We start from the raw sequence: 55,305 nt of genomic DNA on the forward strand, positions 1-55,305 counted from the left end.
CGGCCAGCTCGGCTGTCTGGAGACGTACGCCTCGGCGGCCTCGGTGGGCAGGCGCTACAGCCTCCGGGCCGGCCTGGAGGGCGTCCGGGCCGAGCAGGTGGTCTCCTCCGACGACCCGGTGGCCGTCGAGGTGTGGGACGAGGCCGTGGAGGCCCTTTCGGTGGCCCTGGCCACCTACACCCTGCTGCTCGATCCGACCATGATCGTGCTGGGGGGAGGGCTGGCCGAAGCGGGGCCGGCCCTGTTCGACCCGGTGCGCACCCGGCTGGTGAAGCGGCTCGCCTTCCGGGACGCGCCACCGCTGGTCCCGGCCGCCCTCGGGGTGGACGCCGGGATGCTGGGAGCCGCCCTGCTGGGCTGGCGGGCCGCCGGACGTCCCGAACTGGGGTCGGGCTGGGCGGTGGATGTGCGGCCGGAGCCGTTGGTGTCGTAAGGTGTAGTGCCGATCAGGGGCGGTTAGCTCAGCGGTAGAGCACTCGCCTTACAAGCGAGGGGTCACTGGTTCGAACCCAGTACCGCCCACCTGTAAAAGGAGCCCTGTTTCCGATCATGGAAATGGGGCTTCGTGCCATTGGCCGGTGTGGGGGATCTTTGAAGATCCGTTGGCGTCTTCAGTGAACTTGACGTTCATTGCGTCGGCGATCTTCCGGTCGGCTTCCGCCGTGCTGTGCTGGTAGATCAGCGCCGCCCGGACGGAGTCATGGCCCATGCGTTGCATGAGATCTTTGAGGATCGCTCCCGAACTGGCAGCGATCGAGTTGCCGTTGAGGGTTGGGTCACCGTCCGTGACCGCGACCTGCCAGACCAGTTCTGCGGTCTGCTTGTCGCGGGCCTGCACGAAGCGCCCGTTGGGCGAGGCGTCGAAGTCCTTGACGGGCTTGACCCGCCGACGAGGTAACAGCCGTGCGGGAAGACGTCGGTGTCACCAGTGCGATAGACAGTCGCTCAGGCCGGCGGCCCGACATTCCTGGAGGATCTAGTGCGAATCATGTGGGGCTGCTTAACCGCAGTCGTGATCGTTCCACTGGTCGGACTGTTCCTGCTGATCATGATCCCGATATGGCGTGATGATGCCCGGCTGGACGCCTTCTACGATCGCGTCGTTGCCTACCCGCTCCCGCCGAACAGCCGAGACGCCTTCTCGATGGATCGCGATGCGACCTTCGGGAAGAACCTGGTCGGGGGCAGCGGGTCCTATTGTGACTACCGGGTCAGGATTACGCTGCAGACGGCGCTTACTCCACAGGAGATCCACCGCCACTACGACAACGCGTCGATCGCCGGAGCCGAGTCAAAAGCGATGATTTCCCTGTACTTCAGAGACGAGGACTCTGCTGGCGGTCGCCGGGTCATCGTCGAGGCGTACGACTCCCATGACTGGGATGGGGATTGGCGCTGCTACTAGCGCAGCAGCTTGCGGACCGCGTGCAGCCGGGCAGTCATGCGATCGGATACGCGTCTTTCAACTCGTGCCGGTCGGCGGGCAGCAGGACCTCCACGACGGCCAATGGCCGGCCGGAGGCATCACGGGCCGCGCCGAAGACAGGCAGGAGCGGCCGGTTCTTCGGCATGGCCAGTTGCTTGGCTTCGTCGGTCGAGGGCATGCGGGCTCGATGCGCCCCTGAAGAGCCTGCACAAGCTGTGCACACTTCGGCGGCACCGACTCTAGCGGCATCACGACCGTCCAACGCCCGACAGGTTGTTTTACCAAGTTTGGGCGTAACCGGCTTGCCGTCAGCTGTCCACGTGGTTCGCGGAAGCGGGAAGTCGAACGTAGAGAAACCGGCAGGCAGCGCAGTGGCCGGGCTGGGAAGGGCGCCGTGGGGGCTGCCACTGCAACTGCCTGCCGGGCGAGGCGCGACGAGACAAGGTGGCGGCGACCCTTACCCCTCCGGTAGGGACCACGCTTGTCTCGCCGCGCCGGTCATCACCTGGCGATGTACTCAGCCAGGAGCTTCGCCGCGCCTGCCGGGTCGCTGGCCGGGTGCCGTTGCTCGGCGTTCTGCCAGGAGTAGTAGGCCCCGCCGAACCCGACGAACACCCACACCGGCATCCCCGGCTCCAGCTTGTGCACCATGAGCGCGGTGTTGTTATCCCGCAACTCGGCATTGACGCCGAGGTTCGTGAGCTGGTCGCGCAGCCGGACGAGCATGTCGCCCTCGTCCCGGTTCGGCGGGAAACCGGCCACCGCCGTCTGCATGATCGAATTCATTTTTCCGCTCCCTTCGGCCCGGCCGTCTCCGAGTCAGTCGAGACACTCCCGCTCCTCACTTGAGATCTGATCTCCGTCGGTGTCGCCGATGAGGAGCGCACGGCGCGAGTCGCGCAGCTTGATCCCGCGCCCCCGGCAAGCAGGGCAGGGCGACGTCTTGCTTGTCTCGTCTGGCCGGATCACCGTCGCCATCTCCTCGTTCATCCGGCGTTCCCTATGGCGGGAGGCCGCGTGACGTACCGTGGTTGACTGATGACAAGTCCACCGGCAACCGCGACTGAGCAGAACCCCTGAACGGCCCACTTGTTTTCCCCTTTCGAGCCCCCAGCCGGGAGGAAGGCCCGCAGATGCCCGACTACATCCCGAACGTGCGGCTACGTGCCTGGCGCAACGAGAACCGACTCACCCGTGCGGACATGGCCGACCGCATCAACGCCACACCGATCGGCGTCGCCGAGGGACTGGCGTGTGACGAGGAACGGGTTCGGCGCTGGGAAGCCGGTGAGGTCCGGTGGCCGCGTACGCCTTACCGGCTGGCGCTCACCCAGCTGACCGGCCTGGAGCCGGAAGTGCTCGGGTTCACCCAGAACAGGCAGACAGGGAGCCGTCTCGTCGAGGCTCACGTGATGCCCATGGATGCCCTGCGGGCCGAGGCGGACCTGTACGGGACCATGCAACTCGCACAGCAGCTCCAGGCGTCCGATGTGGGGAGCGGGACGTTGGAAGCTCTGGCCGAGGCTGTCGATCTGCTGTGTCGCGCCTACCCGGTCGTGCCCGCCGGAACGCTGCGGGATCGCACACAGAAGCGCCTGGCCCAGATCAACCATCTACTCGCCGGGCGCCTCACGCTTGACCAGCACCGCGAATTGCTCGTGATCACCGGATGGCTAACTGCCCTGCTGGGATGCGTTCACTACGACCTGGGCGAAAGAGAAGAGGCCGAGACCGCTCGACGTACCGCGTTCGAGATGGGTCGCCAAGTCGGGCACGGCGAACTCATGGGATGGGCACACGAGATGTCGGCGTGGTTCGCCCTCGTCGAAGGCCGCTACGAAGACGTCGTCACCGCCGCTCGCATGGGCCAAGCAGTGGCCGGCCCCAGCAGCGCCATGGTCCAGCTCACCCTTCAAGAAGCCCGTGGCCTAGCTCGCGTCGGCGACCGTCGCGAAGCCGATCGTGCCCTGACTCGGGGAGCCGAAGTGCTCGGAAGTCTGCCCATGCCCGACCACCCAGACCACCACTTCGTCTTCGATCACGCTAAGTGGGTCTTTTACGCTGCCACCTGCTACACCTGGCTCGTCGACGATGACCGAGCCGAAGAACACGCCCGCGAAACCATCCAGATGCACACTCGCCCAGACGGCACCTCCAATGCCCCCATGCGAGTTGCCGACGCTCACATAGACCTCGGCATCGTGCACGCCCGACGAGGAGATCTTGACGCCGCGGTAAACCACGGAATGGCAGCATTCGACATTGACCGACGATCTCTCACCGACCTCGTAAACAGGGCTGGAGATCTCAACCGAGTGCTACGTCAACATCATCGGCGAGAAGCGCTCGCTGAGGAATTCCACGAACGGTTCCTTACTGCTCGTCGGGCACTCATCGCACACCAGCATGAACTTCTGGACTAATTATGAAGCAATTGTTTGAATCACAGTTGCAATAGCGCTGATGCCGCTTAACGCCAGAGAAGCTACCGTCCAGCCGTCATAGTCAAACTTTTGCTTAGCCATTCTAACTTTCGAGCGGAGCTGAAGCTTCAGTAGGCGCCTTGCTCCCACAAAGTATGCGATGCATCCAGCAAGGCGCCACCAATGGTCCGTCCGAAGTGTTATGCCGGATTGGCGCAACTCCTCCTTGCTAGAAAATAGGGGGGTGCCCATGAAGTGATCGGCAATCAGATTCAAGGGCAGAAGCGCAAAGGCGAAGGCTGCCACGTAGAGCGCAACGATGCCGACTAGGACCACATTGGCCGGAACGTCTTTTCTGGACGGAATCGATGGGCGAAATTCCCAGATGGTGTCATCCCTGCGCCACCAGCGATGCTTTCGCGAGGCCGCGATTTGCACTCCTCTGGCCCAAGCCCTGGAAAGGATTGGCCGACGCAGTGCTAGAAATTCTGCGAGCTCTTCATATCGTCCTAATGCCCAGGTGGCATCTTCTGACTCTACGGCGAAGGTCGTCCAGGTCTCTGGGCCGATTGAAATCTCTACAAACCTGCGAGTGGATTCCTGTCTCGCCACGAGAGTTAGTCTGTCTAGACTGGCGGCATCTTTGACTTCGATCAGGAGTTCATTCAATCGAGTGGTATCTATCTTTACGCCTGGAGGGCGATATCGAATTTCGAATGTAGGGTTATTGTCAAAGTCGCGACACGCGAGTTCCCATAGCTTTTCGAGATCATCGAATGTTGGGCGAAAGCCCTCTATTCTGCCTTGTCGCTCCAGCATTTTGGTCACATCAGGATCATAATTATGCATTCCGGTATTCGCTCGAACTCCTCAAAGCTGTGACCAAATAGTCACCGAACTGGACGCAGTGGGGGCCTCTCTTGGGCTGGATTTCTGCCGAATTACTCTCGTATAGATCAAGGCGGCGACGCGGCGCGCCGCCGTACCTCGGCCCTCCGCCCGCCCGCCGTCCGGGCGTGCGGCCTGGGGGCCGGTCCCGGACGGCGGCGGGGCTTGGCGAGGCGGCCGTTGCCGTAGACGTACGGCGTGACGGACATGCCGTCGATCTGGACGGGCGTGTGCGGGAGCGCCGGCATCGGGGCGGGTGGCACCGGCTGGACCGGGGCGAGGATCTTGACCGCCACCGTCTTCTGGGCGGGCTTGAGGGTCGGGTCACCGTCCATGACCGCGACCTGCCAGACAGTTCTGCGGTCTGCTTGTCGCGGGCCTGCACGAAGCGCCCGTTGGACGAGGCGTCGAAGTGGCGGTCGCCGGGTCATCGTGGAGGCGTACGACTCCCCATGACTGGGATGGGGATTGGCGCTGCTACTAGCGTGCAGCAGCTTGCGCACCGCGTGCAGAAGGCACGGAACACCAGCGGTCAGAGCATGCCTCCGGCGGGGGACTCCGCTCCGGGATGATCGGCGTACGCGTTTAATCCGGGGCAGTTGGTTGAGGTGGAAACCCGATCTTCCCGCCCGCCACGTCCCAGGCAGAGCCCAGCACATCAAGGCCAGGGGCCAAGTTCGTTCGTCCAGTAGGGCGCTCCACCTTGACCCCTGGCCTTGATCCGCTGCATTGCATGTTGGACGAGGCAGACGGGAAGATCGGGCAGGGCGGAGCGCGAGGAGAGGGATTCCTGCCGTTCGATCCCATGTGGGATGCTCTCCGCCGTGACCGAGTCCGAGGATCCCCAGCCTTACCGTTCGCCGACCAATGCCTCCGAGGACTATGAAGCGGTCCGAACCATTGGGACTGTCGCCGTGGTCGCCGGTGTCGCCATATCGTTCGGGATTCTGATCTTTGATGAACGATCCCCCTCGTGGCCATGGCTCGTTGGTCTATGGATCATGGCCCTGATCGGCGTTGGCTTGCGGATTGAGGCGGGGGTTCGTGAGCGTCGACGCTCTTGAGCACTGGCGTTCATCGCGTTGGCGATCTGCCGGTCGGCTTCCGCTGTGCTGTGCTGGTAGATCAGGGCTGCTCTGACGGAGTCGCGTCCCATGCGCTGTATGGGATCTTTGAGGCTCGCGCCGGAGCTGGCGGCGATCGTGTTGCCGGTGTGTCGCAGGTCGTGGAAGTGCAGCCCCGAAAAATTGATCTTCCTGGTGCTCTTGTCCCACTTGGCCGCGCGCCGGAAGTTGCTGCGGCGCAGGATGCCGCCTCGGGAGCCGGTGAAGATCAGGGCGTCGGCCTCGGGCTCGGTGAACTGGTCGAGGTGGTCGCGGAGTGCACGGGTGATTGCTTCCGGGATGGCGACCGTGCGGGCTCCGGCACGGGACTTGGGCGGGCCGACGAGGAGTTCGCCCGTGTCGAGTTCGACATGCTGTTGCCGAACGCTGACCGTCCGGGCCGCGAGGTCCAGGTCCATCCGCCGCAGGGCCGCTACCTCACCCCATCGCAGGCTGGCGAAGGTGGCGAGAAGGACCAGGGCGCGGAGACGTACGGGCATCAGGTCGGCCAGCTCGAACACCTTCGCCACGGCGGGGCTGGTCATCGGTGGCCTCCCGCGTCGGCTGGAGGGAGGCTGCGGTGTGTGATCTCATCGCCGCGGTCACGCGCGTTGAATTCGTAAGGTCGACTGGGATGATCATGGTGGTTTGAGAGTCAGGCCGCCCTGTCCAAGGCGGCCGGTGATCAGAGGAGGCCGGTACTGGATCTTCTTGAGTTTGCGCTTGACGATGCGGACCAGGCCGGGGACGTCAGCCACGACGAAGTTGCCGATCGAGCGTTTCAGCGGCCAGGCACGGCTCGCTCCAACTCAATCAGGGCCAGTGGGGGACCTTCGTCGAAGTCGTGGTCGTGGGTCCTGCCGGTCTCGGCGAAGCCATTCTTGGCGTAGAAGCGGCGCGCTTGGGCGGAGTCCCGGAGCGTCCACAGATGCACGTCGTCGTACCCGGCGTCTCGCACTCGGTCCAAGACGGCCATCAACAGGAGCATCGCGATGCCGCTGCCCCAGACCTCAGGGTGGGCGAAGAAGGTATGGATCTCCGCGAGGCCGGGGCGGGAAGTGGAGGCCCCGAACCGGGCGAAGGCCCCCGGCCGCTCGTTCAAGCGTGCCAGCAGGATCGTGTCCACGCCCTCGGCCAGAATGCCGTGCCACTTGGTGCGCCGCTCCTCGATCCCGGCCGCAGCGACCTTCGGCGTGCAAAACGGGCCGTGCGAGACGCCCCAAGACAGGGCGTGGATCTCGCCGAGGATGTCCCCGTCACCGGGTTCCGCGGGGTGGACCGTGATCGCATCAGGCATGGCGTAGACACTACAAGTAGCGGGCAGGCGGCAGTTCTTCGCGCTGTATAAGCGCTGGCTTCTCCGTGGTGATCAGCCTCGATTGAGGCACTCTCGGTGACCACCGTGTTGGAGTGATCGCCGAGACTTGACGGTTTTGGTGTCGCCCTTCTGCCGTACGGATCGCCAGACGTAGACCGCGAAGTCGTCGTGCTCCCAGCCGGTCTGAGCCACCGGTAGCCAGGCGGCACAGTCCTCGTCGTATGCCACGACGTGACCGGCCAGTCGAGGATGCCGTGGATCAGCCTGAGCGACCGGGTGCCCAGTTCGCCCGTCTTGCCAGCGAGCCACTTATCGGTGTCCTCTACTGAGAGATCGCGTAGCCTGCGCGCCCCGAGAGCAGGAATCACGTGCTTGTCGGCATAGGTGGTGTACATTTTCACCGGTTGACCTCCTTGACGATGGTGCGCGGGTGCACCGAACTCGTGGCGTAAGGTCGAGGCTGTGAACGATCAGCAGGTCCCGCCGTTCGCCGAGGCCCGTGCCGCCGCTGGCGCCCTGTTCTTCGATGACAGTGGTCGTGTGCTTCTCGTCCGTCCTACGTACAAGCCCTCCATGGACATCCCGGGCGGGTTCGTCGAGCCGGGGGAGACCCCGCACGAGGCGTGCATCCGAGAGGTGCAAGAAGAGCTGGGCATTCAGCCGGCCATCGGCCGTCTCCTCGTGGTCGATTGGGCGCCTCTCCCGGAGGAGGGCGACAAGGTGCTGTTCGTGTTCGACGGCGGAACCTTGGACGGCGAATTGCTCAAGCAGATCACGTTCGTGGACAACGAGTTGAGCGCCTACGAGTTTCATCCTGTCGAGGAACTCGACGGTCTGCTGATCGAGCGGCTTGCGCGTCGCCTCAGAGCCGCCGCCACTGCCCGCGAGCTTGGCAAGACCGTCTATCTGGAGTACGGCCAGGCCGTTCCCACTGAGTGACTATCTGAGTGACCATCTGAGTGACAACGGCCCGGGACGAACGTGGACGGTCGAGGACCGGGGCGGAACGTTCGCCGAGGTGAAATCCCGAATCAAGCGAGGTTCCACATTCTCCTGGCGAGCCTTACAAGCGAGGGGTCACCGGTTCGAACCCAGTACCGCCCACCGAAGAAGGGGCGCGAATGTGAAGACGGCAGGTTCGGAGCCGGGCGCGGTCAGCGGCATGATCCTCACCCTTCTGGCGATCATCTGGTGCGTCGGAGTCCCGGTGTGCCTCTGGCAGATGATCGGTGCCTCGCTGGGATATCCCGAAGGCGACCGCGAGGGCACGAAGGCGTGGGAGACCGCAGCCATCGTGATCTCGGCCGGCGCGCCTGTCCTCGCGACTGGCATCTGTGTCTTCACCGGCAGGGTCGTGCGCGCGTGGATCCTCGGCCTCATCGCAGTGGCGATCGCCGGGTTCGTCGCGACGGGGCTGTACCTGGACGCGCGCCAAGCGGAGCTGCGCCGGCCTCCGCCCCCTCTGCCGTCCGGCTACTGCGCTGAATACAGCGGTGGTGACAGCGACTGTCCTGGCGGGTAGGCGTGGAACGAGACGAGCGAGCCTGCCGCGCCGCCGCCCGGATGGCCGCATCGGTGGGCTCAACCGCACTCGCCACGGGGCCGCGGGTCACCGAGGCCGGGGGCCCTTCTTTCTGCGGCCGGCCGGCGCGGCCCGGCGGCCCGAGCTCTTCTGTGCGGGTTTCGGTGCCTGCCGCGGTGCCGGTTTCGCCGAGGGGGAGGCGGGGGTACGGCCCCGCGAGCTGTTCGCGGTCCGCCCGCGGACGATGCCGATGAAATCCTCCACCAGGTCGGTGGTCGCGTCCGTGGGCCAGGCCAGCGCGACCTGAGACTGTGGCGCGTCCGGCACCGGCCGGTACGTGAGATCCCTGCGGTGGTGGAGGCGTGCCAGCGACTGCGGGACCAGGAGCAGCCCGCTGCCGGCCGCCACCAGCTCGACCGCGTCCGCCGTCGTGGCCGGGCGGGTGAACGCGGGCAGCCCGGGCCGGGCCGCCCACTCGATGGTGTCGTCCAGGGGATGGAACACCTCGTCGTCGGTCAGGTCGGCGATGGTCACCTCGTCGGCGGCGGCCACCGCGTGGTCCTTGGGCACCACGACCACCGTGGTCTCCACGTAGAGCGGGATCACGCTGAGCCCGTCGCGGTCGACCGGCAGCCGGACGAATCCGGCGTCGGCGCCGCCGTCGCGCAGGAGTCGCACCACCTCGGCGGCGGGAACCGTGACCAGGGTGATCGGCACGCCGGGCATCCTCTCGGTCCAGACGTTGACCCATTTCGCGGGTGTCACCCCAGGTGCGTACGCCAGCCGGAACACTCCGCCGATCTCTCCATCAGTCACGTCCACAGGGTATCGATGGCAGGGGAACCCGTTCGGACTGACTACTCTTGGCGCCATGACCTCGTCCAAACCGAAGACCGTCCAGACGATGAAGCCCGAGACCGCGGCCAAGAAGCTGGGCGTCCTTCTCTCGGCCACTCCCGCCGAGTTCCAGGCGGGTGTCGTCTCCAGGGACGAGCTGAACGAGCTGCAGTCGTCGCCACCTGCCTGGCTCGCTGACCTGCGCCGCAACGGCCCGCACCCCAGGCAGGTCGTGGCCGCGAAGCTCGGGGTCTCCCATTCCGGCCTGGCCAGAGGCGGGATCACCGGACCGCTCACCACCGCTGAGATCGACGCGCTGAAGGCGGAGAACCCGGCGTGGCTGGAGCGCGAGCGGTCCATCCACGCCGAGGCCCGCAAAGAGGCCCTCCGCCTCAGGCAACGCTAGACAGATCCCCTCAGGGACGTCTCGCCGTACCGCGCGGCAGCGAAGGTCAGGTCCAGCCGTGTTCTCTGGCGGCCATGCCCGCCTGGAAGCGGGTGACGGCGTTGAGGTCTCTCATCAGGAGGTGGATGCGGCGCTGCACGGTGCGCAGGCCGAGGCCGAGTGAGCGGGCGATGACCTCGTCGGTCAGGCCGGCGGCGAGCAGTCCGACCAGCTTCCTGTCCAGTTCGGCGGGCCCGTGGTCCGGCGAGGCCGGCCTGGGCGCCGCGCGCAGCGGGGAGGCGCGCTTCCATTCCAGCTCGAACAGGGCCAGGAGGGCGTCGAGCAACGTGGAGCGGTGCACCACGAATGCCGCGTTGATGCCGTCCACGCCGTTGAACACGGGGACCAGGGCGAGCGCCTCGTCGGCCATCCAGAGCTTCAGCGGCACGGTGGGCAGCACGCGCGCCTGCTCGCCGGCCGCGCAGGCGGACCAGATCGTGTCGAGCTTGCCCGGCAGGGTCAGGGTCTCCTGGTCGTACAGGCTGCGGTAGTCGATGCCGGCGAGGAGCATCTGACGTTCGCGGTCCTCGTTGCTGTTGAGGACGGACATCACGAACGGCGGTCTCTCCATGACGCGGAAGACGGCCCGCGCACTGTCCTGGATCGCGTACGCGCGGCTGAGGATGTTCTCGGCGCCGGTGATCACTTCGATCTGCTCGCCGGGGTGCACGGTGTTCCTGGTGGCGCGGTGGAACGACGAGGTCAGGTCGTGGACGGCCGAGCGGGCCTGGTTCAGCTCCTCCTCGCGCAGCGCCAGCATGGGCTTGAAGGCGACGTCGGGGGAGATGGCGACGTAGCGCGCGCGGCGCCCGGGTAACCGGTTGGCCAGGCCGCGCCGGGCGAAGGTCGCCAGCATGCGGGCGACCGCCGCCGTCGTCAGGCCGCAGCACGCCGCGAGCTCTCCGGCGGTCGAACGCGGCTGGTCGACGAGGGTGGAATACAGGTGGCTCTCGGTCGGTGACAGCCCGATCGCTTCCAGCATGCGAAACCTCACTCATCTGGCGGCATCCCGCCATGTGGCGGGTTCCAGTCCGGAGTGCGCCCTTGCGCGGTGACCGATTCCCAAGATTAAGTCAGCAAAGAATTGATCTCCATGGCCTTCGGCCGGTGATCGGCCGGGGCGCCGCAGTGTTCGGAGGCTGTCGCGCAGATGGTGCAATCCCCCAGGTTACGTGTGCTCGGAGCTTTACTGCTGGCGGTCGTGCCGCTGGCCGCGGTCAGCGAGGGCGCGTCGGCGGCGCCGCCCGCCCCGGCCGTGAAACCGTCATCCGTCGTCATGTCCCCGGTCAGGCTCACGCTGCTGACCGGGGACACCGTCGTCTACGCCAAGGACGGCTCGGGCCGTGCCTCGGTGACCGTGGACCTCGCCCCCGGCCGCGAGGCCCTCACCTACCGGGCCCTGCAGGACAAGCGGGGCTACTACGTGTTCCCGAGCGACGTCCAGCCGTACGTGCGCGCGGGTCTGCTGGACAAGGAGCTGTTCAACCTCGACTCCCTCGCAGCCGGTGGCGGTGCGAAGGGAGGCGACCTCGGCCTGATCGTCCAGTACCAGGATCAGGTGAAGGACTCCGAGATCGCGGGTAAGGTCCGCGCGCTGAAGGGCGGCCAGGATCCGCTGGTGCTGAAGAGCATCGACGGCGCCGCGCTCAAGGTGGACAAGGAGCAGGTGGGCGCCTTCTGGGAGTCGATCCGCGGCGAGGCGCCGTCGATCGCCAAGGGCCGGTCGGCGACCGCCGATCCCGCCCTGGGGGCCGGCCTGCGCAAGGTCTGGCTCGACGCCAGGGTCAAGACCCTCGACGACGTGAGCAACCCGCAGATCGGCGCACCCACCGCCTGGGCCGCCGGGTTCGACGGCACCGGCGCCGAGGTGGGGATCATCGACACCGGCGTCGACGACAAGCACCCCGACCTGCGGGACAGGATCGCCGCCGTGCGCAACTTCGTGCCCGAGGGCAATCCCGGCGGGGGTGATCCCGACGTGGTCACCGACCGGCACGGGCACGGCACCCATGTGGCCGCCATCGTCGCGGGCAGCGGCGCGGCCTCCGGCGGCAGGTACAAGGGCGTGGCTCCGGGCGCCCGGCTGAGCATCGCCAAGGCGCTGGACGACTCCGGCAGCGGGCAGACGTCCGAGATCATCGCCGCGATGCAGTGGCAGGCGGAGACCCGCCGCGTCCGGGTGGTCAGCATGAGCCTGGGCGGGAGCCCCACCGATGGCACCGACCCGCTGAGCCAGGCGGCGAACGAGCTCACCGCCGAGCACGGCACGCTCTTCGTCGTGGCGGCGGGCAACTCGGGTCCGGATCCCTCGACGGTGGCGGCCCCCGGCGCGGCCACGGCCGCGCTCACCGTGGGCGCGGTGGACAGCGCGGACCGGGTCGCCGACTTCTCCAGCCGCGGCCCGCGCCTGGGGGACGTCCCGACGATCAAGCCGGAGATCACCGCTCCGGGCGTGCGGATCATCGCGGCACGCGCCGCGGGCACCGCGATGGGCGGACCGATCGACGACCACTACACCGCGGCCTCCGGCACCTCGATGGCCACGCCGCATGTGGCCGCCGCCGCCGGCATCATGGCCGCCAAACACCCCGGCTGGACCCCGGAGCAGCTCAAGACCGCGCTGGTCGCCACCGCTCAACCCCTCGAAGGCAGTCCGTACGACCTGGGCGCCGGACGGCTGGACGTGGGCAGGGCGGTCACCCAGCACGTCTTCGGCGACCTGTCGGAGGTGTCGGCCAAGTTCGTCGAGCCGTACGACGGCCAGACGCTGACCAGGAAGGTGACCTACCGCAACACCGGCGAGGAGTCCGTCACCCTGGCCCTGTCGGTGGCGCTCGCGCACGGCGACGCCGCGGCCCCCGACGGGATGGCGACGGTCACGCCGTCGTCGCTGACCATCCCGGCGGGCGGCACCGGCGAAGCCCGGCTCACCATCGAGCCCACCGTCGGCGCCGCCGGCTGGTACGCGGGCAGGCTGACGGCGAGCGGCGGCACCGAACGGCTGACCGCGCCGATCGCCTTCCACAAGGGGGCCAGATACAACACCCTGAAGGTCAGGCTGGTCGGCGACCCGAAGTGGTCCAGGATGTATTCGACCATCTCCTTCTCCCGGATGAACGACACCGATCCGCTCCTGGACGGCGAGCCGCTCGAGTTCCAGGGCGGACAGTGGCGGGCCACCGACACGGACAACACCTGGGAGCAGGACGTCAGGCTGCCGCACGGCGGTGTCTACTCGGCGATCACCCAGGTGCTGGGTTTCGCGGTCCCGGACCGTGAGCCGCAGCACCATCTCATGATCGAGCCGGAGCTGCGCCTCGACGGCGACGCCACCGTCACCTTCGACTGGAGCGGCACCAAGCCGATCCAGTTCGCCACGCCGCGGCCGTCAGAGGCGAACGGCTTCAACATGATGTACACCCAGTCGGCCGCGTCCGGACGCCAGACGCACAGCGGTCTCATCACGGTCTACGAGGGCGTCCGGCCGAGCGGCTTCTTCGTCTCGCCCACCAGGGCCCCGTCGCTGGGCGGCGCCGTGCTGAACCTCGACCAGATCCGCCGCGCCGCACAGGTCCGGTTGACCGTGGCGGGACAGGAACTGGACCCCTACTACGCGACCGACCGGCTCGACGCCATGCCCAAGTTCGCCACCGATCGCCGCCTCACCCTGGCCAGGGGAGGGAACCTGCGAGGGAAGCTGGCCTACGTCACCGGCGAGGCTCCCGAGGAGTTCCTCGCGGGCGTGGACGCGGCGGTGGCCGCCGGCGCCGCGGGCGTGCTCGCGGGCAGCCACATGGGACGGGTGATGTCCGTCGAACCGTACGTGGACCACGCCAAGATCCCGGTCATCTCTCTCGGCAAGGCCGACATCGCCCGCGTGGAGGCGGCTCTGGCGGGCAAGTCGTCCCTGCGGGCCGACCTGAAGGCCGAACTGACCAATCCGTACGAGTACAAGCTCGCCTCCTGGTTGCGCGGCGGCGTCCCCGGCAACCTGAGCTTCACCGTCAAGCCGAGCGAGCTCGCGCAGATCGACACCACCTACCACGCCCAGTTCGCCCCTCCGGCGGGCAGGCACGGCCCCGGCACCAACGCCTCGGAGGTCAACCACCACTTCGGTCCCGGCGTGAACCTGAGCTACCGGGCGTCGATCAACTTCGCCATCCCCGCCAGTCGCACCGAGTACTACAGCGTCCTCGCTCCGGACCTGCTGTGGCAGCGCGGCTACCAGTTCAGCGACACCGGGGCCACCGAGGCCATGCGGATCGCCACGTCCAACCGCGGGTTCCCACGGCCCGTGCGGGAGACGGAGCACTGGAACGAGCCGCTGGTGCCCTCCCGCGCCGCGGTCGGCCCTGACACGCCGGCCAACTTCGATCTCGCGCTCTTCTGCGACACCTGCCGGCAGGGCGACCGGCTGCGCCTGCGCACGCTCAGCGCCGCGGGCCTGGGCTACTACGCGGACGCCTCCGATCCGAGCCACTCCTACCAGGGGGCGCCGGGCACCGAGGAGACCCGCCTGTTCAGCGGTGACCGGGAGCTGACGCCCGAGACCGATCAGCTCGGCCTGCCCTACTACACGGTCCCCGCCGGCGAGGGCGTCTACCGGCTGACCAACGTGTTCAAGGACGGCTTCACCGGCCGGCACGGCGGCACCAGCGTCGACACCAGCTGGACGTTCCGCTCCGCCCGCCCGGCGGCCGGCAAGCCCTCCTTCCCCTGCCTGGACGGCAAGCTGTTCGGCGACCAGAACCCGTGCGCCGAGCTGCCGCTCATCCAGCTCGTCCACCGCCTCGGCCTGCCGGCGGACGACACCGTACGGGCGGGCCGACCGTTCACCTTCACCTTCGACGCCAAGGGCGGCGTGGGCCGCTCGACCAGGCTCCGTGTGTGGACGTCCGCCGACCAGGGCGCGCACTGGACTCCGGCCGTCGTCGTACCGGGCCTCGGCACCACGCATCGGGTGGTGACCAGGCACCCCGACACCCCGGGGACGGTCAGCATCAGGACCGAGGCGGCGGACTCCGCGGGCAACTCGGTGCGGCAGACCATCGTCGACGCCTACAAGGTCAAGTGAACAAGGGGGATGGGGAGCGCCCTCCGGGCGCTCCCCATCCCCCTGGAAGGGGCGTTCAGCGGCCGGCTCCGTGACGCGCGTCAGCCTTGTACGGTCTGGGCGGCGACCAGGTCGGCGTACCTGCCGCCCAGGGCCATGAGTTCGGCGTGGGTGCCGCGTTGCACGACCCGTCCCGAGTCGATGACGAGGATCAGGTCGGCGTCGCGGACCGTGCTGAGCCGGTGGGCGATGACGATCCGGGTCTGGACGAGGCGGCTCAGGTTGGCCTCGATGACCGCCTCGGTGGCGCTGTCGAGGTTGCTGGTGGCCTCGTCGAGCAGCAGCACCTTGGGCCGTGACAGCACGGCGCGGGCCAGGGCGAGCCGCTGCCGCTGGCCGCCGGACAGCCCGCCGCCGTCGGTGAGCACGGTCTCGTAGCCCATCGGCATCGCCGCGATCTCGTCGTGCAGCCCGGCCAGCCGGGCCGCCGAGACGACCCGCCGGAGTGACGCGCCGGGGTCGTTCATCGCGATGTTCTCCCTGATCGAGCCGTTGAACAGGGAGGGGTCCTGGGTGACCACGCCGAACTGGCGGCGCAGGGTGCGCAGGTTCAGCTCGGCGGCGGGGACGCCGTCGTAGCGGATCTCACCCTCGGTGGGCAGGTGCAGCGCGAGCAGCAGCCTGGCGAGGGTGCTCTTGCCCGAGCCGGAGGCGCCCACGAGGGCGACCTTCTGTCCGGGCCGGATGGCGACCGAGACGCCCCGCACGGTCCACGGGCCGCGGGGGTCGTGCCGGAAGCTCACGCCGCGCAGCTCCACGGCGCCGCGGAGCCGGAGCACCTCGATGCCGTCGCTCGGCTCGGGCTCGGAGGCCAGGATGTCCGACAGCCGGTCGAAGTGCGCGCCGGCCTGCTGCAGGCTCTGCAGGCCGGTCATCAGTGAGCTCAGCGGGGTCAGGGCACCGAGCGCGATGGCGTTGAGCGCGATCAGCTCGCCCATGGTGAGCTCGCCGTCCAGCACCCGCCAGGCGCCGAGCCACAGCAGCCCGAGCGGCGCCACCACCCGGATCGCGGACAGCGAGGCCTCCAGGAAACCTCTGGTGAGGCCGCTGCGCACGTCGGCGTTGAGCTGTTTGGCGAAGTGGCCCGACCACTGGTCCACCGCCCGTTTCTCGGCGCCCGACGCCTTGAGCGTCTCGATGCCGGTGATCGCCTGGATGAGGCTGCTCTGCGAGGCGGACAGCGCGGTCAGCTCCTGCCGGGTGAGCAGGGCGATGCGGTTGGTGGTGGCCAGCAGCAGCACCGTCTGGAGGAGGGCGACGCCGGTCAGCGCCACCCCGAAGACGGGGTCCCAGAGGTACACGAGGACGAGGTAGCCCACGGCCAGCGGGCCGTCGAGCAGCGCCGCCACGACCTGGCCGGTGAGGATGTCGCCCAGGGTCGAGACGCCGGCGGCGCGGGTGACCAGGTCGCCCTTGCCGCGCTGGGTGAAGTAGCGGTAGGGCAGGGCCACCAGGTGACCGACCACCCCCTCGGTGAGCTCCTGGTCGGCCCGTGCGCGTACGGCGACGAGCAGCGCCGCCCGCAGGTAACCGATCACCAGCTGGGCCGCGCCCGCCAGCAGCACGGCGACGCCCAGCAGCGACAGGAGCTCCGCGCCCCGCGCGGGGACGATGGTGTCGATCAGCAGCTCGGAGAACAGCGGCAGCGCCAGCCCGAGCAACTGCAGCAGCAGCGAGGCGGCGATGACCTGCGCGAGCAGGCCGCGACGGCGCCGGAACAGGGTGCGGAGGAACTCGCGGCGCCAGGCGCTCGCCATCGAGGTCGTGCCCCGGTGGAATCCCTCTCCGGGTTCGAAGACCAGCAGCACGCCGGTGAACCCGGCGCTGAACTCCTCGGCGGTGAGCCGGCGACGGCCCTGGCTCGGGTCGACGACGTCCACCCGGTCGGGCGACCAGCGTTCGACCACCACGAAGTGCCTGAACTCCCAGTGCGCGATCGCGGGAAGCGGCACCCGCGCCAGGTCCTCGGGCGCGAGGGAGAAGGCCCGCGCCTTCAGGCCGTGCTCGCGGGCGCCGTCCACGATGGCCTTGGCGCTCAGGCCGTCCCTGCCGACCTGGAGCCGTTCGGCCACTTGGAGCAGGGTGGTGCGCTGGCCGTGGTGGCAGAGCACCATGGCCAGGCAGGCCGCGCCGCACTCGGTGTCGGTGTTCTGCAGCAGGACGGGGACGCGGCGCATCATCGGACCGTCTCCAGGATCACCGCGGTCAGCACGGCCGCGCCCGCCGCGATGACCGCCACCGCCACCCACAGCAGCAGGAACGAGGGTGTCCTGATCACCAGCGACAGGCGGTCGCCGGTGTGGGCGCCGTCGCGGCCGCGCAGCGCCTCCTCCCGGTAGACGCCGTGCCGCCCGGGGGCGTCGTGCGCCTGAGGGGCCTCGTGGCCGGCCACGTCCAGTGCCGTTCCTTCCCGCCGCGTCTCCGCGACCCTGTCCGATTCGGCCGGCCTCGTGCCGAACGCCGGTCGCCGAGGCTCCGAACCGGCCCCGGCCTTGGAGAAGGCTAGGAACGGCCGCTTGGAAGTCAGTTGGGAACCACCTGAGCCCCGGGCTCCGCCTGCCGGAGGACGGGCCGGGTTCCCGGCCTGGTGGTGGGTAGGGGGAGAACGAGGGATGGGAGGAGGTGAAGATCGTGAACGAGAAACACTGGGACGTTCAGATCGACATATCCGAGAACGACGACACCACGACCGCGCAGGCCACTCTCGCGACTCCGGCCGACGCGCAGCTGACCGGCTACGGCGAGGCGCACCGCAATCCGCACGACCCGCCGGCCGCGGGAATCGGTGACGAGCTCGCCGCCGCCCGGGCGCTGGACGACCTCACCCGGCAACTGCTCGGGGTGGCCGACCAGGACGTGGTGCGCAACGCGAGATCCGGCTCGGGAGTGGGGCTGGCCTGATCACGGCAGGACCTGATCACGGCAGAGACGGCCGCGCCGTCCGTACGGGGTCCGCGGGAGCGCTCGTCTTCTCGCGGACCCCGTACGGACAGGTGGCGAAGGTCCCCTACCCTGAGCGCATGATTCGCATCGCCACCCCCGACGACGTCCCCCTGATCCTCGAACTGATCCATGACCTGGCCGAATATGAGAAGGCTCCGCAGGAGGTCCAGGTCACCGAGGAGCAGTTGCGCGACACACTCTTCGGCGACGCGCCCGCCGTCTTCGCGCACATCGCCGAGGACGGGGGAGAGGTGGCTGGGTTCGCCATGTGGTTCCTCAACTACTCCACGTGGCGCGGCACGCACGGCATCTACCTGGAGGACCTGTACGTACGGCCGGACCGGCGGGGCGGCGGGCACGGCAGAGCGCTGCTGACGGAGCTGGCCCGGATCTGCGTCGAGCGCGGATACCAGCGGCTCGAATGGTCGGTCCTCGACTGGAACGAGCCGGCCATCGCCTTCTACCGGTCGCTCGGCGCCGGTCCGATGGACGAGTGGACCACGTTCAGGCTGACCGACGAGCCGCTCCGGCGGCTCGGGAGCGGCGCGTCGCGGCGGTCGTGAGCGCGAGGGAGCGCCGGGGCCCCAGCCGGCGTGGTCCGGGCCGGGTTTCGGATATGCGATCTTGACCGTAAGCCAGGTTTGGGCTATACCGATCTGATCAACTGTTCATACGACCTGGGATGCGTGGATGAGAGTCCGACGATGGGCGTACCTGGGTGCCGCCGCGTGAGCGGCTACCAGCTCGACAGGATCGGCGGCGGGCTCGTCGTCTCCTGCCAGGTGCCGGAGGATCACCCGCTGCGCGACACCGGGATGGTGGCCAGGCTCGCCGAGTGCGCCGAGCTCGGCGGCGCCGCCGGGCTGCGGATCGACACGCCCGAGGACGTCCTGGCGGTGCGCGAGCGCACCGGTCTGCCGGTGATCGGCCAGCACAGGGTGCCCTTCGCGCACCGGCACCTCATCACGCCGACGCTGCGTCTGGCCGCCGGGCTCGTGGAGGCCGGGGCCGACATCGTCGCGATCGACGTCACCGCCGAGTCGCCGTCGGGCCCCGACCTGGTGGCCGCCGTCCGGCGCAAGTTCGACCGGCCGGTGATGGCCGACGTCTCCACGGTCGAGGAAGGGCTGAAGGCTTGGGCGGCAGGCGCCGACGTCATCGGCACCACGCTGTCCGGCTACACCGCCCGCCAGTTGCCCACGCCCGGTGAGCCCGATCTCGACCTGGTGGGCGCGCTCGCCGCGCGCGGCGTACGGGTCGTCGCCGAGGGCCGTTACCGCACCGAGGACCAGGTACGTCAGGCGTTCGCGGCCGGCGCCTGGTCGGTGGTCGTGGGTGACGCCATCACCGACCCGATCGCCATCACCGGCCGGCTCGCCCGGGTCACTCCTGCCGCCACCGTCATCGAGGCCGCCGGATAGGGGGGCGGACCGGGCGGCGCCTCGCCGAGGCGCCGCCGTCGTCCTAGGACCTGGAGTGCGCAGGCTGCTTGACCCCGGCGGTCGAACGCCGGAGCATGTCGGCGTCCTGCTCCTGCTCCTGCTCGAGGTCGCGGTGCGTCTCCTCGATGCGCAGCGCCACCCCCAGGGCGAAGAACGTCGGCGCCCATTCGCCGACGAAGATGCCCCAGCGGTCGGCCCGGTCGAGAGCCGAGCCCTTGGCGTTCCTGGACAGCATCCACGACGCGAAAGAAAGGCCGATCGAGGCGGTGCCGGCAATGTAGGCGTGCTGGGACTTGATGCCCATCTTGTGCAGCATTTTGATCATGATTTCCCCCTTGGTGAGGTGCTGTTACCCGAGGTGGAGGCCGGTAACCGAGCCGCGGGCCGTTTTGCCGGGTCTTGACGGCGTCCGTCCCGGAACCCGGTTCTCGCCCCGGACGCGAGCGCCCGACGTGCTCGTTTAGGCACTTCGCCCCCGGGCATCCACTGCGGAAACTCATGAACCGGGGGGTGTGTCATGCCGGCGTTCGACGCCTCCGCCTACGGGCGGAGCATCGCCGACATCTACGACGCGACCGTGCGCGAGTTGCCCACCGAACGCGCGGTCGAGCGGCTGCACGAGCTGGCCGGCGACGGCCCCGTGCTGGAGTTCGGCATCGGCACCGGCCGCCTGGCGCTCCCGCTGGCGGCGCGTGGGCTCGGCGTGGCGGGGATCGACGGGTCGCCGGAGATGGTGGAGGTGCTGCGGGCCAAGCCGGGCGGCGAGGACATCGCGGTGATCGTGGGCGACTTCTCCGCCGCCACGGTGAAGGGCCGGTTCGGGCTGGTGCTCCTGGCGGCCAACACGATCTACGCCCTGCCGTCGCAGGACGACCAGGTCAGATGCTTCCGCAACGCGGCCGAGCATCTGCGGCCCGGTGGCAGGTTCGTGGTCGAGGCCTGGGTGCCCAACCTGAACGCCTTCCAGGACGGCTCGGCACTGCGGCTGCTGTCGATGAGCGAGGACGTGGTCGTCGCCGAGGCCGCGCAGGTGTTCCCGGCCGAGCAGCTGATGCGCACCACGAAGGTCAGGATGACCGCCGAAGGGGTACGCCTGTTGCCGGCCAACCACCGCTACGCCTGGCCGGCCGAGCTCGACCTGATGGCCCGCCTGGCCGGCATGGAGCTGGAGCACCGCTGGTCCGACTGGGACGGCGCCGCGTTCACCGATGCCAGCACCGCACACGTGTCGGTCTACCGGCTCTGACCTTGGGAGTGATTCCGATACGCCTGCCTGAGGCCCGCGGTCCCATCACCGCGCACCTGTTCGAACGGCTTCGCGAGGCACCCGGCGCCACCGCGCCGCCCCTCCCGTCCGCGGCGCCCGACCTGGAGGATCCCGATCTGCAGCTCGCCCTGTTCGCCTGCTACGAGCTGCACTACCAGGGGTTCGACGACGTGGATGACCGCTGGGAGTGGGAGCCGTCCCTGCTGCGGGCTCGCGCGATGCTGGAGCGGGCCTTCGAGGAGGCGCTGGCGCGGGCCGTGCCCTGGCCGGAGCCGGTGGGGCCGCGCGATGTGCGGCGGAGGCTGAACGAGCTGGCCGCCGCCGCCGACGGGCCGTCGGTGTCGGCGTTCATGCGGCGCGAGGCCACCCTGGAGCAGTTCCGCGAGTTCGTCGTCCACCGGTCGATCTACCACCTCAAGGAGGCCGACCCGCACACCTGGGTGATTCCGCGACTGCGGGGCGGCCCCAAGGCCGCGCTGGTGGAGATCCAGGCCGACGAGTACGGCGGCGGCCGGCGCGAGCGCATGCACGCCGAGCTGTTCCGCGGCACCATGCGCCACCTCGGCCTGGACGACTCCTACGGCGCCTACCTCGGCCGGGTGCCGCCCATCACGCTGGCGATCTCCAACGCCATGTCGCTGTTCGGGCTGCACCGCAGGCTGCGCGGCGCCGCGCTCGGCCATCTGGCGGCCCTGGAGATGACGTCCTCGCAGCCCAACCGCCGCTACGCCATGGGCCTGCGGCGGCTCGGCGGCGATGCCGTGGCCACCCGCTTCTACGACGAGCACGTGCAGGCCGACGCGGTGCACGAGCAGATCGCCGTGCACGACATGTGCGTCGGGTTCGCGACGGAGCACCCCGAGCAGACCGGCGTCCTGCTGTGGGGCGCGGCCTGCGCGCTGACCCTGGAACGGCTGTGGGCCGGTCACGTCATGCCCCGCTGGGAGCGGGGCCGGACCTCGCTGGCCGGTGACAGCGTCGCGTCGAGCCCGGTGTGATGGACCTCGACTATGTCCTGCCGCTGCGCTGGGACGACGACTCGGGGCTGGACGAGCTCACCGGCTACCTGCGCGGCCTGGCCCGTCACGTGCGGGTCGTCGTCGTGGACGGCAGCCCCGCCGGGCTGTTCGAGCGGCACGCCCGCCGCTGGCGCGGCCTGGCCCTGCACGTGCCTCCCGACGCCGGCCTCCGCTTCGCCAACGGCAAGGTGGCCGGCGTCACCACCGGGCTGCGGCTGGCCCGCGCCGACCGCGTGGTGATCGCCGACGACGACGTCCGCTACGACGTGGCGGGACTGCGCCGGATGCACGCGCTGCTGGCCGGGGCCGACCTGGTCCGGCCGCAGAACTACTTCGACCCGGCGCCCTGGCACGCCCGCTGGGACACCGCCCGCACGCTGCTCAACCGGGGGCTGGGTGCCGACTATCCGGGGACGTTCGGCCTGCGCCGGGAGTTCTTCCTGCGGATGGGCGGTTACGACGGCGACGTGCTGTTCGAGAACCTGGAGCTGATCCGCACCGTCCGCGCCCACGACGGGATCGAGGTCCACGACCCCGGCCTCTACGTCCGGCGGCTGCCGTGCGACGCGCGGCGGTTCTGGTCGCAGCGGGTCCGGCAGGCCTACGACGACCTGGCACAGCCGGTGCGGATGGGGCTGTTCCTGGCCGTGCTGCCCGCCGTGACCGCGGGGCTGGCGCGGGGGCGGTGGAGGGCGTTGCTGGCGGGCGCCGGGCTGGTCGTGGGCCTGGCCGAGGCGGGGCGGCGGCGGGCAGGCGGGCGACGGGTCTTCCCGGGCAGCGCGTCGCTGTTCGCCCCGGTCTGGGTGCTGGAACGGGCCACCTGCAGCTGGCTGGCCGTGGGGGCGGCGCTGACCGGGGGAGTGCGGTACGCGGGCCGCAGGCTCGGCACGGCCGCCCACTCGCCGCGCCGGCTGCGCGAACGCCGGCGTCAGGCCGGCGGGGCGGGCTCGCTCGCGGCCCGGAAGCCCGCCACCTTGTGCGAGCCGTCGCAGAACGGCTTGACCGACGACCGGCCGCACCGGCACAGCGCCACCGTGGCCCTGCCGGGATCGATCGGCACGCCGTCCTGAGTCAGCAGCGCGAACCGGCCCCGCACGAGCAGCGGGCCGTCCTCGCAAGCCGTCACCGTCACGACCGGGTCCTCCTCGGGAGGATCGTTCTGGGCAGGCATGCGCCGCCACCTGCCCTCGGAGGCAACCGGAAAACTTGCTCACGGTCACGCTTCACTGGACGGCGTGAGATCGTTCAGAGGTCCGATCGTGATCAGATCGCGACCACCCCTTCGTGGTCCCAACGTAACGTCCTCGGGGTGCCTGAGGTCGAGTCGAAGTTGAGCAACGAGCCCCAACCGCTGCCGCAACGCGAGGACGCCCAGCGCTGCCGCAGCGTCGACTCCGAACGGCGCTGCGTCCTCCCCATGGGTCATCAAAGCGGCCATGTATACCCGCCTGCGGAGATCGTCACGGAGTTCTAGTGCCTGACCTCGATGCCCCTTAGCTCCGTAAAGGGCGCGTCCGGACTGGACAAGTGGGCATTCGGCCGGAGATCGCCTGGGCATCAAGCGGGCATGCACCAGAACTTCCACCGCAAATCGCTCCTGCTGACGGCCGTCGTCGTTCCTGCCCTACTCGCGGGGTGCGCGGCCGGAGGCAGTACGTCCGCCATGGGCGTGGCCAGTCCGCCGACCGAGACCACGAGCCCGATGCCGCCCGAAAACGAGATGAGCCCCCTGCCCACCGGCTCGGAGATGAGCCCGGGGGCGACGGAGAGCGCCGAGCAGGGCTCTCCGAAGGCCGCCGTCCAGGCGTACTTCGACGCCCTCAAGGCCGGTGACGCGGACAAGGCCGTCGCCGCGTACACCCCGGAGGGGCTCGCCGCCGTCCAGGGCATGGCGACCGCGGAGGGCACGGACGCGCTGACCAAGCTCTACAAGGAGATGCTGAAGGAGAAGGACACCGCGACGCACAAGATCGAGGAGGCGGCCGCGGCCGGTGACTGGGCCTTCGTCCGCGCGTCCAGCGAGAAGGACGGCCAGAAGATGAGGGAGTTCTTCATCCTCAAGAAGACCGGCAACGAGTGGAAGATCGACCGCTACATGAACAACGACTCCTCCTGACCGGGGCCCGGAGCCCAGGTCATGCCCGGCGAGCACGCCCGGGACGAGGACGAGCGAGATCAGGGGCCACCCCGGCCGCGACCACGGCACAGACGGTGAAAGCTCGCGACGAGACCGTCGGCGCCGAGGGCGGCCGGGGTCGCGCTTGTGAACGGCGCCCCACCGGACGCCACCGCGACGGGACACGCACCCGGGCCACGCGCGACCTAGTGTGGCCGCATGGGGGACCTCTCGCGCTATCAGCATCCTCGGTTCGCTCGGATGTACGAACGGATGAGCGGCCAGGCCGAACGGTTCGGCATGGCCGGGCACCGCGATCGGCTGCTGTCCGGGCTGTCCGGGCGGGTGGTGGAGGTAGGGGCGGGCAACGGCCTCAACTTCCCCCACTATCCCGCGGAGGTCCGGGAGGTCGTCGCCGTCGAGCCCGAGGACGTGCTGCGCGGCCTGGCCGAGCGGGCCGCGCCCACCTCGCCGGTGCCGGTCCAGGTCGTCGCCGGGCACGCGGGCGAGCTGCCGTTCGACGACGCGACGTTCGACGCCGCCGTGGTCTCGCTGGTGCTCTGCTCCGTGGAGTCCCAGGCCGCCGCGCTCGCCGAGCTGCGCCGCGTCCTGCGGCCGGGCGGTGAGCTGCGCTTCTTCGAGCACGTACGCTCCGGCAGGCGGGTCCGGGCCACCCTGGAGCACCTCGTCACCCCGCTGTGGTGGCGGTTGTGCGGTGGCTGCCGCCCCAACCGCGACACCACGGCCGCCATCCGCGACGCCGGGTTCACGATCGAGGCGAACGACCGCTTCGTCTTCCGTCCGGCGCCCGGCTCCCCCTCCATGACCCACATCCTCGGCCGCGCCCACCGCTGACCCCCGGGAACCCGCGCCGCCTCTCCGGTGTACCAACACCGGAGGTGTGTGATGAAGAGGATTGTGACCATCCTGGTCGCGGTTGCCGCGCTGGCCGCCGGGGCGCTCCCGGTCTCGGCCACCGGCAACTGGGCGGTGACCTATCTCGACCCGATGCCCGAGCGGTTCGCCCCCGGCACGACGTACACGCTCGGGTTCTGGGTGCTCCAGCACGGCAGCCACCCCTATGAGGGCGACCTGGGCGAGACGGGCTTGCGGCTCACCGGCGACGGCGGTAAGGAGCTGACCTTCCGCGGCACCCCGCTGCCCGAACGCGGTCACTACGTCACCGCGATCGCCGTGCCCGAGGGATCGTGGCGCGTCGAGGGCGTCCAGGGCCGGTTCGAGCCCTATCTCGTGGGCACGCTCAGCGTCCCGGGCGGCCTGGAGGTGCGGCCGGTGACCGACGACGTGGTGATGCGGGTGGGCAAGGACTACTGGGGTGACATCCGGCCGCCGGGGTTCCCGCGCGACGGGCAGCCCTCCAAGGCCGCCGCCGTGCCATCGGCAGGGACGCCGGCCACCGCGCCCGCCACCGCGCCCGCCACCCCGCCCGCGACGGCGCCGGCCGTCCCGGCCGCCGCGGCTTCCCCGCCGGGCGGGCAGAGCGGGGTTCCGGGGTACGCGTTGCTGATCGCCGCCGCCGGTGGGGCGCTGCTGGCGCTGGCCGCGTCGCGGCTGTCCTCCAGGCGGGGCCGGCGAGAGCCCGAGCCACCCGTGGACGAACGGCGGGACACCCTGGCCTTCCCGGGCTGACCGGAGCGGGACCGCGGCCACCCGCGGGCCGGGTCGCGGCCCGGCCCGCGGTGGGCGGGGGCGCGGCGCTTGTCAGGCCACCGGGCGTCTGAGAGATTGCGATTACCTTTGCGATCATCTGCCACGGAGGACACGCGTGCCACAATTACGCCCGGCCCTCTTCGCCGTCGCCCTCACGGTGGCGATGGCGGCCCCCGCCCACGCGGCCGTGGGGCCCGTCATCACCGTCGAGAACAACCGCACCCAACCGGTCTTCTCCTACGCGGACGCCGTCCGCGAGCACGTCTACGTCGAGTCCACCGTCGACAGCGACGCCGACGGCCGGCTGGACAGGGTCCGCGTCGACATCATCCGGCCCAAGGAGTCCGGCCCCGGGCTCAAGGTGCCGGTGATCATCGATGAGAGCCCCTACTACGACAACTCCGGACGCGGTAACGAGGGGGAGCGGAAGGTCTACGACGCCAACGGGAATGTCACGAAATTTCCGTTGTACTACGACAACTTCTTCGTGCCCCGTGGCTACGCCGTCCTCAACGTCGACATGCTCGGCACCACCAAGTCCGACGGCTGCCCCGACATCGGCGGCAAGGCCGACGTGCTGGGCGGCAAGGCGGTCATCGACTGGCTGAACGGCCGCGCCCCGGCGTTCCGCGCCGACGGCGGCCCTGCCGTGGCCGACTGGACCACCGGCAAGGCCGCGATGATCGGCAAGTCCTACGACGGCACGCTGGCCAACGCCGTCGCCGCCACAGGGGTGCGCGGGCTGGAGACGATCGTGCCCATCTCGGCGATCAGCTCCTGGTACAAGTACCAGCGCTCGAACGGCGTGGTCTACAACTACGACTACGCCTCCTGGCTGGCCGACTACATCGACACCGATCCGCAGGCCAAATGCCAGGCCGTACGCGACCGCATGGACGCCGAGGACGGCGACGACACCGGCGACCACAACGCCTTCTGGGCCGAGCGCGACTACATCTCCGGCCTGCTGGGCGACGTCTCGAAGGTCAGGGCCAGCGTCTTCGTGGCCCACACCAGCAACGACCTGAACGTCAAGCCGGACAACTTCTCCACCTGGTGGCAGGCGCTGGCCAAGCGGAACGTGCCGCGCAAGATCTGGGTCGGCCAGTACCAGCACGTGGACCCGTTCGACTTCGAGGGCCGCAGGGACCTGTGGGTCGACACGCTGCACCGCTGGTTCGACCACTGGCTGCACGGCGTGCGCAACGGCATCATGAACGAGCCGCGCGCCGACGTGCAGGTGGGGCCGACGCAGTGGATCACGCAGCGCGACTGGCCGGCGCCGTACGCGGCCAAGCTCCGGTTGCGTCCGGCCGCCGACGGCTCGCTCGGGCTGAAGCCGGCCGCCAAGGGCGCGACCGCGTCGTTCGCCGACGTGCGGATGTCGGAGTCGGACATGATCGCGAACGTGGGCACGGCCGACCCGGGCCGCGTGGCCTTCACCACCGGGCCGCTCCCGCTCAGCCTGCGACTGTCGGGCACGCCCACGGCGGACCTGAGGGTCAAGCTCGACCAGCCCACGGCCAACCTGACGGCCTTGCTCGTCGACTTCGGCGACGCCACCCGCGTCGACTGGCGGCGCGGCCAGGGCATCACCACCGTCGCCGAGGAGGACTGCCACGGCGAGAGCACGGCCGCCGACGACGCCTGCTACCGCAAGGTCGTCACCAACGTGGCCGACCGGCCCGCCGAGATCGTCGCCCGCGGCTGGATCGACGTGCGCAACCGCGACTCGCTCAGCGCGCCCGCTCCGCTGCCCGTCGGGACGTACGGCACGGTCAGGTGGGAGACGTTGCCGCACGACTACACCTTCGCCAAGGGGCACCGTCTCGCCCTGGTGATCGCGGGCACCGACGGGACCTACACCAGCGAGACCGGCACCGGCGCGAACGTCACGGTCGACCTCGCCCGGAGCAGCGTCTCGGTGCCGTTCGTGCTGGGCACGCCGCTGGTGGACGTGCCGAAGGACCAGGGCGCCTTCCGTGGCCCCGAGCGGCTGTGGCTGCCGGAGCCGGAGCCGGAGTTCAGCTTCTTCTGACCGGTGCCGGACGGCCGGCCTGAGGACGTGCCGGACCGCCGGGTGGTTGCCACGCCGACCACCACCCGGCGGTCCTGTCCAGATCCCCTCCTCACTGGTACCAGCCGCAGTTGGTCCAGGTGCCGCCGCCCTCGCCGTCCTGCACGTACGGGCCCGGATCTCTCGGCACCTTCCACGTCACGCGGAGCTTGAGCGTGCCCCCGCCGGTGGTGGTGCCCGCGGTCGTCCGGCCGTCGCCCCTGGCCGTGCCCTGCCAGCGGACGGTGATCGTGCCGGACCCGGTGACCGCCGGGCCGGGGCAGTCGGGACGGGAGGCGGGCGCCTTCACCCGGAACGACCTGCCGGAGACGGCGATGCCGCGCGAGCCGGTGACGGACGTGACGCGGCAGGCGCCGCCCTTGCAGGCGAGCGCGAACGAACCGGTGCGCCGGGTGTCCAGACTGATCGAGGCGGGCGTCAGCGACGCCACCGGGGCCTTCGGGCGGGGCAGGACCGCCTGCCTGACCGGTGACCGGTGGGTCGTCCCCGTCTCGCTCGGCCGTGACGTGCCCGTCGCGCGTTCCCCGGACGGTTCCGCCGGGCTCATGGTGCCGGCCACGGTCGGGCCCACGTTCGAGCTCTCCGCCGGGCTCGCGGCGGGCGTCGCGGCGTCGCCCGGCGGGGGCACGGGCACCGCCGCCTGGGGCGAGGGACGGCCGCCGGGCACCGGCGTCACCACCGGCCCCGGCGCGGACATCTCGGAGATCACGGTCATCCGCTGGCGGGCGTTGAGCCCCGACCAGGCCAGGCCCGCGACCAGGATGCCGACGCCGACGAACAGCCCGACGCGGGCCACCGTCCTGATCGTGATCGCCGGCTCGGGTTCGGCCTCGTCGGGGCGGTTCTGCCAGAACTCGTCCCGCCCGACCCGCAGCTCCACCACCTGCCCGCCGGGCACCCAGGCCGGACCGCTCTCGCTCCCGCCGGTCCACGGTGGTTCGCTCTCCCTGCCGCGCGCCCAGACCGGCTCGCCGCCGGCCTCGGGAGCCGGTGTCAGGTCCTCGGCCGTGGCCCGGATCCGCGCCGCCGGCGCGTACACGACCTTCCCCAGTGGGCCATCGTCCGTGTGGTGCTCCCATGGCGGGCCACCTTCGGCCCGGCGTGAGGGGTCCCTCTCGTGACCGGCCGGGCCGCTGGTGCTCCGGTCGTGAGCGGACGCCGCTGGAAGGTTCCGGTACGGCACGCCTCCGCGGGCGCGTCGGACGATGGCCCAGTCAGGGCCGGGCACCGTCGAAGCCGGAACGACGATGCCGTTCGCGGCTCCGGTGCCCGTTCGGGCCGCGGCCTCCGAGCCGGAGAGACCGGAGACGCCGGTGTGGACAGGGTCGGCGGGTTCGGCCGGGCCGGCGGGGGCGGTGGGGTCGGTGGGGTCGGTGGGCTGGACGGGGTCGGCGAGCTCGGTGACGTCGTCGGGGAGATAGACGGGGGCGGCCAGGATGGGCCCCCGGCCCCGGCCGGCCGGTGCCGCCCTGCGGATCGGCATGGTCGTGACCAGGGCCTCGTCGTCCGAGGCCGGTCCCTGGTCGGGCGGACCTGGCCGGGCGTGCCGGCTGGTGGTGCGATGCGCGGCCAGGTCGTCGGTGTGCTCCGGGCCGGCGGCGGCCGCGCCCGCCACCGGCCCGGAACTCCCCCTGGTCCCCGTCGTGGGGCCGGGGACCGAGGAGATCGGGGGTGGCGCGGGCTCCGTCAGGCCGCGCACCTGGGTGGGGAATCCGTCGTCGCGCCACATTCCGGCCTCACCGGGCAGCGGCAGCGCCCAGGCCAGCTGCTCGCCGAGCGTGCTCGGCGCGGGCGCGATCGGCATCTGCCGGAGCAGGGTGTCGGCCACCATCGTGCGCGGCGCCCGCCGGCAGTCGCCGCAGCGCGCGATGTGACGGCTGATCCGCGCGCGGGTCCGCCTGCCCGGCGTGGAGGCCCAGTCCGTCACCCGGGACTCCAACGCCGGGCACCCATGGCGGGTCCTCGCGGCGATGACGGCGGCGAACCACTCCTCCAGCCCGTCGGCCGCCTCCAGCACGATGGTCTCGACCTCGTCCGGGCCCACGTCGAAGATCACCGCGATCTCCGCGCTCGTCAGGCCGTGCCGTACGGACAGGTCGAGGAGCTCCCTGTGCGGCGGGTCGAGGGCGCGCAGGGCCTCGGGCAGCAGATCCGACATCCTGCCCGGCCGCGACCACGAGCCGACGCTGGTGGGAGTGGCCAGATAGGTGCGGTGCGCGCGGGCCAGCGCGTACAGCCAGGGGCGCAGCAGGGACGACTGCTCCACCCGGTCGGCGCGGGCCTGCGCCGACAGCAGCGCTCCCGCCACGGCCAGCTCGGCGTCGCTCGAGGCGAGCTCCGTCCGGCAGTAGTCGTAGAGATGGGGCCCGTAGCCGTCGCACAGCTCGCGAACGGCTTCGCGAGCGTCCTCCGACAGGGTTCGCCACATCCGAGTCCCATCTCCTTCCCGCTGTGTGTGCTGCCGGCCGGTCAGCCCGGTAGCTGCTCGGCGACCTCGGTGGCCCAGTAGGTCACCACGCTGCCCGCCCCGGCCCGGCGGATCGCGACCAGGCTCTCCCGGATCGCGCGGTCGCGGTTGAGCCAGCCGCGCTCGGCGGCCGCCTCGATCGCCGCGTACTCGCCCGAGACCTGGTAGGCCACCACCGGCACGTTGACCAGGTCTGCGACCCTGCGCACCACGTCGAGGTAGAGCCCGGCCGGCTTGACCATCACCATGTCGGCGCCCTCCTCCACGTCCAGCAGCACCTCGCGCAACGACTCGCGCAGGTTGGCGGGATCCTGCTGGTGCGTCGAGCGGGTGCCGACCAGGCGGGACTCGACGGCGTCGCGGAACGGGCCGTAGAAGGCGGAGTCATACTTGGCGGCGTAGGCCAGGATCGGCACCCGCTGGTGCCCGGACCGGTCGAGCGCGGCCCTGATCGCGCCGACCTGGCCGTCCATCATGCCGCTCGGCGCGACCATGTGGGCCCCGGCCGTGGCCTGGGCGACCGCGACCTCGGCGTACGCGCGCAGCGTGGCGTCGTTGTCCACGTCGCCGCCGGCGTCGAGCACGCCGACGTGCCCGTGCTCGGTGTACTCGTCCAGGTTGACGTCGCCGATCACCACCATCTGGTCGCCCACCTCGGCGGCGATGTCGGCGAGTGCCAGCTGCGTGATGCCGTGCTCGTCCCAGGCGCCGCGCCCGTCGCGGTCCTTAGCCTCCGGGATGCCGAAGACCAGCAGCCCGCCGACGCCGGCCCGCGCCGCAGCCGCGGCCGCCTTGCGCACGCTGTCGCGGGTGTGCTGGACCTGGCCGGGCATGCAGGCGATCGGCCTGGGCTCGTCCAGCCCCTCGCGGACGAACAGGGGCTGCACCAGGTCCGCCGGATGCAGCCGGGTCTCCGCGACCAGGCCGCGCAGGGCGTTGGTACGCCGCAGGCGGCGAGGTCGGTCTGCGGGATAACTCACGATTCAGCCTCCGATCACCTTGCCGAGCAGAACCCGCTCGGCATGTTCGACAGCGGCTGCGGGCGGCAGCCGGAACCAGTAGCCGGCGTTGGCGCGCGCCGTGATGTTCAGTGCCCGCAAGCCGCACAGGTGCTCAGCGGTCTTGATCGCCAACCCGCCGGGGTCGATCACCGGCAGGCCGTGGAACTCGTGGATGCGCAGGTGGACCAGGATCACGTTGGGGATGCCCTCCGCCGGCACCAGCCACTGCGCCCCCGCCTCCGCCGCCCGCCGCGCGGCCGCGGAATAGGCGTCCACGAGTGGCCCGAAGTCGTGTGCCAACGCGCGTTCGACCAGCGCCGTGCCGTTCTCGACGACCTGATAGGAGGCCAGCTCGGCGCCCGCCGCGCGGATGTTCTCGGTGATGGGCTCGGCCAGGTCGGGGATGAAGCCGATCACGCCCAGCCGGTGGCGCTCCATCCTGGCCGCCTGCCACACCGCGTCGCCGTAGCCGACGACGGGGATCGAGACCCGCGAGCGGGCCACCGCCAGACCCGGATCCTGCCCGGCCCCGCTGATCCACGCGGTGCAACCCGCACGCTCGGCGGCCACGGCCGTCTGCGCGAAATAGTGGCCGAAGAGCAGTCCGAGCTGCCCGTAACCGACCAGGTGCTCGGGTAACGCCGTGCCGTACGTCTCCGGGGGGAGCGTGTGGATCTCCACGGTGGTGCCAGGAGAGGTGACCAGGGCCAGATGCTCGGCGTACAACTTGTCCAGGAGCGCGGAGCGGCCTTCGACGGTGTGTTTCTGGAACCAGATGCGCATGTCAGCTGTGCCTCACCGCTGGGGAGGTGAACGAGTGGGGGACGGTGTCGAGCATCGACGCCTGTGCCAGGTAGACGCGGGTGGCCTCCGGGTCGCCCGCGATCGCGCGCAGCCCCGCCATCGCCGCGGCCAGCTTGGCGGTGTTGCGGTCCTGTACGCCGGCGACGCGCGCCTCGCTGCGCGGGATCACCCGTTCCAGCAGCACGGCCCGCCGCCGCCAGGCCCAGGCGTCGAGCGCGTCGACGCCGGCCCGGCCGCCGAGCACGTTGGCGAGCACGTGACCGAGGTCGACGGCGTCGTGGATGCCGGCGTTCATGTTGAGCCCGCCGGCGGTGGAGGTGAGGTGCGCCGCGTCGCCGGCGAACAGCACGCGACCGCACCGGTAGGACGACAGCACGCCCCGGGCCAGGCCGTACCTGTCGGCGCCGATGACGCGCACCGGCCGGCGGACTCCGGGAAGCGCCCGGCGTACCAGCTCGGAGACGTTGGCGGCGGACAGCGGATCGCGGGCGTCGCACGGGATCCTGACGATGATCCGCCAGTGGTCGCGCAGCGCCAGCAGGCTGCAGGACTGGCCGACGTCGCGCACGTACGTGAGCGGCGCCAGGCGGGGCAGCAACTGGTCGAGCGGTGAGTCGGTGAAGACGCGCAGCGCCTGGGTGGGATAGCTGGACCGGGGGAACGGCAGCCCGAGCGACCTGCGCACGGTGCTGTGCGCCCCGTCCGCGGCGATCACGTACTTGGCCCGGGTCCAGGTGTGCCCGATGCGGATCCGCACCCCGGTGCCGCCCTCGGCCACTCCGTCCACGCGCGTGCCGAACCGCACGTCCGCCTCCGGACAGTCGGACAGCGCCGCCAGCAGCAGCGGGGTGAGCGAGGACTGCTCGGCGTGCAGCCGGAACGGGTGCCGGGTCAGCCCGTCCAGGCTGCCCATCCCCATCTCGGCCAGCACGCTGCCGGCCCGGTCGCGCCACTGGACGCGTTCCACGATCCGGCCGCGGGAGATGAGCTGCTCGGCGACGCCGAGGTCGTCCAGCAGGTCGAGCGTGGCCGGGTGGAAGGTGGAGGCGCGGGACTGGGAGGCCAGCCCCGGCTCGCGTTCCAGGACGGTGACCGGCACGCCGGCCCTGGCCAGGGTGAGCGCCGCCGCCAGCCCGACCGGGCCCGCGCCGACCACGACGACGCCGTTCATGACCGCTGCCCCTGGGCCGCCGGGCGGTGCGGCACCCGGCCCAGCCGGATCGGCTGGCCCGTCGCCCTGGACAGCGCCCACCAGGCGCTGCACAGGTTGGAGGTGAGCAGGATCCGGTCGTTGCCGGCGCCGATGGACACCAGCGTGGGCAGCGTGAGCATCCCGGTGCCGGTGATCAGCACCACGGCGTCGTGCGGCAGGCACGCCTGGCCCACCTGCTCGACCAGCTCGGCTGGGGTGACGGAGTAGGGCGCGAACATGCCCTGCGCCCGCACCGGCACCACCCGGCTGATGTTCACGCCGGCCGACTTCCAGAACCGTTCGGCGAGCTCGGTCAGCCACGGCTGGTACGGCGAGACGAGGATGATCTCGTCGGCGCCCACCTGCTCGATGGCCTCCAGCGTGGCCATCGTCGCCGAGGCGAACGGGATCCCGAACCTCCTGCTCAGCTCGTCGCACCGGAACCGGTCCTCGTCGGGGCCGAGCAGGTAGCGCGAGCCGCTGCAGAGCATGACCATCGCGTCCAGCGGCAGGTTGCCGAAGGAGCAGATCATCGCGGGCAGCGCCTCGTTGTAGCTCTCCAGCCGTTCGGCCAGGCCCAGTCCCGGCCGTACGGGGAAGCGGGTGACGTGCATGTCCGCGCGGGATCCGAGCAGGCGTGCCAGCTCGGGCTCCGCCGCCGGGTTCGCGGGCGGCACGATCACGCCCACTCTGCCTCGCCTCATGCCGTCCCTCCGGGCTGACCTTCGAGTGCGAACAGCGTGCGCAGGGCGTCGGCGTACCGGTCGCCCAGCGGGGAGTCCGCGTGGCGGGTGACGCGGGTGATAGGCCCGTCCAGGAACGCCTCGACCACGCGCTGGACGGTGTCCCTGACCTCGTCGCGCGCGGAGTCGTCCAGTCCGGGCGCCCGGGAGGCGAGCCGGCCCAGCTCCGCGTCGGCCACGGCCTCCGCCTTGCGCCGCAGCGCCGTCACGACGGGCGCCACCCTCGGCGTGGCAGGTGCCGTGATCGTGCCGTGCCCGCCGCGCGGGCCGGGGACGGTGGTGACGGCCGCGTGCCCGTTGCGCGGGACGGGAACCGTGGTGATCCTGCCGCGCCCACCGCGCGGGCCGGGAGCCGGGCCGATCCCCATGTACCGGCGCCTGCCCCCCAGGACGGGAGGAGGGATGAGGTCGGCGGTCATCAGCAACCCGACCAGGCCGCGGCCCAGAACGCCGCTTCGCGACGGGCCCGCTTCTCGTCCTCGTCGGTGAGGTCGAGCCGCACCCCCGTGCGTTCGACGCCGAGCATGTCCACTGCGGCCCCGATCACGGTGTCCGCGAATTCCCGTTGACGGTCGGTGTTCACGTTCGCCGGGCATTCGACCTTGATGGTGACCATGGGGTTCCTCCCGCTGGGGGTTCTGGGGGTGATCAAGACGCCTGCTCGAGCACCTGGTCGATCACGCTGATGGCCTGGTCGGACACCTGCCTGATGTGGTGCAGCCGGTGCACGGTGCGTTCGGCGGAGGCGGCGGTTCTCGGGTGGTCGTCGCTCGAAGTGGGGGTCGGTGCGGGCCGTTCGCCGCGTGCGGTCACGGCGTAGGGGTGCTGGTACGGCCTGCGGAGGTCGTCGGCGAGCATGGCCACTCCTGTCAGCGCTGGTTGACGGCTCTATAGGTGAGAGGTTCGCGGGCGCCGAAGCGGGCCAGTTCTTCCTCGGCCTCGTCGCGTACCTGGACGAAACTGTCGCGGAGCTCGGCGAGGAGCCGGCGCAGCATGATGAGCTCCTCCTCCGCCTCCCGCCTGGACATGCGGGCCGGCCGGCGGCGCGGGGTGCCGGCGACGCGGACGAGTGCGGCGGTGCCGAGCAGCACGGCCGCGGCCATGCAGGCGACCAGCACCGAGGCGAAGCCCGGCATCGGCCCGTCCAGCAGTGGCTGGTCGACCAGCGCCGAGGCGCCCGCCACGCCGATCGCTCCGCCCAGCATGCGGGCGGTGTTGATGGCGCCGACCGCGGAGGCGTACTGGGTGGGATGGGCGGCCATGGTGCCGACCGCGAAGGTGCCGGTGGACAGGGCGCCGAAGCCGCCGCCCAGCATCAGCGCGGCGATCACGCTCAGCACGTTGGGCTGGGGGTAGGCCAGCATGAGGGCGCAGCCGCCGCCGAGCGCGAGCGCTCCGGCGTAGATGACCGCGTTGAGGCCGATGCGGCGGCCGGCCAGCATGGCCAGCGGGCTCGACACGATCATCGCGATCGACACCGGGGCCAGCCAGAGACCGATGCTGACGGGGTCGAAGCCGGAGGACCTCAGGTACAGCGGCCCCATGGCCAGCACGACGAACGACGCCGCGCCGTACAACAGGGACGCCCCTCCGGCCCACAGGAAGCCAGGGCGCCGCCACAGCCGCATGTCGATGGCGCCCGCGGCGTGGCGCCACGACGTCGTGACGGCCCCTGCCAGCAGCACCCCGGCCGCCGCCGCGCAGCCGAGTGTCCGCGCGGAGGTCCATCCCCACGCGCCGCCCTGGGACATCGCGAGCACGGCCGCGGCGATAGCCCCGACCAGTAACACCGTGCCCAGCACGTCGGGCACCCGGCGGTCCGTGCCGCGCGAGCGCGGCAGCGCGGGGGTCAGCATCAGCAGCGCGGCCGCCAGCCCGGCGCTGGGCAGGAACAGGCCGCGCCAGCCGTACGACTCGACCAGCAGCCCGCCGGCTCCCTGCAGGGCGAGCGCGCCGATGCCCGACGAGGCGCTCCACAGGGCGATGGCGCCCGCGCGGCGGTTGGCCGGCAGTTCGCCGAGCAGCAGGGCGAGTGAGGCGGGGAACATCAGCGCGGCGCCGATGCCCTGCGCGGCCCGCCCGCCCAGCAGCAGCGGCCAGGACGTGGTGGCGATGACCGCCGCCGCGCCGAGGCCGTAGAGGGCCAGACCGAGGGCGAGGACGTTGCGCCTGCCCAGCAGGTCGGCGAAGCGACCCGCGGTGGCCAGCAGCGCGGCGACCGCGGCGAAGTTGACCGTGCTGACCCAGGTGACCTCGGCCATGGGCAGGGCGGCCGCGATCGGGTCACGGCTCAGCACGGGGATCGCCAGCATCGTCGCCGTGCTGTCGGCCATGATCGCGATCACCACTCCGGAGGCGATCAGGCGCAGTATGGCGAAGCGTCCCCGGACCCGGAGCCGTGGCCGTGCCACGGGCTCGACGGTGGGTCCGGCGACATGCTCGCGAAGGGAGGTCAGAGTCATCGCGGCGTCTCCGCGAGGTCACGGTGGGCGACGGTGACCGGCTCGGGGCGCGGGATCTCGGGGCAGTTGGGCACGCTCGCCGCGACCATCCGCTCGGTCAGGCTCACGGACTGGCCGGGCGACCGGGACCAGGGCTGGGCCTTGCCGCCGACGAGTGTCCGGACGATCTGCGAGGCCAGCGTCAGGTGCTCCGCGCAGCGGCGGCTGACCTTGGCCTCCAGGCCGGCCACCTGCGCCAGCCTGAGCCGCAGCGGCTCCAGCGACGCGGTGCGCTCCAGGCCGTCGAGCTCGGCCAGCCGGTGCGGCCAGCGCAGCTGCCTGCCGAGGCGGTCCTGGACCTCGCCGGCGATGCGGTCGTCGGGGTACTTCTCGTCGCGCAGCCGGGTGCCGATGGCGACGGCCGCGCGGGCGGTGTGCTCGTAGTCGGCCAGTCGCCCGGTGAGTGCGGCGTCGAGCATCCGGGCCCGGTGGGTCAGGCAGTCGGCGCTCCAGCCGAGGACCATCAGGCGGTCCTCGCCCACCTCGGTGTGCCAGCCGGCGAGCCTGAGCTCGCGGGCCATGCGGTGGTAGAGCACCCACCGCTCGCCGTTGCCGTCGACCCAGACCTGCACGCCGCCGAGCGGCAGGTTGGCGACGTGCACCTGCTTGCTCTCGGGTGCCACCCGGGAACAGATGCGTTGGATCACCCGGTCCTGCGCCGGCACGGCCTTGGGCCGCCTGGCGAACCAGGAACCATTCTGGGGATCGGGGGTCACGTCCGGCCTCCTCCTCGCCGGCGACTCTCCAGAACCGTCCGGCCGTCAAGTCACAGTTTCCATGTGTCGGTCCGATAGTGGGACCCTGGCCGAAGTTGTGTCAACTGGTAGTTATCATTTGAGTTTGAATCGGTTTAAGGAGCGGAATGCCGGACCTGCGGCCGGACATGCGACGAAACGCCCGGCTTCCCTTACGCTGGAGGCCCTACGGGCGGCGGGAGGTGCCAGGTGGCGAACATCGCCGAGCGGCTTGACCTCGCTCTGCGGAAGCGTGGCTACAGCGGGGCCCAGGTGGCGGCCGAGCTGACCAAGGCCGGCATCCCGATCACCCGCGCCTATGTCAGCCAGCTGCGCACCGGCAAGCAGACCAACCCGACGCTCCAGGTGCTCCGCGCCCTGGCCGCCTGCCTGCAGGTCAGCGTGGGCTGGCTGGTGGGCGAGGAGCAGGCCGACCTCGGCGAGGAGCGATCCCCGGGGGCGGCGAGGGCGATCGGCGAGTCCGCGTCGGGCCTGTCCGACACCTCGCTGCACGTCGTGCGCGACGTGATCGGCCTGGCTCGGCGGGCCGAGGGCCTGCCGGAGCGGGAGCCCGAGCCCGAGCCCGCCCCCCGGATCCCGGAGATCCCCGAGGTCGCGCCCGCGCTCTCCGGGGCGCAGCGCGAGGCGCTCGGCAGGCGGCTGCGCGGCCTGCGCCTGGCGGCGCGCATGTCACCCGAGCAGGTCGAGGCCGCGCTCGGCCGCGGCAAGGCGGCGATCGAGGCCATCGAGGCGGGCGCCGTCGTGCCCGCACCCGCCACGGTGGAGCTCCTGCTCGACCTCTACGGCGTGATCGCGCTGCCCGTCCGCGAGCACGTGCTGTCGCTCGCTCGCGCCGAGCGCGAGCCGGTGCGCTGGGACGACGACGCCGTGCCCGTCTGGCTGGCCGCCGCCTGCGCGCTCGAACAGCGCGCCTCGGTGATCCGTACCTACCACCCGCAGCTCGTCCCGGCGCTGCTGTGGACCGAGGGCTACGCGCGGGCCGCCATCACGGTCTCCGGGCCGGCCACGCTCGGCCAGGAGTCGGTCGACGACGCGGCCCGGCTCGCCCTGGCCCGCCAGAAGCCGGTGATCGAGGGCGGCCCGGTCGTCTGGGCGATCATGGACGAGAGCGCGCTGCTGCGTTCGATCGCCGAGCCACAGGCGCATCTGACGCAACTCGAAACGCTTCTCGAATACGCCAAACGCCCGCACATCTCGGTGCACGTGGTCCCCATTCAAGATCCCGCTTATCTCCCGCGTACGGGGCCGTTCACGCTCTGGCGTTTCGCGGAGGCTTTCGAGCCCGACATCGCCTGCGCGCACGCCGTCGAATCCGACGAATTGATCACGGATCCGGCCGCCGTCGAGGCCTATCACCAGGCGTTCACCAAGTTGTCGGTCACGACGACGACCCGCGAGGAGACCCTCGACCTGCTGTATGCGTACCGTGACCGGGCCGCCCAAGGATGATCATAACAAAGTCGGAAACTAATATTTCCTGATTTTGTTGGCCCCAATGTGTTGAATTGTTGGGACATTTGGATCATTTTTAACTTGGTTCCGAGTGAGACACGAAGCCAGAACTTTCCCGGCATTGCCTGGCGAGGGGAAAGGGGCGAGACGAAATGAACGAGCGCGCCATCCGTAATCTGGCGAGACTCGATATGTCTCAGGCTCGCATCACCCGCATGCTGGACGCCGCCGCGGGCGGCAAGAACAACTTCGTGGCCGACCGCGAGGCCGTGCGGCGCTATGACGAGGCCACCCCCGTGACCACCGCCGCCGCCCGTGCCGTGCTGGGCTTTCTCGCCCGCGTGGTGCGGCACCTGGCGCTCGCCGGAGTCGACCAGTATCTGATCATCGGCAGCGGCGTGCCCAGTGGCCTGCCCACCGGCCACCAACTGCACGACATCGCCCGTGACACGCTGCACGGCGCGGAGGCCCGGGTCGTCTACGTCGAGAACGACCCCATGGTGCTGGCCAACGCCCGGGCCACGATCGAGCCCGTGACCGACGCGATGCGCGTGGTCGAGGGGGACGTGCGGCAGATCGAGGAGCTGCTGTCCGACCGGGTGGTGCGCACGTTCCTCGACTGGGACCGGCCGGTCGGCATGCTGCTCGTCACGATGCACGGCGTCGGCGACGAGCACGCCGGGCACGTGATCAAGTGCCTGTGCCACGCCGCCCCGGCCAACAGCTACCTGGCCCTGCTCCAGACCACGTTCGACGGCATCCCGCCGGAGCTGCTGCCGGCCGCCCGCGAGCTGCTGGCGATGACCCTGCCCGGCCACGCGATCCGCGACAAGGCCGAGGTCACGGCCCTGCTGGACGGCCTCGACCTGGTCGCGCCGGGCCTGGTGTGGGTGCCGGAGTGGCGGCCCGACGGCGCCGAGACCACCTGCCTGGAGCAGCCGAGCACGTCGGGCAACTATGGGGCCGTGGCCCGCCTGATCTGACGCGCCCGGCCCGACCCACCCGTGATCCGACTGGCCTGGCGCGCCCGTGACCCGCCCGGACTGACCCGCCTGATCCGAGTGCGGTCAGTCCCACCAGAACGACCAGGTGTGCCGGCCGGCGATCTGCTCGGCGTAGCCCTGGAGGTCGCCGGGCCCCTGGACCACGTTGTCGGGGCAGAAGGCCCAGTGCTCGGCCGCCACGTGCAGCGCGTGCTCGGGCTCTACGGGAGGCGCGGCCACGCTCAGCTCCAGTGTGTTGAAGCCGACGCACACCACCCGGACGCCGAACCGGTCCTCCCAGCTGCGCACGACCGCCGCCAGCGGCACCATCCACTCGTTGTGGTGCAGCGCCCCCTGCCAGCCCATGACGGCCAGCGCGTCGGCGCCCCGGTGGGCGGCTACCAGCCCGAGCGGCAGGCCCCGGCCGGCCAGCTGCTCGGCGTGCCAGTCGGCCACGGCGCCCGGATCGGCCGCCGGCACGCCGGGCGGCGCCAGGCCCGGGCAGATCGCGCCGAAGGGGTCGAGCTCGTCGAGCGCGTCGGGCGGCATCTGGGCCACCCACTCCTGCCACACCTCCGCCATGAACCCCTCGGCCGTGAAGTGGCCGATCAGCGCCGCGTCGTCGGGCACCACCTGGCCGACCGACCAGGGCTGGGCCGACTCGTCGAGCAGCACCGGCCACAGGCCGCTGCGCGGGTGCTCGGCGCGGAAACGGGCCCACTCGGCGCCCGTCGCCGGCTCGTCGCTCATCCAGAACGCGGGCCGCGACGCCTCGCCCTGGCTGGTGTAGCCCGGGTCGGGCCAGACGGCCTCACCCTCGGGCAGCGCGACCGACAGGGTGCGGCCCCTGCCGCCGTCGGCGAACAGCCGGCACAGCTCGCGTGGCAGCCGGTGATCCTTCATGCCTTACCGTTCCGATCCGGATCCGTCGGGGAGATGGTAGTGCCGGGCACTGACACGCCTCCGGGGGCCGGGACTTTGTCCTGGACGATCCTGGATCGATGGACCTTCTGGCTGGCCGTGCCGGTCCATGACGGTGGGTTCATGGGGGATTTCGCCAGCCGTAGCCGTACTGCTCACGGGATGCGCCACCAGCGACGAGGGCCCGGCCGCCGGGGCGGGGCGCGGGAGACCGGGCGGTCGTGCGGACCGACGCGGGCACGGTACGGGGCACCACGACCGGAACCTATCGCCTGAACCAGGGCCGCGTCGATCGCGGTCGCCCTCGGCGGAGACGAGCGGGCCAGGCAGGCGGCGGCGGAGTTCGTCGCGGTGCCGTTCCGGGTCGACGAGGAGGTCAGGCGGCTGCTGGCCAGGGCCCAGGAGCGGATGCCCGTGGTGCTCGTCACCAACGCCATGGACAGTCTGGAGGCGCACCTGGAGTCGCTCGGGCTGACCTGCTTCGCCGACGACGTGGTGAGCAGCGCGCGGGTCGGCGTGGCCAAGCCCGACCGGTGCATCTACGAGATCGCCGCCGAGCGGGCCGGGGCCGCTCCTGAGCGCTGCCTGTTCGTCGACGACCGGCCGGCGAACGTCGAGGCCGCCCGCGCCCTTGGCATGACCGGGGTTCACTTCCGCACGGTTGCCGACCTCGCCGCGGCGCTGGCCTGAGCAGGCTCTTCGCTCCGTGCTGAGCGGGCCTTTCCTCCTGCACCGTGCTGGGCGGGCCCTTCGCCCCGTGGGGCCGGGCGGGCCCGTCACCCGTGTGCCGCCCGTCTCCGGCGTGGCCCGCGCCGGCCGCGCCGGAAACGTCAGCGGCCCCGGCTGTCAGTACCCGCCGTACGGCGAGGACGAGCTGGGCTTCTTGGTGTGGCTGGGCGAGTGCGACGGAGAGGTGGTCGGCGCCGTCACGGTCGAACGCGACCCGGCGGGCCGGATCACGCCCAGTACCCCGTGCTTGCCGCCGTCGGAGCCGGCGGAGAACCACAGGGCGTTGTCGCCGCCGTTGGCCGGGGTGCCCGGCTCCAGGTCCCAGAGCCCGGGCAGGGTGATCTTGCGGCCGTCCGCCTTGGTGAGTGCACCCAGGTGGCGCCCGCGGCGGAAGGCGTGGATGGTGCCGTCGCCGAAGTTGCCGACCAGGAGCGCGCCGGCGTACCGCCCGAAGGACTTCGGCGCGGCCGTCATCGCCCAGGGGGCGTTGAGCCCGGTACGCGCGATCCGGCCGGTCAGGCGGCCGCCCGCGTCGAAGCGGCTGATGAAGCCCTTGCCGGCGCCCGGGACGGACTTGCCGGTCGACGCGTCACGCAGCGCGTAGGCGATCCAGATGTTGCCGTTCACGACAGCCACGTTGAATGGCGAGTAGGTGGACGGGATGGCCCGGTCCCTGAACTGTGAGCGCGACAGCTGAATCCGCCGGAAGTCGGAGTCGAAGGCGTGGATGCGGCCGTGCGCGAAGTCGGCGGCGAGCAGGAAGTCGCCGTCGTCGGTCCGGACCAGCTCCAGACCCTTGTAGTCGGCGCCGCGGGTGAAGGCGGCGATGACGGCGTTCTTCGGGTCGACCTCGGCGTTCCAGCCGCTGATCGCGCCGCTCGGACTGGCGAAGATGAAGGTGGCGGGCTTGCCCTTGACGGTGAAGCCTTCGGTGGGGTTGAAGACCTGGCCGGTCGGGGCGCCGCCGGGGATGTTGACCTCGGTCTGCTCCTTCTTGCCGTTTCCGGAATAGACGGTGGCGCTGCCGCTGCCGGTGCCGGATACCCACAACGTCTTGCCCATGGCCAGCCCCCAGGGGTTGACCAGCTTGGGATCGGTGACGGGAGCCTTGCCCGAGACGTCCGAGACGAGGTTGACGACGTCGAACCTGTTGCGAGGGGTGGCCTGTGCGGGAGTGGCGAGAGTCGCTCCCAGAACGACTCCGACAGCGCAGAGTGTGATGATGCGTAACCGCATCCGTGCCTCCTTGTTAGCGCTTGTGACGCGAGATACGCGGGCGGCCCGGAACGGGTTCAGTGAGGACCGGAAATATCCGGCTCGGCGTTATTCGCCGCCGATAGGGGAGAGGGAGTGTCATGGATGTTTTGGGGATTGATATCGGTGGTTCCGGGATCAAGGGGGCGCCCGTCGACATCGAGGCCGGCAAGCTCACCCGGGAACGGCTGCGCGTCCCCACCCCGCAGCCGGCCAGGCCCGGTCCGGTCGCCGAGGTGGTGGCGCGGATCGTCGACCACTTCTCCTGGACCGGCCCCGTCGGGGTGACGTTCCCCGGCGTGGTGCGCGACGGGGTGGTCATGACCGCCGCGAACGTTCACCACTCCTGGATCGGGGTCGACGCGGCCGAGACGTTCGGCGGCGCCACCGTGCTGAACGACGCCGACGCGGCGGGCCTGGCCGAGATGACCTTCGGCGAGGGGCGCGGCCGGCGGGGCACCGTGCTCATGTTGACGTTCGGCACCGGCATCGGCAGCGCGCTGTTCACCGAGGGCGTCCTGGTGCCCAACACCGAGCTGGGCCACCTCCAGCTGAAGGGCAAGGACGCCGAGCACCGCGCCTCCGACCGCGCCCGCGAGGAGTCCGACCTCAGCTGGGAGAAGTGGGCCGCGCGGGTCGAGGAGTATCTCCGGCACGTGGAGATGCTGTTCTCTCCCTCGCTGATCGTCGTCGGCGGCGGCGTCAGCAAGAAGGCCGGCAAGTGGCTCCCGCACGTGCACCTCGACACGCCGATCGTCCCCGCCCTCCTGCAGAACGAGGCGGGCATCATCGGCGCCGCCCAGATGGCCGCCGCCCCCCGCCCGGCCGCCGCGAGGTAGTTCCGGGGCGCTCGTACCGGACGCGGCGCAGTGGCCCCCGCGCCCTCGGACGGCGCGCCGCCGGATCCCCGGACGGAAAGGGGCTCCGGCAAGGCAACCGGAACAGCCGCTCAGGAGTCTCACTGGTGACGTGACCGTCCTCGACGACGACTCTGGGGAGAGTGGGCCCGCCGCGGACGGTCACGGCGTTATTGAGGTGCGGGCCTCCGTGGTGATCGGGCAGCATGGGTCGTTGGCTCCGGTCGCGCGGGGCTCAAATATCCTGAAAGCAGTATGGGAACCTCTGCGTTGTCCTCCTCTCACCCTGAGCTCGGCGAGCTGCAGTCACGCCTGCCTGAGCTCATGCCCCGTGACCAGCGCCGGCTCCGGCGCCGCCTCGACGGCGCGCGCCGGGTGCGCTCCCGTGAGGCCCGGGAGAAGATCGCCGCGGAGATCCTCGCCGACGTCGAGCGCGCCGAGCGGCGGCTGACCCGCCGCCGCGAGGCCGTGCCCGAGGTGAGCTACCCCGACAACCTGCCGGTCGCCCAGCGCAAGGACGACATCCTCGCGGCCATCCGCGACCACCAGGTCGTGATCATCGCGGGCGAGACCGGATCCGGCAAGACCACCCAGATCCCCAAGATCTGCATCGAGCTGGGGCGCGGCGTCAGAGGGCTGATCGGCCACACCCAGCCCCGCCGCATCGCCGCCCGCACGGTCGCCGAGCGCATCGCCGAGGAGCTCGGCACCGACCTCGGCCAGGTCGTCGGCTACAAGGTGCGCTTCACCGACCAGGCGAGCGACCGCACCCTGGTCAAGCTGATGACCGACGGCATCCTGCTCGCCGAGCTGCAGAACGACCGGCTGCTGGAGCAGTACGACACACTGATCATCGACGAGGCCCACGAGCGCAGCCTCAACATCGACTTCATCCTCGGCTACCTCAAGCAACTGCTGCCGAAGCGCCCCGACCTCAAGGTCGTCATCACCAGCGCCACCATCGACCCCGAGCGGTTCTCGCGGCACTTCTCCGACGCCCCGATCATCGAGGTGTCCGGCCGCACCTACCCGGTCGAGGTCCGCTACCGGCCGCTCGACGACGATGACGACCAGACGCAGGGCATCGTCGACGCCTGCCGCGAGCTCGTCACCGAGGGGCCCGGCGACATCCTCGTCTTCCTGAGCGGCGAGCGGGAGATCCGCGACGCCGCCGACGCCCTGGCCAAGGCCGAGTTTCGCAACACCGAGATCTTGCCGCTCTACGCCCGCCTGAGCGCCGCCGAGCAGCACCGCGTGTTCCAGCGCCACACCGGCCGCCGCATCGTGCTGGCCACCAACGTGGCCGAGACGTCGCTGACCGTCCCCGGCATCAAATACGTCGTCGACCCCGGCTACGCCCGCGTCTCCCGCTACAGCCACCGCACCAAGGTGCAGCGGCTGCCCATCGAGGCCATCTCCCAGGCCAGCGCCAACCAGCGCAAGGGCCGCTCCGGCCGCACCTCCGACGGCGTCTGCATCCGGCTCTACGAGGAGGAGGACTTCCTCGCCAGGCCGGAGTTCACCGACCCCGAGATCCTGCGCACCAACCTGGCCTCGGTCATCCTGCAGATGACCTCGATCGGGCTGGGCGACATCGAGGCGTTCCCGTTCGTCGAGCCGCCCGACCGCCGCCAGGTCAGAGACGGCGTCAGCCTGCTGCACGAGCTGGGCGCGTTCGACGCGCAGGGCGACCTCACCGCGGTGGGCCGCAAGCTGGCCGCTCTGCCGGTCGACCCCCGCCTCGGCCGCATGGTGCTGGAGGCGGAGAAGAACGGCTGCCTGCGCGAGGTCATGGTGATCGCCGCCGCGCTGTCGATCCAGGACCCTCGCGAACGCCCGTCCGACAAGCAGCAGCAGGCCGACGAGAAGCACCGCCGCTTCGCCGACCCCGAGTCCGACTTCCTGTCCTACGTCAACCTCTGGCACTACCTCCAGGACAAGCAGCGAGAGCTGTCGTCCAGCGCGTTCCGCAGGCTGTGCAAGGCCGAGTTCCTCAACTACCTGCGCGTGCGCGAGTGGCAGGACATCTACAGCCAGCTGCGCCAGTCGCTCGGCGCCCAGCCCGGCAGCCAGGTCGCCGACCCGCGGAGCGTGCACGTCTCGCTGCTGGCCGGGCTGCTGTCACACGTGGGCGTCAAGGACGTCGTCGACAAACAACGCGCCTCCGACGGCCGCCGCCCGATCCAGGAATACCTCGGCGCCCGCAACGCCCGCTTCGCCGTCTTCCCCGGCTCGGCGCTGGCCAAGAAACAGCCGCAGTGGCTGATGTCGGCCGAGCTGGTGGAGACGTCGCGGCTGTGGGCCCGGGTCAACGCCAAGATCGAGCCCGACTGGGTCGAGCCGCTCGCGCAGCACCTGGTCAAGCGCACCTACTCCGAGCCGCACTGGGAGAAGAACCAGGGCGCGGTGATCGCGCTGGAGAAGGTCACGCTGTACGGCGTGCCGCTCGTGGTCGGGCGCAAGGTCAACTACGGCCGCATCGACCCCGAGCTGTCGCGCGAGCTGTTCATCAGGCACGCGCTCGTCGAAGGCGACTGGGACAGCCACCACACCTTCCTGCGCGCCAACCGCAAGCTGCTCGAAGAGGTCGAGGAGCTCGAGAACCGCGCCCGCCGCCGCGACATCATGGTCGACGACGAGGCCCTGTACGACTTCTACGACCAGCGGGTGCCCGCCGACGTCGTCTCGGCCCGGCACTTCGACTCGTGGTGGAAGAAGGCCCGGGCCACCGAGCCCGACCTGCTGACCTACTCGGCCGAGATGCTGGTCAACGAGGGTGCCGACGTCAGCGCCCGCGACTACCCCGACACCTGGCGGCAGCTAGGCCAGCGGATGAAGCTGACCTACCAGTTCGAGCCCGGCGCCGACGCCGACGGCGTGACCGTGCACGTCCCGCTCCAGGTGCTCAACCAGGTCAACTCCGACGGGTTCGACTGGCAGATCCCCGGCCTGCGCGAGGAGCTGATCACCGCGCTGATCCGGTCGCTGCCCAAGCACCTGCGGCGCAACTTCGTGCCCGCCCCCAACTACGCCAAGCAGGTGCTGGAGGGCGCCCGCCAGGGCGGCGAGCCGCTGCTGGAGGCCGTGGAGCGCGAGCTGCTGCGGCTGACCGGCGTCCGGGTGCCGCGCGAGGCCTGGCAGCTCGACCAGGTGCCCGAACACCTGCGCATCACCTACCGGGTGATCGACGAGCGCCGCCGCACGGTCGCCGAGGACAAGGACCTCGACGCGCTGAAGCGGCGGCTCGCCCCGCGGCTGCGCCAGACGCTCTCGGCGGCGGCCGACGACCTGGAGCAGTCGGGGCTCCACACGTGGAGCTTCGGCACCCTGCCCAAGGTGTTCGAGCAGGGCCGGATGAAGGGCTACCCGGCCCTGGTCGACGACGGCGACTCCGTCTCCATCAAGATCTTCGAGACCGAGCTGGAGCAGCGCCGCTCCCACTGGACCGGCACCCGGCGGCTGCTGCTGCTGGGCGTCACCAACCCGGCCCGGTCGCTGCTCGGCGGTCTGTCCAACCAGGCCAAGCTGGCCCTGTCGCGCAGCCCGCACGGTGGCGCGGTGGCGCTCTTCGACGACGTGGTCGACGCCGCGGTCGACAAGCTGATGCTCGACCGCGGTGGCCCGGCCTGGGACCCTGTCTCCTACGACCGGCTCTACCAGCACGTCCGGGCCGAGCTGCACGCCACCTCGGCCGATGTGCTGGCCCGGGTCGAGCAGATCCTCGGCATCTGGCACACCGTCGGCGCCGGGCTGGAGTCCGTACGCGCCGGCGCCTCGGCCGGCGACATCCGTGACCAGCTCGCCAAGCTCGTCTACCCGGGTTTCGTCACCGCCACCGGTCACCGGCGGCTGCCCGACCTGCTGCGCTACATCCGGGCCGTCGAGCGCCGCCTCACCAAGCTCCCCGAGGAGCCGTGGCGCGACGAGGAGTGGATGGACCGCGTGCACAAGGTCGAGGACGACTATCACGACCTGCTGGCCAAGCTGCCTCCCGCGCGGCGCTCCGACCCCGACGTGGTGGAGATCCGCTGGATGATCGAGGAGCTCCGGGTCAGCTTCTTCGCCCAGACCCTCGGCACCCCGACCCCGGTCTCGGAGAAGCGCATCGCCAAGGCGATGGACAAACTCACACCTTGAAGACGGACGTGTCCAGCTCAACGTCGATCGGGCTGGGCAGCCGCAGCGGCGACCCGACCGGCACCGTGGCGCTCGCCAGATAGGCGCCGTCGCGGGGCTCGCTGTGCACCGTGACCGACGGCGGCTCGGCGAGGAGGTCGATCAGCAGATAGATCGGCACGCCGCCGGTCGCGTAGAGCGGCGGCTTCTCCACGCGGTCCCGGAGGGCGCTGCCGGCGGAGACCACCTCGGCGACCATGATCAGCCCGGACGACCGCAGCTCGCGGTCACCCCACCTGGGGCAGTCGGGTGGCGCGAGCACGAAGTCGGGCTCGACGGGCTCTCGCGGCCCTTCGACGCAGACATCGACGTTACCCGCGCGCCCCTTCCAACCGTGTTCGTCCATGACCGGAATGAGGACACGGTAGAGCGCCATGGCGCAGTCAGCGTGTTCGGGGGTGCCTACAGGGCTCACGATGAGATTTCCTTCGACGACGTCGGCCCGGAAGCCGGGGAGTTCGGGGAGTGCGTCGAACAGCTCCCGTGCGGTCTCCGGCAGGCGCTTGTCGTTGGACGGCACCAGCTCGGTGTGGTGCTGCCTGATCGCCATGACAACCATCGAAACTGTCCCTCCGTACTCGAATGGGTACCCTGAGTATCGCATTCAGCGCCTGCGAGCGGACCCCCTTACGGCGCGAAACGGCCGCCTCGCTGTCAACGAGGCGGCCGTGGATGTGGGGCGGCGTCAGTTGGGTGTGGGCCACCAGGTGGGCAGCGCTTCGCCGTGCGTCTCCGGGATCCGCTCACCCGGCCGCCGGTTCACGCCGCGCTTGATCACCTTCAGCAGGTCGGCGGTGTAGTCGTGCCAGACGTCCTCGTCGGCGGTCGCCGGCAGGTCGTCGAGCTGTCCGTCCTTGGTGTCGCCCTCTCGTGGCATGGAACATCCCCCTTCATGGTCAAGCGACCGATTCGATCCCCGGTCGAGTGATTCAGTACGGATCCGTACAGTGGGGGGACGCACGAGTGGGGGGTTCGATGATCAAGGCAGTGGTGTTCGACGTCGGCGAGACGCTCATCGACGAGACGCGCATCTGGTCGCGCTGGGCCGACCGCCTGGGAGTGAGCAGGTTCGTGATGATGGGAGCGCTCGGCGGGATGGCCGCCCTTGATCGTTCCCACCGCGAGGCGTTCGAGCTGGTCCGGCCCGGTCTCGACATCACCGCCGAGCTGGCGGCCTGGGAGCGCGACGAGCCCGACGGCCTGCGCAACCACTTCGACGCCGACGACCTCTACCCCGACGTCCGCGAGGCGCTGGCCGCGCTGCGCGCGGCCGGGCAGCAGGTGATCGTCGCCGGCAACCAGCCCGTCCGGGCCTACGACGCGCTGGTCGCCATGGACCTTCCGGTCGACTCGGTGCACACCTCCGAGGGCTGGGGCGTGTCCAAGCCCGCGGCCGAGTTCTTCGCCAAGGTCGCCGCGATCGCGGGCAGGGAGCCCGCCGAGATCCTCTACGTCGGCGACCGGCTCGACAACGACGTGCTGCCCGCGGCCAGGGCGGGCATGCGGACGGCGCTGCTGCGCCGGGGGCCGTGGGGTCATCTGCACGCCGAGCGGCCGCAGGCGAAGGCCGCCGACCTGATCGTCGACGACCTGCCCGCCCTGCTGCCCGCCCTCGCGGGTCTCACCTGATCTCGTCATCGGGTTCGACGTAGATCGCGCGTTCCTCGGCTGAGAGGTCGCCGGAGTCGTCGCCCCAGTCCTGGCCGATCTCGTCCGGCTCCTCGTCGGGGGCCAGACCCTCGTCGGGCTGGGTGAGCCGGTGTCCCGGCCGCGGCGCCGGCCTCTCCCGGTCGGGCTTCTCCCGCCACAGCCGTTCGTCGAGGGTGTCCTCGTGACGCGGATCGTCACCCTCGATGCGATGCGCCCGGCCGAGGTCGTCGGTCCACTCCTCGACCTCGATCTCCTGCTCGTCCGCCAGGCCGTGTCTGTCCGGAGGCTGTTCGGTCATACCCGTCCTCTTACCCAGGAGCCTGCCGAAAACCTGGGATTTGGTCTCCCCTGGATCTTCGACGACTCTTCCTTGTCCATCCGGGGCGCGGCCGGGGACGTCACACCAGTTCGAGCGGGCGGTCCCTGCTCACCAGGGCGGCGTAGTGGCCGCCGAGGGCCAGCAGGTCGTCGTGGGTGCCGCGCTCCACGACCCGGCCGTGGTCCAGGACGACGATCTGGCCGGCGTCGCGGATCGTGGACAGGCGGTGCGCGATCGTGATCGTGGTGCGGCCCCTCGCGAGCGTGTCCAGTGCCTCCTGTACGGCCCGCTCGGTCTGTGTGTCGAGGGCGCTGGTGGCCTCGTCGAGGACGAGCACCGGCGGGTTGCGCAGGATGGTCCGGGCGATGGCCAGGCGCTGCTTCTCGCCGCCGGAGAAGCGGTAGCCGCGCTCGCCCACCAGCGTGTCGTAGCCGTCGGGCAGCGAGACGATGTGGTCGTGGATGCGGGCGGCCCGGGCGGCCGCCTCCAACTCCTCGTCGGTGGCCGTGGGGTCGGCGAAGCGGAGGTTGTCGGCGATGGAGGCGTGGAAGAGGTACGTCTCCTGGGAGACCACGCCGACCGTGCGGGCCAGTGACTCGAAGGTGAGCTCGCGGACGTCGACGCCGTCGATCGTGACCCGGCCGCCCGTGACGTCGTACAGCCGGGGCAGCAGGTAGCTGAGCGTGGTCTTGCCCGACCCGGTCTCGCCGACGACCGCCAGGCTGGTGCCCGCCGGGACGGTGATGTCCACGCCGGTGAGCGTGGGCGCCTCGCCGTAGGCGAAGTCGACGTTCTCGTAGCGGACCTCGCCGCGCACGCCGGTCAGCGTGCGGGGGCCGGGGTGGATGTCCACGGGTAGGTCGAGGTACTCGAAGATGCGGCCGAACAGCGCCAGCGAGCTCTGCACCTCGACGCCGAGCCGCAGCAGCGAGACGGTGGGCCTGAACAGGCCCGCCTGCAGCGTGGTGAAGGCCACCAGGGTGCCGACGGAGATGGCGCCGGTGTGGCCGACCGCCCAGTAGATCACCGCGGGCATCGCGGCCATGACGATCTGGATCGACGACTGCCGCCACCGTCCGGCCATGCTGGAGCGGACGCCCAGGTCGGCGAGCTCGTCCGAGGCGGCGGCGAAGCGGCGGGACAGCTCGGGGGAGCGGCCCATCGTGCGGCCGAGCAGGATGCCGCTGATCGACAGCGACTCCTGGACCATGGAGGAGATCACGGCCAGTTTCCGCTGCCGCTCGGAGGTGATCCGCTTGCGCTCGGCGCCGACCTTGCGGCTGATCCACACGAAGACCGGCAGCAGCAGCAGTGAGATCGCGGTCAGCCGCCAGTCGAGCGCGACCATGGCGACGACCGTGGCCAGGACGGTGGTGAGGTTGGAGATGAGGGAGGTGGCGGTGGAGGTGACGACCGACTGCATGCCGCCGATGTCGTTGGCGATGCGCGACTGCACCTCGCCGGTCCTGGTGCGGGTGAAAAACGCCAGCGACATGCGCTGCAGGTGGCCGTAGACGGCGGTGCGCAGGTCGTGCATGACGCGCTGGCCGACGGTGGTCGACACCAGCGTCTGGACCACGTCGAAAACGCTCGTGGTGACCGCGACCAGGATCATGCCCAGCGCGAGCAGCGCCAGCAGGCCGGTGTCGCGCGCCGGGATGGCCGTGTCCAGCACCTCGCGCAGCAGGAACGGCGAGGCCAGCGACACCAGCGACGACAGCAGGATGAGACAGCCGACCACGGCCAGGCGGCCCCGGTAGGCGCGGAAGAGGCGGACGATGCGCCGCAGCGGGGCGCGTGGTTCCTCGGCCAAGCAGCCGCTCCTTTCAGATGTTCGCTCTAACAGAGGTTAGCTCATATTTGTTCCGCCATTAGGCTTGGCCCATGGACGACGTGGAGCTCTCCGAGCTCATGCACCTGGTCGGCCGCCGGTTGCGGCATGGCTATCTGCATCGGCTGGAGCCGCTCGGCCTGAGTCCCGGTCAGGCGCGGGCGCTGCGCGTGCTCATCGACGCCGACCGGCCCCTGCGGATGGTGCGGCTCGCCGACGAGCTGAGGATCGTGCCGCGCTCCGTCACCCCCGTCGTCGACGCGCTCGAAGCGGCCGGGCTGGTACGCCGGGAGATCGATCCGGCCAACCGGCGCTCGACCCTGCTGGTCGTCACGCCGGAGGGGCACAAGGTCCACGAACGTGCCCGCGAGGCCCGCAGGCAGGCGGGCCAGGAGCTCTTCGCGGTGCTCTCGGCCGAGCAGCGCGACCAGCTCAAGGAGCTGCTGGCCGCCGTGGACGCCCAGTTCGGGCCGGCCCCGGTGCCCGGTCAGGCGGGCGTCACCGGGCGCGAGTCGCGGGGCAGGTAGCGGCCGGACAGCCGGGCCAGCTTGAGGCTGAGGTGTAGGGCCAGCCGCTCGCCGCCGTCCTTCAGATCCGTACGGGCCAGCTCCTCCACGCGGCGCAGCCGGTAATACAGAGAGGTGCGGTGCAGCCGCAGCGCCCGCGAGGTGGCGACGGCGCTGCCGGCCAGGTCCAGATAGGTCTCCAGGGTCTCCAGCAGCGGCAGGTGGTGCTCGTCGGCGAGCAGCGGTTCGAGGCCGGGGTGCAGTTCGTACGGCGACAGGTGGGTCAGCATCCGATAGACGCCGAGCCGGCTCCACTCCAGCGAGCGGCCGAGGCCGGGCACCCGGGCGGCGACCTCCGCCGCGTGCCTGGCCTCGGTGTAGGACGCGGCCGCCGTGGTCAGCGCCGGCCGGGGCCGCCCGACCCCCACGGTGACCGGCACGGACATCGCCCCGTGCAGCTCGTCGGGCGAGACGGCGGGCCCGGCGGTGAGCAGCACGGCGTGGTCGTAGCGCACGAGGTGCAGCGGGTGGTGCCCGCTCAGCCGCCGCCGTAGCGCCAGCAGCCCCTGCTCCAGGGCCAGTCTGAGGGCCTCGTCCGGCTCGGGGGCCAGCGGCCTGGCCACGAGTACGGTCACCGGCTGGGCCTGGGGGAAGGCGCCGGCCTCGATCAGCTGGCGGGCCGCGTCGCGCTCGCCGAGCAGGAGCCCCGTCACCGCCTCCAGCTCCCGGTGCGAGGCCAGGCCGATGGCCAGGCTCTCGTGGTAGAGCGCCAGGGCCAGCGCGGGGGCCGCCGCCGCGGCCTCGGCGACCTGCGCGTCCGGCATCGCCGGTTCGGCGTCGATGAACCAGAGGAATCCGAGCAGCCCGGCCTCGTGGCGTACCGGGACGCAGACGCGGGGGAGCAGGCCGAGGTGCGGCGCGCCCGGGGTGCGCAGCGGGAGGGCCGCGCCGTCGATGCCCGCGGCGCGCAGCCACTGGCGCACCTCCGGCGTGGTGTGCCTGCGCAGGATCGAGTCGCGGCGGATGTCGTCCATGGCGCCGCTCTGCTCGCTGTAGGCGATGACCCGTTGCAGGTGGTCCTCGAGCAGCAGCGGCCGGTCGAGGCGCGCCGCGAGCTCGTCCACGGTCCGCTGGAGGTCCGCCACAACTCACCTGGTTATTTCAACAAATGTCGGAGATACAGCTACGGGTCTTCCCTACAGCTGACCGGTGATCTCTGTCAATATCGCCTATACCGTCCCATTGGTGAATGCCCCGAAGAAGCTGTTGAAAGGCCTGCTGGCAGCCCTCGTGCTGATCCCGCTGAGTTTGACGGCCACACCCGCTTCCGCAGCGCCCCCCGCGGAGGATCCCGAACACCCCTGGCGGCAGAAGCACTGGCCGCAGACCCAGCCCTGGCAGCGCGACGCGCCCGCCGACGCCCAGGCCCTGCGCGGTCGCCCCGTCGCGGACATCAAGCCCATCGACCCGCAGAACTGGGAGAACCCCGACCACATGACGTGGGCGGACTACAAGAAGCCGCCCGGCACCAACTGGAACGACCCGTCGGTCAAGGGCTCGCAGCGCACCTTCAAGGGCGCGCTCGTCCTGCTCGACTACCCCAACCAGGAGTTCGTCGTCACCCAGCCCAAGGGCTCGACGATCTTCGGCAACCCGAGCGCCGAGGCCCACGACATCCCCCGCGACCAGGTCGCCCGGTTCTACCAGGACTTCCTCAACACCCCGAACGAGCTGAACAAGGGGCACACCATCCATGAGTACTGGATGGAGGACTCCGGCGGCCGCATCGGCGTGGATTTGACCGGCTTCGGCCCGTACACCATGCCGGGCAAGGACCATGAGTACGCCATGGAGTATCAGCGCAACGCCTGCCCCAGCGGCGACACCTGCAACCGCAACCTGCGCACCGACGGCAACGCGGCGTGGATCGCCGCCGTCGGTGAGGAGGTCGCCGCGCAGTTCGACTTCATCTTCTACGTCAGCGCCGGCCAGGACGAGTCGTCCACCTGGCAGGAGTTCGGCATGATGAAGTTCCCCACCAAGGAGGACGTGACCGACGAGTTCGGCCCGCCCGACCCGGCGCTGCCCAACTGGTCCGCCACCCGCTACGTCGACTGGACCTCGTGGCAGGCCGGCTCCACCTTCTGGCCCAACGCCCGCTTCGGCGTCGACTCGGTGCAGGCCGAGAGCTCCGGGATGTCGGTGTACGCCCACGAGCTGAGCCACATCATGGGCATCGCCGACAACTACAACAACCCGTACGGCGTGCCACTGCGCCGGGCCTACTCCGGCATCTGGGAGATGCTCAGCCGCGGCACCTTCAACGGCCCCGGCGGCCCGCACAGCCGCTGGCTCATCCCGCCCACCGCCGGCTCCTCCATGGGCTCCCAGCACATGCTGCGCAACAAGATCAAACTCCAGATGGTCGACCAGGCCAACGTGCTGAACCTCTCCCGTGACGCGCTCGACGAGTCCGGCCTGGTGACCGCCAGGGTGACCGCCCGGGCGGTGCAGCCGGGACCGAACGGGCTGATGGGCCTCAACATCGCCTTCGGCTCCGGTGACAAGAGTCCCGCCTGCGACACGGCGACCAACCCGCTGTGCGACGGCGGCGGCTACGACAACTACACCGTCGAGGTCGTCGACCGGGTCGGCACCGACTCCTTCACCCCCGACTCCGGAGTGCTGCTGGCCAAGACCAAGGACCAGGACCGGTCGCCGTTCATCTGGGTGGTCGACGCCAACCCGCAGGACATCGGGATGACCGACTACGTGCTGCCCGACGGCACCGAGGTGCCCATCACCATGGGCGACTACCGCCAGCTGTCCGACGCGCTCTTCCACGCGGGCACCGACTCGGGCAGCGAGTACGAGTACGTCGACGAGGCCAACCGCCTGCACTTCTACGTCACCGACCTGAAGCGTGGCCGCGACGGCACGCTGTCCTACACGGTCGCCGTCCGCTCCCTCGATGGGGCGGGCCCGCAGAAGCGTGGCGTCCGGCTGCTGCCCGCCGCCGGAGTCCCTGCCGGCAAGGGCGTGTCCACCTGCACGTTCCCGCTGTTCAACACCGGTAGGGCGGCCCCCGCACAGGGGCAGCACCCCGAGGACGTCAGCGCCTACCTCAACACCGACGTCTACCGGCTCAAGGCCGAGGCCCGGGGCAAGGGCTGGACCGCCCAGCTGCCCAACGCGCTGGCCTCCGTCGACTTCGGCAAGCACGCGACGGTCACGGTCAACGCCGTGCGCGAGGCGGGCGGCGCCCGGCTCGGGAAGATCGAACTCACCGCCACCTCGGAGAGCGACCCGAGCAAGACGGTGACGGCCACCTGTCACGTGGTCGGCCTGTAGGCGAACGACGGGGTACGGCCGGCGCGGGCCGTACCCCGTCGTTTCGACTACCCTGGAGGGGGTGTTTCGTTGACGGGGCAGTCGCCAGACCGCCCGCGACCTCGGCGCCGCAAGGTGCCACTGGCCGCGCCCGTGGCGGCGGGGCTCGCCGCGGCGGCCGCCAGCATCCTGGCGGCGTCGGTCGAGTGGGAGATCCCGCCCCT

The 55,305-nt window shown here is 70.7% G+C and carries 56 protein-coding genes, 1 tRNA gene and 1 pseudogene (2 of these 58 only partly in view); 27 read left to right on the forward strand and 31 right to left on the reverse strand.

What is annotated here, in order from left to right; translation table 11 throughout:
• Positions 1-433: the end of an ROK family protein gene (locus AC5L3X_RS13955; RefSeq protein ID WP_494857341.1), read on the forward strand. Its footprint begins 518 nt before the window's first position; only the last 433 of its 951 coding nucleotides appear in the window; its start codon lies beyond the left edge, outside the window; it ends in the stop codon at positions 431-433.
• 17 nt (positions 434-450) lie between these two features.
• Positions 451-522 (forward strand) — tRNA-Val (locus AC5L3X_RS13960).
• 25 nt (positions 523-547) lie between these two features.
• Here AC5L3X_RS13960 and AC5L3X_RS13965 read toward each other — a convergent pair.
• On the reverse strand, positions 548-838 hold the full coding sequence (locus AC5L3X_RS13965; protein WP_494857342.1) for a hypothetical protein: 291 nt from the start codon (positions 836-838) through the stop codon (positions 548-550).
• A 174-nt stretch (positions 839-1,012) separates the two neighbouring features.
• On the opposite strand from AC5L3X_RS13965, the gene AC5L3X_RS13970 reads away from it, so the two are divergent.
• Positions 1,013-1,405, forward strand: a complete 393-nt coding sequence (locus tag AC5L3X_RS13970; protein WP_189128167.1) for a hypothetical protein — start codon at positions 1,013-1,015, stop codon at positions 1,403-1,405.
• Between the two features lie 34 nt (positions 1,406-1,439).
• On the opposite strand, the gene AC5L3X_RS13975 is transcribed toward AC5L3X_RS13970, so the two are convergent.
• The 3 genes from AC5L3X_RS13975 to AC5L3X_RS13985 form a co-directional block, all read right to left on the reverse strand.
• Entirely contained in the window at positions 1,440-1,604 is a 165-nt protein-coding gene (locus AC5L3X_RS13975; RefSeq protein WP_189128168.1) for a hypothetical protein, read from the reverse strand.
• 323 nt (positions 1,605-1,927) lie between these two features.
• Positions 1,928-2,212, reverse strand: a complete 285-nt coding sequence (locus AC5L3X_RS13980; RefSeq protein WP_189128169.1) for a hypothetical protein — start codon at positions 2,210-2,212, stop codon at positions 1,928-1,930.
• A 33-nt stretch (positions 2,213-2,245) separates the two neighbouring features.
• The gene (locus AC5L3X_RS13985; protein WP_189128170.1) at positions 2,246-2,416 is read right to left on the reverse strand and encodes a hypothetical protein; all 171 of its coding nucleotides are present in this window, start codon (positions 2,414-2,416) and stop codon (positions 2,246-2,248) included.
• Positions 2,417-2,559: 143 nt separating this feature from the next.
• On the opposite strand from AC5L3X_RS13985, the gene AC5L3X_RS13990 reads away from it, so the two are divergent.
• Positions 2,560-3,849, forward strand: coding sequence for an NsdA family TPR-like regulatory protein (locus AC5L3X_RS13990; protein ID WP_494857343.1), 1,290 nt, complete (start codon positions 2,560-2,562; stop codon positions 3,847-3,849).
• On the opposite strand, the gene AC5L3X_RS13995 is transcribed toward AC5L3X_RS13990, so the two are convergent.
• The 4 genes from AC5L3X_RS13995 to AC5L3X_RS14010 form a co-directional block, all read right to left on the reverse strand.
• A complete protein-coding gene (locus AC5L3X_RS13995) occupies positions 3,850-4,677 on the reverse strand; it encodes a hypothetical protein (protein ID WP_494857344.1) in 828 nt (275 codons plus the stop codon). It lies immediately after the preceding gene.
• 128 nt (positions 4,678-4,805) lie between these two features.
• Complete coding sequence (locus AC5L3X_RS14000; protein WP_494857345.1) at positions 4,806-5,072, reverse strand: hypothetical protein; 267 nt, start codon at positions 5,070-5,072, stop codon at positions 4,806-4,808.
• A gap of 545 nt (positions 5,073-5,617) precedes the next feature.
• Positions 5,618-6,385, reverse strand: a complete 768-nt coding sequence (locus AC5L3X_RS14005) for a site-specific integrase (RefSeq protein WP_494857346.1) — start codon at positions 6,383-6,385, stop codon at positions 5,618-5,620.
• 236 nt (positions 6,386-6,621) lie between these two features.
• The gene (locus AC5L3X_RS14010) at positions 6,622-7,137 is read right to left on the reverse strand and encodes a GNAT family N-acetyltransferase (RefSeq protein ID WP_494857347.1); all 516 of its coding nucleotides are present in this window, start codon (positions 7,135-7,137) and stop codon (positions 6,622-6,624) included.
• 483 nt (positions 7,138-7,620) lie between these two features.
• Here AC5L3X_RS14010 and AC5L3X_RS14015 point away from each other — a divergent pair, with 483 nt between their 5' ends.
• On the forward strand, positions 7,621-8,097 hold the full coding sequence (locus AC5L3X_RS14015) for an NUDIX domain-containing protein (protein WP_189128175.1): 477 nt from the start codon (positions 7,621-7,623) through the stop codon (positions 8,095-8,097).
• Between the two features lie 184 nt (positions 8,098-8,281).
• Positions 8,282-8,680 carry a hypothetical protein gene (locus tag AC5L3X_RS14020; protein WP_494857348.1) on the forward strand — a complete coding sequence of 133 codons (399 nt, stop codon included), beginning with the start codon at positions 8,282-8,284 and terminating at the stop codon, positions 8,678-8,680.
• 87 nt (positions 8,681-8,767) lie between these two features.
• On the opposite strand, the gene AC5L3X_RS14025 is transcribed toward AC5L3X_RS14020, so the two are convergent.
• Positions 8,768-9,496 (reverse strand): LysR family substrate-binding domain-containing protein, encoded by a 729-nt coding sequence (locus tag AC5L3X_RS14025; RefSeq protein ID WP_494857349.1) that lies wholly within the window; start codon positions 9,494-9,496, stop codon positions 8,768-8,770.
• 55 nt (positions 9,497-9,551) lie between these two features.
• Here AC5L3X_RS14025 and AC5L3X_RS14030 point away from each other — a divergent pair, with 55 nt between their 5' ends.
• Entirely contained in the window at positions 9,552-9,923 is a 372-nt protein-coding gene (locus AC5L3X_RS14030; RefSeq protein ID WP_494857350.1) for a DUF5997 family protein, read from the forward strand.
• A gap of 46 nt (positions 9,924-9,969) precedes the next feature.
• Here AC5L3X_RS14030 and AC5L3X_RS14035 read toward each other — a convergent pair whose 3' ends face one another.
• Positions 9,970-10,944, reverse strand: a complete 975-nt coding sequence (locus AC5L3X_RS14035; RefSeq protein WP_494857351.1) for a helix-turn-helix domain-containing protein — start codon at positions 10,942-10,944, stop codon at positions 9,970-9,972.
• 192 nt (positions 10,945-11,136) lie between these two features.
• On the opposite strand from AC5L3X_RS14035, the gene AC5L3X_RS14040 reads away from it, so the two are divergent.
• Positions 11,137-15,036 carry a S8 family serine peptidase gene (locus tag AC5L3X_RS14040; protein ID WP_494857352.1) on the forward strand — a complete coding sequence of 1,300 codons (3,900 nt, stop codon included), beginning with the start codon at positions 11,137-11,139 and terminating at the stop codon, positions 15,034-15,036.
• Positions 15,037-15,116: 80 nt separating this feature from the next.
• Here the strand turns inward: AC5L3X_RS14040 and AC5L3X_RS14045 are convergent, their stop codons facing one another.
• Positions 15,117-17,255, reverse strand: coding sequence for a peptidase domain-containing ABC transporter (locus AC5L3X_RS14045; protein ID WP_494857353.1), 2,139 nt, complete (start codon positions 17,253-17,255; stop codon positions 15,117-15,119).
• Entirely contained in the window at positions 17,252-17,467 is a 216-nt protein-coding gene (locus AC5L3X_RS14050; protein ID WP_189128182.1) for a hypothetical protein, read from the reverse strand. Before AC5L3X_RS14050 ends, AC5L3X_RS14045 begins: the two co-directional genes overlap by 4 nt.
• A gap of 239 nt (positions 17,468-17,706) precedes the next feature.
• On the opposite strand from AC5L3X_RS14050, the gene AC5L3X_RS14055 reads away from it, so the two are divergent.
• The 3 genes from AC5L3X_RS14055 (at position 17,707) to AC5L3X_RS14065 (ending at position 19,439) form a co-directional block, all read left to right on the forward strand.
• Positions 17,707-17,976: a dsRBD fold-containing protein gene (locus tag AC5L3X_RS14055; RefSeq protein WP_225263269.1), complete on the forward strand. Its 270-nt coding sequence runs from the start codon at positions 17,707-17,709 to the stop codon at positions 17,974-17,976.
• A gap of 119 nt (positions 17,977-18,095) precedes the next feature.
• Positions 18,096-18,581 carry a GNAT family N-acetyltransferase gene (locus AC5L3X_RS14060; RefSeq protein WP_189128184.1) on the forward strand — a complete coding sequence of 162 codons (486 nt, stop codon included), beginning with the start codon at positions 18,096-18,098 and terminating at the stop codon, positions 18,579-18,581.
• A gap of 165 nt (positions 18,582-18,746) precedes the next feature.
• The gene (locus AC5L3X_RS14065) at positions 18,747-19,439 is read left to right on the forward strand and encodes an N-acetylmannosamine-6-phosphate 2-epimerase (protein ID WP_494857354.1); all 693 of its coding nucleotides are present in this window, start codon (positions 18,747-18,749) and stop codon (positions 19,437-19,439) included.
• A 43-nt stretch (positions 19,440-19,482) separates the two neighbouring features.
• On the opposite strand, the gene AC5L3X_RS14070 is transcribed toward AC5L3X_RS14065, so the two are convergent.
• Positions 19,483-19,785 carry a hypothetical protein gene (locus AC5L3X_RS14070; RefSeq protein ID WP_494857355.1) on the reverse strand — a complete coding sequence of 101 codons (303 nt, stop codon included), beginning with the start codon at positions 19,783-19,785 and terminating at the stop codon, positions 19,483-19,485.
• Between the two features lie 192 nt (positions 19,786-19,977).
• On the opposite strand from AC5L3X_RS14070, the gene AC5L3X_RS14075 reads away from it, so the two are divergent.
• From AC5L3X_RS14075 to AC5L3X_RS14085, 3 genes are read left to right on the forward strand one after another with little or no spacing between them, the layout of a single operon-like run.
• Positions 19,978-20,706, forward strand: coding sequence for a class I SAM-dependent DNA methyltransferase (locus tag AC5L3X_RS14075; protein ID WP_494857356.1), 729 nt, complete (start codon positions 19,978-19,980; stop codon positions 20,704-20,706).
• Between the two features lie 8 nt (positions 20,707-20,714).
• The gene (locus AC5L3X_RS14080; RefSeq protein WP_494857357.1) at positions 20,715-21,725 is read left to right on the forward strand and encodes an iron-containing redox enzyme family protein; all 1,011 of its coding nucleotides are present in this window, start codon (positions 20,715-20,717) and stop codon (positions 21,723-21,725) included.
• Positions 21,725-22,816 carry a glycosyltransferase family 2 protein gene (locus AC5L3X_RS14085; RefSeq protein WP_494857358.1) on the forward strand — a complete coding sequence of 364 codons (1,092 nt, stop codon included), beginning with the start codon at positions 21,725-21,727 and terminating at the stop codon, positions 22,814-22,816. Before AC5L3X_RS14080 ends, AC5L3X_RS14085 begins: the two co-directional genes overlap by 1 nt.
• Here AC5L3X_RS14085 and AC5L3X_RS14090 read toward each other — a convergent pair.
• A pseudogene (locus AC5L3X_RS14090) lies at positions 22,780-22,917 on the reverse strand (hypothetical protein); the annotation flags it as partial. The gene AC5L3X_RS14085 and the pseudogene AC5L3X_RS14090 overlap by 37 nt on opposite strands.
• A gap of 396 nt (positions 22,918-23,313) precedes the next feature.
• On the opposite strand from AC5L3X_RS14090, the gene AC5L3X_RS14095 reads away from it, so the two are divergent.
• The 4 genes from AC5L3X_RS14095 to AC5L3X_RS14110 all read left to right on the forward strand — a co-directional run bounded on the left by AC5L3X_RS14095 (position 23,314) and on the right by AC5L3X_RS14110 (position 27,571).
• On the forward strand, positions 23,314-23,862 hold the full coding sequence (locus AC5L3X_RS14095) for a YybH family protein (protein WP_494857359.1): 549 nt from the start codon (positions 23,314-23,316) through the stop codon (positions 23,860-23,862).
• A 219-nt stretch (positions 23,863-24,081) separates the two neighbouring features.
• Positions 24,082-24,717 carry a class I SAM-dependent methyltransferase gene (locus AC5L3X_RS14100; RefSeq protein ID WP_189128190.1) on the forward strand — a complete coding sequence of 212 codons (636 nt, stop codon included), beginning with the start codon at positions 24,082-24,084 and terminating at the stop codon, positions 24,715-24,717.
• Positions 24,718-24,768: 51 nt separating this feature from the next.
• The gene (locus tag AC5L3X_RS14105) at positions 24,769-25,512 is read left to right on the forward strand and encodes a hypothetical protein (RefSeq protein ID WP_494857360.1); all 744 of its coding nucleotides are present in this window, start codon (positions 24,769-24,771) and stop codon (positions 25,510-25,512) included.
• Positions 25,513-25,648: 136 nt separating this feature from the next.
• Positions 25,649-27,571 carry a Xaa-Pro dipeptidyl-peptidase gene (locus tag AC5L3X_RS14110; protein ID WP_225263274.1) on the forward strand — a complete coding sequence of 641 codons (1,923 nt, stop codon included), beginning with the start codon at positions 25,649-25,651 and terminating at the stop codon, positions 27,569-27,571.
• 91 nt (positions 27,572-27,662) lie between these two features.
• Here AC5L3X_RS14110 and AC5L3X_RS14115 read toward each other — a convergent pair whose 3' ends face one another.
• Genes AC5L3X_RS14115 through AC5L3X_RS14160 form a run of 10 tightly spaced genes read right to left on the reverse strand, consistent with a single transcriptional unit; the run spans position 27,663 to position 37,034 of the window.
• On the reverse strand, positions 27,663-30,038 hold the full coding sequence (locus AC5L3X_RS14115; RefSeq protein ID WP_494857361.1) for an RNA polymerase sigma factor: 2,376 nt from the start codon (positions 30,036-30,038) through the stop codon (positions 27,663-27,665).
• A gap of 41 nt (positions 30,039-30,079) precedes the next feature.
• On the reverse strand, positions 30,080-31,057 hold the full coding sequence (gene hemB, locus AC5L3X_RS14120; protein WP_494857362.1) for a porphobilinogen synthase: 978 nt from the start codon (positions 31,055-31,057) through the stop codon (positions 30,080-30,082).
• 3 nt (positions 31,058-31,060) lie between these two features.
• Positions 31,061-31,861, reverse strand: coding sequence for an aspartate/glutamate racemase family protein (locus tag AC5L3X_RS14125; protein WP_189128193.1), 801 nt, complete (start codon positions 31,859-31,861; stop codon positions 31,061-31,063).
• Position 31,862: 1 nt separating this feature from the next.
• Complete coding sequence (locus tag AC5L3X_RS14130) at positions 31,863-33,053, reverse strand: FAD-dependent oxidoreductase (RefSeq protein WP_494857363.1); 1,191 nt, start codon at positions 33,051-33,053, stop codon at positions 31,863-31,865.
• Positions 33,050-33,778 (reverse strand): maleate cis-trans isomerase family protein, encoded by a 729-nt coding sequence (locus AC5L3X_RS14135; RefSeq protein ID WP_494857364.1) that lies wholly within the window; start codon positions 33,776-33,778, stop codon positions 33,050-33,052. Before AC5L3X_RS14135 ends, AC5L3X_RS14130 begins: the two co-directional genes overlap by 4 nt.
• The gene (locus AC5L3X_RS14140) at positions 33,775-34,185 is read right to left on the reverse strand and encodes a hypothetical protein (RefSeq protein ID WP_494857365.1); all 411 of its coding nucleotides are present in this window, start codon (positions 34,183-34,185) and stop codon (positions 33,775-33,777) included. The genes AC5L3X_RS14135 and AC5L3X_RS14140 overlap by 4 nt, the downstream gene beginning before the upstream one ends.
• 50 nt (positions 34,186-34,235) lie before the next feature.
• Positions 34,236-34,433, reverse strand: a complete 198-nt coding sequence (locus AC5L3X_RS14145) for a hypothetical protein (protein ID WP_189128197.1) — start codon at positions 34,431-34,433, stop codon at positions 34,236-34,238.
• Between the two features lie 32 nt (positions 34,434-34,465).
• A complete protein-coding gene (locus tag AC5L3X_RS14150; RefSeq protein WP_189128198.1) occupies positions 34,466-34,675 on the reverse strand; it encodes a hypothetical protein in 210 nt (69 codons plus the stop codon).
• Between the two features lie 11 nt (positions 34,676-34,686).
• Entirely contained in the window at positions 34,687-36,279 is a 1,593-nt protein-coding gene (locus tag AC5L3X_RS14155; RefSeq protein ID WP_494857366.1) for an MFS transporter, read from the reverse strand.
• Positions 36,276-37,034 (reverse strand): hypothetical protein, encoded by a 759-nt coding sequence (locus AC5L3X_RS14160; RefSeq protein WP_189128200.1) that lies wholly within the window; start codon positions 37,032-37,034, stop codon positions 36,276-36,278. The genes AC5L3X_RS14155 and AC5L3X_RS14160 overlap by 4 nt, the downstream gene beginning before the upstream one ends.
• Before the next feature lie 228 nt (positions 37,035-37,262).
• Here AC5L3X_RS14160 and AC5L3X_RS14165 point away from each other — a divergent pair, with 228 nt between their 5' ends.
• On the forward strand, positions 37,263-38,522 hold the full coding sequence (locus tag AC5L3X_RS14165) for a DUF5753 domain-containing protein (protein WP_494857367.1): 1,260 nt from the start codon (positions 37,263-37,265) through the stop codon (positions 38,520-38,522).
• A gap of 194 nt (positions 38,523-38,716) precedes the next feature.
• On the forward strand, positions 38,717-39,508 hold the full coding sequence (locus AC5L3X_RS14170) for an SAM-dependent methyltransferase (protein WP_494857368.1): 792 nt from the start codon (positions 38,717-38,719) through the stop codon (positions 39,506-39,508).
• Positions 39,509-39,592: 84 nt separating this feature from the next.
• Here the strand turns inward: AC5L3X_RS14170 and AC5L3X_RS14175 are convergent, their stop codons facing one another.
• Positions 39,593-40,411 carry a DUF4253 domain-containing protein gene (locus tag AC5L3X_RS14175; RefSeq protein ID WP_189128203.1) on the reverse strand — a complete coding sequence of 273 codons (819 nt, stop codon included), beginning with the start codon at positions 40,409-40,411 and terminating at the stop codon, positions 39,593-39,595.
• Positions 40,412-40,720: 309 nt separating this feature from the next.
• On the opposite strand from AC5L3X_RS14175, the gene AC5L3X_RS14180 reads away from it, so the two are divergent.
• Positions 40,721-41,119, forward strand: coding sequence for an HAD family hydrolase (locus AC5L3X_RS14180; protein ID WP_494857478.1), 399 nt, complete (start codon positions 40,721-40,723; stop codon positions 41,117-41,119).
• Between the two features lie 156 nt (positions 41,120-41,275).
• Here AC5L3X_RS14180 and AC5L3X_RS14185 read toward each other — a convergent pair whose 3' ends face one another.
• Complete coding sequence (locus AC5L3X_RS14185) at positions 41,276-42,394, reverse strand: TIGR03118 family protein (RefSeq protein WP_494857369.1); 1,119 nt, start codon at positions 42,392-42,394, stop codon at positions 41,276-41,278.
• 119 nt (positions 42,395-42,513) lie between these two features.
• Here AC5L3X_RS14185 and ppgK point away from each other — a divergent pair, with 119 nt between their 5' ends.
• On the forward strand, positions 42,514-43,251 hold the full coding sequence (gene ppgK / locus AC5L3X_RS14190; protein ID WP_494857370.1) for a polyphosphate--glucose phosphotransferase: 738 nt from the start codon (positions 42,514-42,516) through the stop codon (positions 43,249-43,251).
• Between the two features lie 273 nt (positions 43,252-43,524).
• Positions 43,525-47,406: an ATP-dependent RNA helicase HrpA gene (gene hrpA, locus AC5L3X_RS14195; RefSeq protein WP_494857371.1), complete on the forward strand. Its 3,882-nt coding sequence runs from the start codon at positions 43,525-43,527 to the stop codon at positions 47,404-47,406.
• Here the strand turns inward: hrpA and AC5L3X_RS14200 are convergent.
• Both AC5L3X_RS14200 and AC5L3X_RS14205 read right to left on the reverse strand, forming a co-directional pair.
• Entirely contained in the window at positions 47,396-47,995 is a 600-nt protein-coding gene (locus AC5L3X_RS14200; protein ID WP_494857372.1) for a Uma2 family endonuclease, read from the reverse strand. The two genes, hrpA and AC5L3X_RS14200, sit on opposite strands and share 11 nt — an antisense overlap.
• 135 nt (positions 47,996-48,130) lie before the next feature.
• Positions 48,131-48,322 carry a hypothetical protein gene (locus tag AC5L3X_RS14205; RefSeq protein WP_189125246.1) on the reverse strand — a complete coding sequence of 64 codons (192 nt, stop codon included), beginning with the start codon at positions 48,320-48,322 and terminating at the stop codon, positions 48,131-48,133.
• A 98-nt stretch (positions 48,323-48,420) separates the two neighbouring features.
• Here AC5L3X_RS14205 and AC5L3X_RS14210 point away from each other — a divergent pair, with 98 nt between their 5' ends.
• A complete protein-coding gene (locus AC5L3X_RS14210; RefSeq protein WP_494857373.1) occupies positions 48,421-49,074 on the forward strand; it encodes an HAD family hydrolase in 654 nt (217 codons plus the stop codon).
• Here AC5L3X_RS14210 and AC5L3X_RS14215 read toward each other — a convergent pair.
• Positions 49,067-49,393, reverse strand: coding sequence for a DUF5709 domain-containing protein (locus AC5L3X_RS14215; RefSeq protein ID WP_494857374.1), 327 nt, complete (start codon positions 49,391-49,393; stop codon positions 49,067-49,069). The two genes, AC5L3X_RS14210 and AC5L3X_RS14215, sit on opposite strands and share 8 nt — an antisense overlap.
• A 100-nt stretch (positions 49,394-49,493) precedes the next feature.
• Positions 49,494-51,227 carry an ABC transporter ATP-binding protein gene (locus tag AC5L3X_RS14220; protein WP_494857375.1) on the reverse strand — a complete coding sequence of 578 codons (1,734 nt, stop codon included), beginning with the start codon at positions 51,225-51,227 and terminating at the stop codon, positions 49,494-49,496.
• Between the two features lie 71 nt (positions 51,228-51,298).
• Here AC5L3X_RS14220 and AC5L3X_RS14225 point away from each other — a divergent pair, with 71 nt between their 5' ends.
• Positions 51,299-51,772 carry a MarR family winged helix-turn-helix transcriptional regulator gene (locus AC5L3X_RS14225; RefSeq protein ID WP_494857376.1) on the forward strand — a complete coding sequence of 158 codons (474 nt, stop codon included), beginning with the start codon at positions 51,299-51,301 and terminating at the stop codon, positions 51,770-51,772.
• Here the strand turns inward: AC5L3X_RS14225 and AC5L3X_RS14230 are convergent.
• Positions 51,733-52,896, reverse strand: coding sequence for a PucR family transcriptional regulator (locus AC5L3X_RS14230; RefSeq protein WP_494857377.1), 1,164 nt, complete (start codon positions 52,894-52,896; stop codon positions 51,733-51,735). The genes AC5L3X_RS14225 and AC5L3X_RS14230 overlap by 40 nt on opposite strands.
• Positions 52,897-52,996: 100 nt before the next feature.
• Between AC5L3X_RS14230 and AC5L3X_RS14235 the strand changes: the two genes are divergently transcribed.
• Both AC5L3X_RS14235 and AC5L3X_RS14240 read left to right on the forward strand, forming a co-directional pair.
• A complete protein-coding gene (locus tag AC5L3X_RS14235) occupies positions 52,997-55,102 on the forward strand; it encodes a M6 family metalloprotease domain-containing protein (protein ID WP_225263279.1) in 2,106 nt (701 codons plus the stop codon).
• A 114-nt stretch (positions 55,103-55,216) separates the two neighbouring features.
• Positions 55,217-55,305, forward strand: the 5' portion of a protein-coding gene (locus AC5L3X_RS14240; protein ID WP_494857378.1) for a tetratricopeptide repeat protein. It continues 2,227 nt past the right edge of the window; 89 of the gene's 2,316 nt are visible here — the first part of the coding sequence; its start codon is at positions 55,217-55,219; its stop codon lies off the right edge, out of view.

It is taken from the genome of Nonomuraea sp. CX421, from assembly GCF_059358955.1.

Excerpts from the sequence above, each read along its gene's own strand:
- AC5L3X_RS13975 (WP_189128168.1), bottom strand. The coding sequence starts at position 1,604 with ATGCCCTCGACCGACGAAGCCAAGCAACTGGCCATGCCGAAGAACCGG.
- AC5L3X_RS13980 (WP_189128169.1), bottom strand. The coding sequence starts at position 2,212 with ATGAATTCGATCATGCAGACGGCGGTGGCCGGTTTCCCGCCGAACCGG.
- AC5L3X_RS13985 (WP_189128170.1), bottom strand. The coding sequence starts at position 2,416 with ATGAACGAGGAGATGGCGACGGTGATCCGGCCAGACGAGACAAGCAAG.
- AC5L3X_RS13990 (WP_494857343.1), top strand. The coding sequence starts at position 2,560 with ATGCCCGACTACATCCCGAACGTGCGGCTACGTGCCTGGCGCAACGAG.
- AC5L3X_RS14000 (WP_494857345.1), bottom strand. The coding sequence starts at position 5,072 with ATGGACGGTGACCCGACCCTCAAGCCCGCCCAGAAGACGGTGGCGGTC.
- AC5L3X_RS14005 (WP_494857346.1), bottom strand. The coding sequence starts at position 6,385 with ATGACCAGCCCCGCCGTGGCGAAGGTGTTCGAGCTGGCCGACCTGATG.
- AC5L3X_RS14010 (WP_494857347.1), bottom strand. The coding sequence starts at position 7,137 with ATGCCTGATGCGATCACGGTCCACCCCGCGGAACCCGGTGACGGGGAC.
- AC5L3X_RS14030 (WP_494857350.1), top strand. The coding sequence starts at position 9,552 with ATGACCTCGTCCAAACCGAAGACCGTCCAGACGATGAAGCCCGAGACC.
- AC5L3X_RS14035 (WP_494857351.1), bottom strand. The coding sequence starts at position 10,944 with ATGCTGGAAGCGATCGGGCTGTCACCGACCGAGAGCCACCTGTATTCC.
- AC5L3X_RS14045 (WP_494857353.1), bottom strand. The coding sequence starts at position 17,255 with ATGATGCGCCGCGTCCCCGTCCTGCTGCAGAACACCGACACCGAGTGC.
- AC5L3X_RS14060 (WP_189128184.1), top strand. The coding sequence starts at position 18,096 with ATGATTCGCATCGCCACCCCCGACGACGTCCCCCTGATCCTCGAACTG.
- AC5L3X_RS14070 (WP_494857355.1), bottom strand. The coding sequence starts at position 19,785 with ATGATCAAAATGCTGCACAAGATGGGCATCAAGTCCCAGCACGCCTAC.
- AC5L3X_RS14075 (WP_494857356.1), top strand. The coding sequence starts at position 19,978 with ATGCCGGCGTTCGACGCCTCCGCCTACGGGCGGAGCATCGCCGACATC.
- AC5L3X_RS14085 (WP_494857358.1), top strand. The coding sequence starts at position 21,725 with ATGGACCTCGACTATGTCCTGCCGCTGCGCTGGGACGACGACTCGGGG.
- AC5L3X_RS14095 (WP_494857359.1), top strand. The coding sequence starts at position 23,314 with ATGCACCAGAACTTCCACCGCAAATCGCTCCTGCTGACGGCCGTCGTC.
- AC5L3X_RS14100 (WP_189128190.1), top strand. The coding sequence starts at position 24,082 with ATGGGGGACCTCTCGCGCTATCAGCATCCTCGGTTCGCTCGGATGTAC.
- AC5L3X_RS14105 (WP_494857360.1), top strand. The coding sequence starts at position 24,769 with ATGAAGAGGATTGTGACCATCCTGGTCGCGGTTGCCGCGCTGGCCGCC.
- AC5L3X_RS14115 (WP_494857361.1), bottom strand. The coding sequence starts at position 30,038 with ATGTGGCGAACCCTGTCGGAGGACGCTCGCGAAGCCGTTCGCGAGCTG.
- AC5L3X_RS14125 (WP_189128193.1), bottom strand. The coding sequence starts at position 31,861 with ATGCGCATCTGGTTCCAGAAACACACCGTCGAAGGCCGCTCCGCGCTC.
- AC5L3X_RS14130 (WP_494857363.1), bottom strand. The coding sequence starts at position 33,053 with ATGAACGGCGTCGTCGTGGTCGGCGCGGGCCCGGTCGGGCTGGCGGCG.
- AC5L3X_RS14135 (WP_494857364.1), bottom strand. The coding sequence starts at position 33,778 with ATGAGGCGAGGCAGAGTGGGCGTGATCGTGCCGCCCGCGAACCCGGCG.
- AC5L3X_RS14140 (WP_494857365.1), bottom strand. The coding sequence starts at position 34,185 with ATGGGGATCGGCCCGGCTCCCGGCCCGCGCGGTGGGCGCGGCAGGATC.
- AC5L3X_RS14145 (WP_189128197.1), bottom strand. The coding sequence starts at position 34,433 with ATGGTCACCATCAAGGTCGAATGCCCGGCGAACGTGAACACCGACCGT.
- AC5L3X_RS14150 (WP_189128198.1), bottom strand. The coding sequence starts at position 34,675 with ATGCTCGCCGACGACCTCCGCAGGCCGTACCAGCACCCCTACGCCGTG.
- AC5L3X_RS14155 (WP_494857366.1), bottom strand. The coding sequence starts at position 36,279 with ATGACTCTGACCTCCCTTCGCGAGCATGTCGCCGGACCCACCGTCGAG.
- AC5L3X_RS14170 (WP_494857368.1), top strand. The coding sequence starts at position 38,717 with ATGTCTCAGGCTCGCATCACCCGCATGCTGGACGCCGCCGCGGGCGGC.
- AC5L3X_RS14175 (WP_189128203.1), bottom strand. The coding sequence starts at position 40,411 with ATGAAGGATCACCGGCTGCCACGCGAGCTGTGCCGGCTGTTCGCCGAC.
- AC5L3X_RS14185 (WP_494857369.1), bottom strand. The coding sequence starts at position 42,394 with ATGCGGTTACGCATCATCACACTCTGCGCTGTCGGAGTCGTTCTGGGA.
- ppgK (WP_494857370.1), top strand. The coding sequence starts at position 42,514 with ATGGATGTTTTGGGGATTGATATCGGTGGTTCCGGGATCAAGGGGGCG.
- hrpA (WP_494857371.1), top strand. The coding sequence starts at position 43,525 with ATGGGAACCTCTGCGTTGTCCTCCTCTCACCCTGAGCTCGGCGAGCTG.
- AC5L3X_RS14200 (WP_494857372.1), bottom strand. The coding sequence starts at position 47,995 with ATGGCGATCAGGCAGCACCACACCGAGCTGGTGCCGTCCAACGACAAG.
- AC5L3X_RS14205 (WP_189125246.1), bottom strand. The coding sequence starts at position 48,322 with ATGCCACGAGAGGGCGACACCAAGGACGGACAGCTCGACGACCTGCCG.
- AC5L3X_RS14210 (WP_494857373.1), top strand. The coding sequence starts at position 48,421 with ATGATCAAGGCAGTGGTGTTCGACGTCGGCGAGACGCTCATCGACGAG.
- AC5L3X_RS14215 (WP_494857374.1), bottom strand. The coding sequence starts at position 49,393 with ATGACCGAACAGCCTCCGGACAGACACGGCCTGGCGGACGAGCAGGAG.
- AC5L3X_RS14225 (WP_494857376.1), top strand. The coding sequence starts at position 51,299 with ATGGACGACGTGGAGCTCTCCGAGCTCATGCACCTGGTCGGCCGCCGG.